This is a genomic window from Prevotella heparinolytica (genome assembly GCF_002998535.1).
GTDB classification, from domain to species: Bacteria; Bacteroidota; Bacteroidia; order Bacteroidales; family Bacteroidaceae; genus Bacteroides; species Bacteroides heparinolyticus.
This window is the reverse complement of record NZ_CP027234.1, coordinates 1,509,457-1,564,959: the sequence shown is the minus strand read 5'-3', so window position 1 is coordinate 1,564,959 and position 55,503 is coordinate 1,509,457. Positions and strand designations below refer to the sequence as shown.

66 protein-coding genes and 4 tRNA genes (2 of these 70 cut by a window edge) are annotated in these 55,503 nt (G+C 44.0%); 64 read left to right on the top strand and 6 right to left on the bottom strand.

Features of this window, described 5'->3' with window-relative positions; all coding sequences use genetic code 11:
• Positions 1-131: the 3' portion of a low molecular weight protein-tyrosine-phosphatase gene (locus tag C3V43_RS06515; RefSeq protein ID WP_106069107.1), read on the top strand. Its footprint begins 346 nt before the window's first position; 131 of the gene's 477 nt are visible here — the last part of the coding sequence; its start codon lies off the left edge, out of view; its stop codon occupies positions 129-131.
• A gap of 1 nt (position 132) precedes the next feature.
• On the opposite strand, the gene C3V43_RS06510 is transcribed toward C3V43_RS06515, so the two are convergent.
• Together C3V43_RS06510 and C3V43_RS06505 are read right to left on the bottom strand one after the other, a co-directional pair.
• On the bottom strand, positions 133-906 hold the full coding sequence (locus C3V43_RS06510; RefSeq protein ID WP_106069106.1) for a hypothetical protein: 774 nt from the start codon (positions 904-906) through the stop codon (positions 133-135).
• 5 nt (positions 907-911) lie between these two features.
• Positions 912-2,972: an HD family phosphohydrolase gene (locus tag C3V43_RS06505; RefSeq protein WP_106069105.1), complete on the bottom strand. Its 2,061-nt coding sequence runs from the start codon at positions 2,970-2,972 to the stop codon at positions 912-914.
• A 139-nt stretch (positions 2,973-3,111) separates the two neighbouring features.
• Between C3V43_RS06505 and gltX the strand changes: the two genes are divergently transcribed.
• Complete coding sequence (gene gltX, locus C3V43_RS06500) at positions 3,112-4,638, top strand: glutamate--tRNA ligase (protein ID WP_106069104.1); 1,527 nt, start codon at positions 3,112-3,114, stop codon at positions 4,636-4,638.
• A 19-nt stretch (positions 4,639-4,657) separates the two neighbouring features.
• Complete coding sequence (locus C3V43_RS06495; RefSeq protein WP_106069103.1) at positions 4,658-5,878, top strand: 3-deoxy-D-manno-octulosonic acid transferase; 1,221 nt, start codon at positions 4,658-4,660, stop codon at positions 5,876-5,878.
• A gap of 236 nt (positions 5,879-6,114) precedes the next feature.
• Here the strand turns inward: C3V43_RS06495 and C3V43_RS06490 are convergent, their stop codons facing one another.
• Both C3V43_RS06490 and C3V43_RS06485 read right to left on the bottom strand, forming a co-directional pair.
• Entirely contained in the window at positions 6,115-6,633 is a 519-nt protein-coding gene (locus tag C3V43_RS06490; RefSeq protein WP_106069102.1) for a gamma carbonic anhydrase family protein, read from the bottom strand.
• Between the two features lie 20 nt (positions 6,634-6,653).
• Positions 6,654-8,447, bottom strand: a complete 1,794-nt coding sequence (locus C3V43_RS06485; RefSeq protein WP_106069101.1) for an aminopeptidase P family protein — start codon at positions 8,445-8,447, stop codon at positions 6,654-6,656.
• 787 nt (positions 8,448-9,234) lie between these two features.
• Here C3V43_RS06485 and rpsU point away from each other — a divergent pair.
• The 52 genes from rpsU to mdh all read left to right on the top strand — a co-directional run bounded on the left by rpsU (position 9,235) and on the right by mdh (position 45,912).
• Positions 9,235-9,426 (top strand): 30S ribosomal protein S21, encoded by a 192-nt coding sequence (gene rpsU / locus C3V43_RS06480; protein WP_106069100.1) that lies wholly within the window; start codon positions 9,235-9,237, stop codon positions 9,424-9,426.
• 72 nt (positions 9,427-9,498) lie between these two features.
• Entirely contained in the window at positions 9,499-10,383 is an 885-nt protein-coding gene (locus C3V43_RS06475; protein ID WP_106069099.1) for a tyrosine-type recombinase/integrase, read from the top strand.
• A gap of 17 nt (positions 10,384-10,400) precedes the next feature.
• Entirely contained in the window at positions 10,401-10,700 is a 300-nt protein-coding gene (hpf, locus tag C3V43_RS06470) for a ribosome hibernation-promoting factor, HPF/YfiA family (RefSeq protein WP_106069098.1), read from the top strand.
• Positions 10,701-10,792: 92 nt separating this feature from the next.
• Positions 10,793-10,866: transfer RNA gene (locus tag C3V43_RS06465), tRNA-Thr, on the top strand.
• A 66-nt stretch (positions 10,867-10,932) separates the two neighbouring features.
• Positions 10,933-11,015: transfer RNA gene (locus tag C3V43_RS06460), tRNA-Tyr, on the top strand.
• Between the two features lie 14 nt (positions 11,016-11,029).
• Positions 11,030-11,101 (top strand) — tRNA-Thr (locus tag C3V43_RS06455).
• Between the two features lie 49 nt (positions 11,102-11,150).
• Positions 11,151-12,335, top strand: coding sequence for an elongation factor Tu (gene tuf / locus C3V43_RS06450; protein ID WP_106069097.1), 1,185 nt, complete (start codon positions 11,151-11,153; stop codon positions 12,333-12,335).
• A gap of 50 nt (positions 12,336-12,385) precedes the next feature.
• Positions 12,386-12,458 (top strand) — tRNA-Trp (locus C3V43_RS06445).
• A 14-nt stretch (positions 12,459-12,472) separates the two neighbouring features.
• The gene (gene secE, locus C3V43_RS15100; protein ID WP_106069096.1) at positions 12,473-12,661 is read left to right on the top strand and encodes a preprotein translocase subunit SecE; all 189 of its coding nucleotides are present in this window, start codon (positions 12,473-12,475) and stop codon (positions 12,659-12,661) included.
• Between the two features lie 12 nt (positions 12,662-12,673).
• Positions 12,674-13,216, top strand: a complete 543-nt coding sequence (nusG, locus tag C3V43_RS06435; protein ID WP_106069095.1) for a transcription termination/antitermination protein NusG — start codon at positions 12,674-12,676, stop codon at positions 13,214-13,216.
• A 57-nt stretch (positions 13,217-13,273) separates the two neighbouring features.
• Positions 13,274-13,717, top strand: a complete 444-nt coding sequence (rplK, locus tag C3V43_RS06430) for a 50S ribosomal protein L11 (RefSeq protein WP_106040870.1) — start codon at positions 13,274-13,276, stop codon at positions 13,715-13,717.
• A 15-nt stretch (positions 13,718-13,732) separates the two neighbouring features.
• The gene (gene rplA / locus C3V43_RS06425) at positions 13,733-14,431 is read left to right on the top strand and encodes a 50S ribosomal protein L1 (protein ID WP_106069094.1); all 699 of its coding nucleotides are present in this window, start codon (positions 13,733-13,735) and stop codon (positions 14,429-14,431) included.
• A 15-nt stretch (positions 14,432-14,446) separates the two neighbouring features.
• Positions 14,447-14,968, top strand: a complete 522-nt coding sequence (gene rplJ, locus C3V43_RS06420; RefSeq protein ID WP_106069093.1) for a 50S ribosomal protein L10 — start codon at positions 14,447-14,449, stop codon at positions 14,966-14,968.
• A gap of 60 nt (positions 14,969-15,028) precedes the next feature.
• Entirely contained in the window at positions 15,029-15,406 is a 378-nt protein-coding gene (rplL, locus tag C3V43_RS06415; protein WP_106040867.1) for a 50S ribosomal protein L7/L12, read from the top strand.
• 105 nt (positions 15,407-15,511) lie between these two features.
• A complete protein-coding gene (gene rpoB, locus C3V43_RS06410) occupies positions 15,512-19,324 on the top strand; it encodes a DNA-directed RNA polymerase subunit beta (RefSeq protein WP_106069092.1) in 3,813 nt (1,270 codons plus the stop codon).
• A 91-nt stretch (positions 19,325-19,415) separates the two neighbouring features.
• Positions 19,416-23,711, top strand: a complete 4,296-nt coding sequence (rpoC, locus tag C3V43_RS06405) for a DNA-directed RNA polymerase subunit beta' (protein ID WP_106069091.1) — start codon at positions 19,416-19,418, stop codon at positions 23,709-23,711.
• 766 nt (positions 23,712-24,477) lie between these two features.
• Positions 24,478-24,786, top strand: a complete 309-nt coding sequence (locus tag C3V43_RS06400) for a DUF3467 domain-containing protein (protein WP_106069090.1) — start codon at positions 24,478-24,480, stop codon at positions 24,784-24,786.
• A 119-nt stretch (positions 24,787-24,905) separates the two neighbouring features.
• Positions 24,906-25,307 (top strand): 30S ribosomal protein S12, encoded by a 402-nt coding sequence (rpsL, locus tag C3V43_RS06395; protein ID WP_005825712.1) that lies wholly within the window; start codon positions 24,906-24,908, stop codon positions 25,305-25,307.
• A gap of 160 nt (positions 25,308-25,467) precedes the next feature.
• The gene (gene rpsG, locus C3V43_RS06390) at positions 25,468-25,944 is read left to right on the top strand and encodes a 30S ribosomal protein S7 (protein WP_106070487.1); all 477 of its coding nucleotides are present in this window, start codon (positions 25,468-25,470) and stop codon (positions 25,942-25,944) included.
• Between the two features lie 53 nt (positions 25,945-25,997).
• Positions 25,998-28,115, top strand: a complete 2,118-nt coding sequence (fusA, locus tag C3V43_RS06385; protein ID WP_106069089.1) for an elongation factor G — start codon at positions 25,998-26,000, stop codon at positions 28,113-28,115.
• 85 nt (positions 28,116-28,200) lie between these two features.
• Positions 28,201-28,506 carry a 30S ribosomal protein S10 gene (gene rpsJ, locus C3V43_RS06380; RefSeq protein WP_004291244.1) on the top strand — a complete coding sequence of 102 codons (306 nt, stop codon included), beginning with the start codon at positions 28,201-28,203 and terminating at the stop codon, positions 28,504-28,506.
• A 19-nt stretch (positions 28,507-28,525) separates the two neighbouring features.
• Positions 28,526-29,143 carry a 50S ribosomal protein L3 gene (rplC, locus tag C3V43_RS06375; protein WP_106069088.1) on the top strand — a complete coding sequence of 206 codons (618 nt, stop codon included), beginning with the start codon at positions 28,526-28,528 and terminating at the stop codon, positions 29,141-29,143.
• Positions 29,143-29,769, top strand: coding sequence for a 50S ribosomal protein L4 (gene rplD / locus C3V43_RS06370; protein ID WP_106069087.1), 627 nt, complete (start codon positions 29,143-29,145; stop codon positions 29,767-29,769). The genes rplC and rplD overlap by 1 nt, the downstream gene beginning before the upstream one ends.
• Positions 29,770-29,785: 16 nt before the next feature.
• A complete protein-coding gene (rplW, locus tag C3V43_RS06365) occupies positions 29,786-30,079 on the top strand; it encodes a 50S ribosomal protein L23 (RefSeq protein WP_106069086.1) in 294 nt (97 codons plus the stop codon).
• A 5-nt stretch (positions 30,080-30,084) separates the two neighbouring features.
• Positions 30,085-30,909 (top strand): 50S ribosomal protein L2, encoded by an 825-nt coding sequence (gene rplB, locus C3V43_RS06360; protein WP_106069085.1) that lies wholly within the window; start codon positions 30,085-30,087, stop codon positions 30,907-30,909.
• 20 nt (positions 30,910-30,929) lie between these two features.
• Entirely contained in the window at positions 30,930-31,199 is a 270-nt protein-coding gene (rpsS, locus tag C3V43_RS06355) for a 30S ribosomal protein S19 (RefSeq protein ID WP_002558070.1), read from the top strand.
• 38 nt (positions 31,200-31,237) lie between these two features.
• A complete protein-coding gene (gene rplV, locus C3V43_RS06350) occupies positions 31,238-31,648 on the top strand; it encodes a 50S ribosomal protein L22 (protein ID WP_106069084.1) in 411 nt (136 codons plus the stop codon).
• Positions 31,649-31,653: 5 nt separating this feature from the next.
• Entirely contained in the window at positions 31,654-32,385 is a 732-nt protein-coding gene (gene rpsC / locus C3V43_RS06345; RefSeq protein WP_106069083.1) for a 30S ribosomal protein S3, read from the top strand.
• Positions 32,386-32,406: 21 nt separating this feature from the next.
• On the top strand, positions 32,407-32,841 hold the full coding sequence (gene rplP / locus C3V43_RS06340) for a 50S ribosomal protein L16 (protein ID WP_005656538.1): 435 nt from the start codon (positions 32,407-32,409) through the stop codon (positions 32,839-32,841).
• Between the two features lie 5 nt (positions 32,842-32,846).
• The gene (gene rpmC / locus C3V43_RS06335) at positions 32,847-33,044 is read left to right on the top strand and encodes a 50S ribosomal protein L29 (RefSeq protein ID WP_106069082.1); all 198 of its coding nucleotides are present in this window, start codon (positions 32,847-32,849) and stop codon (positions 33,042-33,044) included.
• A complete protein-coding gene (gene rpsQ / locus C3V43_RS06330; protein ID WP_005825701.1) occupies positions 33,041-33,310 on the top strand; it encodes a 30S ribosomal protein S17 in 270 nt (89 codons plus the stop codon). Before rpmC ends, rpsQ begins: the two co-directional genes overlap by 4 nt.
• Positions 33,311-33,312: 2 nt before the next feature.
• Positions 33,313-33,678, top strand: coding sequence for a 50S ribosomal protein L14 (gene rplN, locus C3V43_RS06325; protein ID WP_005825700.1), 366 nt, complete (start codon positions 33,313-33,315; stop codon positions 33,676-33,678).
• A 20-nt stretch (positions 33,679-33,698) separates the two neighbouring features.
• A complete protein-coding gene (gene rplX, locus C3V43_RS06320) occupies positions 33,699-34,019 on the top strand; it encodes a 50S ribosomal protein L24 (RefSeq protein WP_106069081.1) in 321 nt (106 codons plus the stop codon).
• Positions 34,019-34,576 carry a 50S ribosomal protein L5 gene (gene rplE / locus C3V43_RS06315; protein ID WP_106069080.1) on the top strand — a complete coding sequence of 186 codons (558 nt, stop codon included), beginning with the start codon at positions 34,019-34,021 and terminating at the stop codon, positions 34,574-34,576. The genes rplX and rplE overlap by 1 nt, the downstream gene beginning before the upstream one ends.
• A gap of 4 nt (positions 34,577-34,580) precedes the next feature.
• Positions 34,581-34,880, top strand: coding sequence for a 30S ribosomal protein S14 (rpsN, locus tag C3V43_RS06310; protein WP_106069079.1), 300 nt, complete (start codon positions 34,581-34,583; stop codon positions 34,878-34,880).
• A 49-nt stretch (positions 34,881-34,929) separates the two neighbouring features.
• Positions 34,930-35,325 (top strand): 30S ribosomal protein S8, encoded by a 396-nt coding sequence (rpsH, locus tag C3V43_RS06305; RefSeq protein ID WP_106040850.1) that lies wholly within the window; start codon positions 34,930-34,932, stop codon positions 35,323-35,325.
• A 15-nt stretch (positions 35,326-35,340) separates the two neighbouring features.
• Complete coding sequence (rplF, locus tag C3V43_RS06300; protein WP_106069078.1) at positions 35,341-35,910, top strand: 50S ribosomal protein L6; 570 nt, start codon at positions 35,341-35,343, stop codon at positions 35,908-35,910.
• Between the two features lie 24 nt (positions 35,911-35,934).
• Complete coding sequence (gene rplR, locus C3V43_RS06295; RefSeq protein WP_106069077.1) at positions 35,935-36,279, top strand: 50S ribosomal protein L18; 345 nt, start codon at positions 35,935-35,937, stop codon at positions 36,277-36,279.
• Positions 36,280-36,284: 5 nt separating this feature from the next.
• The gene (gene rpsE / locus C3V43_RS06290) at positions 36,285-36,803 is read left to right on the top strand and encodes a 30S ribosomal protein S5 (RefSeq protein WP_106069076.1); all 519 of its coding nucleotides are present in this window, start codon (positions 36,285-36,287) and stop codon (positions 36,801-36,803) included.
• A 12-nt stretch (positions 36,804-36,815) separates the two neighbouring features.
• Positions 36,816-36,992, top strand: coding sequence for a 50S ribosomal protein L30 (gene rpmD, locus C3V43_RS06285; protein WP_106069075.1), 177 nt, complete (start codon positions 36,816-36,818; stop codon positions 36,990-36,992).
• A 29-nt stretch (positions 36,993-37,021) separates the two neighbouring features.
• On the top strand, positions 37,022-37,468 hold the full coding sequence (rplO, locus tag C3V43_RS06280) for a 50S ribosomal protein L15 (protein WP_106069074.1): 447 nt from the start codon (positions 37,022-37,024) through the stop codon (positions 37,466-37,468).
• Positions 37,469-37,472: 4 nt separating this feature from the next.
• Positions 37,473-38,816 (top strand): preprotein translocase subunit SecY, encoded by a 1,344-nt coding sequence (secY, locus tag C3V43_RS06275; protein ID WP_106069073.1) that lies wholly within the window; start codon positions 37,473-37,475, stop codon positions 38,814-38,816.
• A 12-nt stretch (positions 38,817-38,828) separates the two neighbouring features.
• Positions 38,829-39,626 carry a type I methionyl aminopeptidase gene (map, locus tag C3V43_RS06270; protein ID WP_106069072.1) on the top strand — a complete coding sequence of 266 codons (798 nt, stop codon included), beginning with the start codon at positions 38,829-38,831 and terminating at the stop codon, positions 39,624-39,626.
• Positions 39,627-39,635: 9 nt separating this feature from the next.
• On the top strand, positions 39,636-39,854 hold the full coding sequence (gene infA / locus C3V43_RS06265) for a translation initiation factor IF-1 (RefSeq protein ID WP_002558052.1): 219 nt from the start codon (positions 39,636-39,638) through the stop codon (positions 39,852-39,854).
• A gap of 118 nt (positions 39,855-39,972) precedes the next feature.
• Entirely contained in the window at positions 39,973-41,058 is a 1,086-nt protein-coding gene (locus C3V43_RS06260; RefSeq protein ID WP_106068911.1) for an IS110 family RNA-guided transposase, read from the top strand.
• A gap of 403 nt (positions 41,059-41,461) precedes the next feature.
• Positions 41,462-41,578: a type B 50S ribosomal protein L36 gene (gene ykgO, locus C3V43_RS06255; RefSeq protein ID WP_002558051.1), complete on the top strand. Its 117-nt coding sequence runs from the start codon at positions 41,462-41,464 to the stop codon at positions 41,576-41,578.
• A gap of 34 nt (positions 41,579-41,612) precedes the next feature.
• Positions 41,613-41,993, top strand: a complete 381-nt coding sequence (gene rpsM / locus C3V43_RS06250) for a 30S ribosomal protein S13 (RefSeq protein WP_106069071.1) — start codon at positions 41,613-41,615, stop codon at positions 41,991-41,993.
• 11 nt (positions 41,994-42,004) lie between these two features.
• Positions 42,005-42,394 carry a 30S ribosomal protein S11 gene (rpsK, locus tag C3V43_RS06245; RefSeq protein ID WP_106069070.1) on the top strand — a complete coding sequence of 130 codons (390 nt, stop codon included), beginning with the start codon at positions 42,005-42,007 and terminating at the stop codon, positions 42,392-42,394.
• Positions 42,395-42,510: 116 nt separating this feature from the next.
• A complete protein-coding gene (gene rpsD / locus C3V43_RS06240; RefSeq protein WP_106069069.1) occupies positions 42,511-43,116 on the top strand; it encodes a 30S ribosomal protein S4 in 606 nt (201 codons plus the stop codon).
• 11 nt (positions 43,117-43,127) lie between these two features.
• The gene (locus tag C3V43_RS06235) at positions 43,128-44,120 is read left to right on the top strand and encodes a DNA-directed RNA polymerase subunit alpha (RefSeq protein WP_106069068.1); all 993 of its coding nucleotides are present in this window, start codon (positions 43,128-43,130) and stop codon (positions 44,118-44,120) included.
• Between the two features lie 3 nt (positions 44,121-44,123).
• Positions 44,124-44,624 (top strand): 50S ribosomal protein L17, encoded by a 501-nt coding sequence (gene rplQ / locus C3V43_RS06230; protein WP_106069067.1) that lies wholly within the window; start codon positions 44,124-44,126, stop codon positions 44,622-44,624.
• Positions 44,625-44,970: 346 nt separating this feature from the next.
• On the top strand, positions 44,971-45,912 hold the full coding sequence (mdh, locus tag C3V43_RS06225) for a malate dehydrogenase (RefSeq protein ID WP_106069066.1): 942 nt from the start codon (positions 44,971-44,973) through the stop codon (positions 45,910-45,912).
• A gap of 556 nt (positions 45,913-46,468) precedes the next feature.
• Here mdh and C3V43_RS14670 read toward each other — a convergent pair.
• Together C3V43_RS14670 and C3V43_RS06220 are read right to left on the bottom strand one after the other, a co-directional pair.
• Complete coding sequence (locus tag C3V43_RS14670; RefSeq protein WP_129588731.1) at positions 46,469-46,687, bottom strand: hypothetical protein; 219 nt, start codon at positions 46,685-46,687, stop codon at positions 46,469-46,471.
• A 385-nt stretch (positions 46,688-47,072) separates the two neighbouring features.
• Positions 47,073-47,942, bottom strand: a complete 870-nt coding sequence (locus tag C3V43_RS06220) for an NAD kinase (RefSeq protein WP_106069065.1) — start codon at positions 47,940-47,942, stop codon at positions 47,073-47,075.
• A 104-nt stretch (positions 47,943-48,046) separates the two neighbouring features.
• On the opposite strand from C3V43_RS06220, the gene C3V43_RS06215 reads away from it, so the two are divergent.
• The 9 genes from C3V43_RS06215 to C3V43_RS06170 all read left to right on the top strand — a co-directional run.
• Positions 48,047-48,760 (top strand): pyridoxine 5'-phosphate synthase, encoded by a 714-nt coding sequence (locus tag C3V43_RS06215; protein ID WP_106069064.1) that lies wholly within the window; start codon positions 48,047-48,049, stop codon positions 48,758-48,760.
• Positions 48,760-49,476, top strand: coding sequence for a MotA/TolQ/ExbB proton channel family protein (locus C3V43_RS06210; protein WP_106069063.1), 717 nt, complete (start codon positions 48,760-48,762; stop codon positions 49,474-49,476). Before C3V43_RS06215 ends, C3V43_RS06210 begins: the two co-directional genes overlap by 1 nt.
• A gap of 40 nt (positions 49,477-49,516) precedes the next feature.
• The gene (locus tag C3V43_RS06205; protein WP_106069062.1) at positions 49,517-49,930 is read left to right on the top strand and encodes an ExbD/TolR family protein; all 414 of its coding nucleotides are present in this window, start codon (positions 49,517-49,519) and stop codon (positions 49,928-49,930) included.
• A 33-nt stretch (positions 49,931-49,963) separates the two neighbouring features.
• Complete coding sequence (locus tag C3V43_RS06200) at positions 49,964-50,782, top strand: TonB family protein (RefSeq protein WP_106069061.1); 819 nt, start codon at positions 49,964-49,966, stop codon at positions 50,780-50,782.
• 16 nt (positions 50,783-50,798) lie between these two features.
• Positions 50,799-51,347, top strand: a complete 549-nt coding sequence (locus tag C3V43_RS06195) for a DJ-1 family glyoxalase III (RefSeq protein WP_106069060.1) — start codon at positions 50,799-50,801, stop codon at positions 51,345-51,347.
• Between the two features lie 3 nt (positions 51,348-51,350).
• Complete coding sequence (locus C3V43_RS06190; protein ID WP_106069059.1) at positions 51,351-52,025, top strand: 2-C-methyl-D-erythritol 4-phosphate cytidylyltransferase; 675 nt, start codon at positions 51,351-51,353, stop codon at positions 52,023-52,025.
• Entirely contained in the window at positions 52,013-54,109 is a 2,097-nt protein-coding gene (recG, locus tag C3V43_RS06185; RefSeq protein ID WP_106069058.1) for an ATP-dependent DNA helicase RecG, read from the top strand. The genes C3V43_RS06190 and recG overlap by 13 nt, the downstream gene beginning before the upstream one ends.
• Before the next feature lie 268 nt (positions 54,110-54,377).
• Positions 54,378-55,247, top strand: a complete 870-nt coding sequence (locus C3V43_RS06175; RefSeq protein WP_106070486.1) for a M23 family metallopeptidase — start codon at positions 54,378-54,380, stop codon at positions 55,245-55,247.
• 225 nt (positions 55,248-55,472) lie between these two features.
• Positions 55,473-55,503, top strand: partial view of a DUF1599 domain-containing protein gene (locus C3V43_RS06170; protein WP_106069056.1) — the 5' portion only. The gene runs 512 nt beyond the window's last position; the window shows 31 of its 543 coding nt (coding positions 1-31); it begins with the start codon at positions 55,473-55,475; its stop codon lies beyond the right edge, outside the window.

Genomic DNA, 55,503 nt, shown 5'->3' with positions numbered 1-55,503 from the left:
AGTATTGCACGAAGTTTGCGCATGCCGACCACGTGCCCGACCCCTATTATGGCGGAGCCGAAGGCTTCGAGTATGTGCTCGATATTCTGGAAGATGCCTGTGCCGGCCTTTTGGCAGAGATGGATTCGTAGCCTAATGGGCGATATATTTATCCTGATAGTATCTCTTTTGGTCGTTCAGGCTGCAAGTGGCGTCCACTCCTGCCTGTTGCAGCAGTTCGGCAATCTCGTTCAGCTTCTTTCTGGACACCCTTCCGATGTAGAACAGCCGGTAGCGGTAGTGATTGTCTAACAATTCCATGACGTGTGTGAAATTCTGCTCGCGGGCAAAATCGAAGTTCACCTTTCGCAGGCTTCGGTACGGGTAGCGTATCGTTCTGCCTATGCTGTGTATGACGAGTGCTTCATTGGTCAGCGTCAGGTAGCAGAAGCGGGTCATCAGCATGCAGATGAAGAAAAGGCTCAAGGCAAAGGAGGCAAAGGCGGTGAGGAAGCCCCACCAGGCATGGAGGCCGATGGAGTAGTAGCCCAGTATGAGGAACGTCAGGAATAAAACGAAGAACCAGAACATATAGAGTGATGTGCGCTGGTAGGTCGTTGTGGGAATCTCGCCTATCGTGCGTTGGCGTGGCGTGTAGTTGTCGAATGCAATGCCGTTGGCTACAAGGAAGCGCACCACCGACGACGGGTGGCGGAAAGGCGGCAGGCAGACGGTTTTTTCTTTTCCATCCTGCAGGTGCAGCGTCAGTATGCCCGGCCCGTATTGGCCTTTGGCCGGTGTACCGCTTGACGACAACTTCTGTTGCTTGCGTTTCATGAAACTGAAACTCTTGATTTGATGCAGGTTCACTTGCAGGCTTTGCAGCAATTGTCCGGCTCTTTTCTGTTCTTTGTTATTCACTTCCATGGTACTTATTTTTTTAGTTCGGGATAACTGATGCGCGTATGGTATATCGTTTTCAGCTTCTCCTTGAACACGGTTTTCACTACGTCGATGTCCTTGAAGGTGATGGGACATTGTTTGAAGAAGCCCTCTGCCACCTGCGAGTCTATGATTTTTTCTACCAGATTGCCGATGCTCTCTTCTGTATATTCGGGCAGGCTGCGTGAGGCGGCTTCCACAGAATCGGCCATCATAAGTATGGCCTGCTCTTTGGTGAACGGGTTAGGACCGGGGTAGGTGAACACTTCCTCGTCGGGTTCTTCGCCCGGATGCTCGTTCTTCCATGAGATGTAGAAATATTTTGTTTTCCCGCGGCCATGGTGGGTAGTGATAAAGTCTTTGACGGCTTTGGGCAGGTTGTGCTTTTCCGCTAATTTCAGTCCGTCGGTGACGTGGCTGATGATGGTCTGTGCGCTCTGCTCATAGCTGAGGTTCTTGTGCGGATTGACGTTGCCCGACTGATTCTCGGTGAAGAATACCGGATTCTCCATCTTTCCGATGTCGTGATACAACGCCCCGGTACGCACCAATTGGCTTTTGGCTCCGATGCGGTTAGCCGCTTCGGCTGCCAGGTTGGCCATTTGCATGGAGTGTTGGAAGGTGCCGGGGACGGTTTCGGACATGCGGCGCAACAAGCTGTTGTTGATATTAGAGAGTTCCACCAACGTCACATTGGACGTGAAACCGAATGTCTTCTCCACAAGGAAAAGCAGGGGATAGGCAAACAGCAGCAGAATTCCGTTGATGATGAAATATGTGTACATGCTTCCATTGAATTTAGACAAATCATTCTCTGTAATCAACTCGAAAGCAAAATACACCGCAATGTAGGTCAGTATCACGAGGATGGCGGTGCGGAACAGTTGCGAGCGTTGCGAAAGCTCCCTCAGGCTGAGGATGGCGACCAGCCCGGCCGAGAGTTGCAGGAGAATGAACTCGTGGGGATAGCGCAGGCAGATGGAGCATATCAGTATGGTGATGGCTTGGGCTGTGAATGCCGTGCGCGAATCGAGGAAGATACGGATGATGACAGGCAGCATGGCATACGGGATGATGTAGACGTTGAAGATGTTGTTGGACACCATGATGGCTGTCAGTACGCAGTAGAACGTGATTGAGGCAAAGAGCAGGGAAAGGCTGCCTTTGCGCTTGTAATAGTCTTTGCGGAATAATTCGAGATAGAGCATGAAACACAGCATGAAGATGCCGGTGAACAGAATCTGTCCCACCAGCATCAGGCGTTTCTGCCCGATGGACTCGCTGCGCTTGATGGACTCTTTCCGGAGACTTTCAAGAATGCTGTATGTCTCTTGGTTGACGATTTCTCCACGGTCGATGATTTTCTGGCCGCTCAATACGATGCCGTTGGCCCATGAATAGTCATTGAGTATCTCTTCCCGGGCGGTTTCCGTCCGTTGTTCGTCGTAAGTCAGATTAGGGAACAAGTATTCGTTCAGAGAACATTGGCGCAGAACCTCCGGGCGGTATCGGCTACTGTCGGCGGTGAGGATGTAGTGGTAGGCGTCTTTGACCGAATAGACTTTCTCGGTGGGTTGATGGGATGCCATCTTGTCGTTGATTACCATGATGGAAGAAATGCTGTCCTTATGCAGCTTGTCCAACTCTTCGGTGGAGACGATGCCGGCACGGTATATCTCGGACAGTGTCCTTTCCAGAAAACGGACATAGTCTGTGGAAGGAAGCAACTCGCGCAGGTGGCTTTGGTAGTCTGTTTTCAGTTTGGCGAGGACTTTCTTCTCAACCTCTTTGTCCAATTGGAAATAGGGCTGAAAAGAAGATAAGATGCTGTCTTGTTCGCGCTTCACCACTTCGTCGGCCTTGTATATCGGAAAGTCGAATGTGGCCATGAGTTGTCCGTACTTCCAGGGTTTGTCGATGTCAAATTGATAGTTGAATTTACCGTCTCGCGGCAGGAAATAGACAATAACCCCTACTGTGCCGATGAAGATCAGCACCTTATATAGCAAATCTTTTAAAGAAAACTCCTTTTTGGGATTGAAATAACTCATAACAACTGAATTTTTTGCGAAAAGTACGAAAAAAAACATTAGTGTGAAAAAAAAGGCTTAATTTTGCCATCTAAAAAGCATATTTAAATACGAAGAAACCGATAAATAAGAGGTTAATCTTTATAAGTTAAGGTAGATTATGGCAGAAAGAAAGGTCAGAGTCCGTTTTGCTCCGAGTCCTACGGGAGCGTTGCATATTGGTGGTGTGCGTACAGCTTTGTATAATTATCTCTTTGCCCGCCAGCATGGAGGTGACTTGATTTTCCGTATTGAGGATACGGACTCCAACCGCTTTGTACCGGGGGCTGAAGAGTATATCTTGGAGTCTTTCAAGTGGCTGGGCATTCCCTTTGACGAAGGAGTGAGCTTCGGCGGAAATTATGGACCGTATCGCCAGTCGGAACGTCGGGAAATATACAAGAAGTATGTGCAGGTCTTATTGGAAGCAGGAAAGGCATATATCGCTTTCGATACTCCACAGGAGTTGGAAGCCAAACGTGCCGAATTTGCTAACTTTCAGTATGATGCCTCTACCCGTATGCAGATGCGCAACTCACTGACTCTTTCCAAAGAGGAAACGGATGCCTTGATCGCTGCCGGCGAACAATATGTGGTACGTTTCAAGATTGAACCGAACGAGGATATACATGTCAACGACCTGATTCGCGGCGAAGTGGTGATTAATTCATCTATCCTCGACGACAAAGTGCTCTATAAATCGGCTGACGAATTGCCCACGTACCATTTGGCGAATATCGTGGACGACCATCTGATGGAGGTGTCTCATGTGATTCGCGGTGAAGAATGGTTGCCGTCGGCTCCCCTGCATGTGTTGCTGTACCGCGCTTTCGGTTGGGAAGATACCATGCCTGCCTTTGCTCACTTGCCTTTGTTGCTGAAACCTGAAGGTAACGGAAAATTGAGCAAACGCGACGGTGATCGCCTGGGCTTTCCGGTTTTCCCGTTGGAGTGGCATGATCCCAAGTCGGGGGATGTCTCTTCGGGTTATCGCGAATCGGGATATTTGCCTGAGGCGGTTATCAACTTCTTGGCTTTGCTGGGATGGAATCCGGGCAACGACCAGGAACTGATGACGATGGACGAATTGGTGAAACTCTTCGATTTGAGCCATTGCAGCAAGTCGGGTGCAAAGTTTGATTATAAGAAAGGTATCTGGTTTAACCATGAATACATCATGATGAAACCCGATGAAGAGATTGCCCGTTTATTTAAACCGGTGCTTACGGCTAATGGCATTGATGCGGACAAATATAGCGATGAGTTCCTGGCAAAAGTGGTTTCTCTTGTGAAAGGCCGTGTGAATTTTGTAAAGGAATTGTGGGAGCAAACCCGTTTCTTCTTCATTGCCCCGACGGAGTATGCTGAAAAGGATGTGAAGAAGCGCTGGTCCGAAGAAACGCCGCGCATCATGGCAGAGCTGATGGATGTGTTGAGGGGTATTGCCGATTTCTCGTCCAAGCCTTCGGAGGATATTGTCATTGGTTGGATAACAGAACGTGGCTATCATCTGGGTAATGTGATGAATGCTTTTCGTCTGGCAGTGGTGGGAGAGTGTAAAGGTCCGCACATGTTCGACATTACCGAATTGATAGGAAAGGAAGAAACGCTGGAGCGCATACAGCGCGCCATCGATGTTCTGAAATGAATAATGAAAGAATTGTAGTATGCTATACAATTTTGCCATAGTCGTTTACGATTTTTTTGTGCATTTGGTTGCTCCGTTCAGCCGGAAGCCGCGGAAGATGATGAAAGGACATTGGGTGGTTTATGAACTGCTTCGCCAGCAATTGGAGAAGGAGAAACGCTATATTTGGTTTCATGCCGCTTCTTTGGGGGAATTTGAGCAAGGACGACCGCTGATTGAACAGATTCGTGCCAAATATCCGGATTATGGCATTCTGCTTACCTTTTTCTCTCCCTCAGGTTATGAAGTCCGTAAGAATTACAGAGGTGCCGATGTCGTTTGCTATCTGCCTTTCGATAAACCTCGCAATGTAAAGAAGTTTCTTGATATTGTGAATCCTTGTATGGCTTTCTTTATCAAGTATGAATTCTGGAAGAACTACTTGGATGAATTGCATAAACGCCGTATCCCGGTATATAGCATTTCCTCCATCTTTCGTCGTGGGCAGATATTCTTCAAATGGTATGGTGGAACGTACAGGCATGTGTTGCGCAACTTCGATCATTTGTTTGTACAGAACGAGCGCTCTAAGCGCTATTTGGCGAAGATCGGCATCAATCGTGCTACGGTGGTGGGCGATACGAGGTTCGACCGTGTGCTGCAAATACGTGAGGAAGCCAAGGAATTACCCTTGGTGGAACTTTTCAAGAACAACACGATGACTTTTGTGGCAGGAAGTTCCTGGCAGCCGGACGAAGATCTGTTTATAGAATATTTCAATGAACATCCGGAGGTGAAGCTGATTATTGCTCCGCATGTCATCGACGAGAATCATCTGGTGGAGATTATCCGTAAGTTGAAACGTCCCTACGTGCGATATACTCGTGCGGACGAGAAAAATGTATGTAAAGCCGACTGTTTGATTATAGATTGCTTCGGGCTGCTTTCCTCCATTTACCGCTATGGCGAAATCAGCTATATCGGAGGAGGGTTCGGCGTGGGGATACACAACACGTTGGAAGCTGCGGTTTATGGCATCCCGGTGATTTTCGGGCCTAAATACCAGAAGTTCCAGGAAGCCATCCATTTGATTGAGTCGGGAGGGGCTTTTTCGGTGAAGGATTACGATGAGCTGAAGAGACTGCTCGACCGTATGCTGTCAGACGAGAAGTTCCTGCATGAGACAGGGACGAACGCCGGTAAATATGTGACAGATAATGCCGGGGCAACGAATAAGATTATGAGTATGATTAACTTTTAAGTTGCTTTTGGGTTAGAAGAAAACTTCTGACGGTTTTCCGGAGGATGCATTAAAATAAATTTAAGTTCTTCCTTTAGGCGCGAATTGTGCGGAATTTACGGAATGTATCATTGGATACTGTGTTTATTCCACGGAATTTGCGCCTGATTTGTCTTATGTCGCATGAGGCTTCAATAGACCCTGAATGAGGTGTGAGGGGCATATGTCAGCCGGAAGCCCTTCTCGGCGGGCATGCATTATTGTTCTTTGTACCAATTGGAATACATCAGGTAGTTATGGGCGATTTTCTCGTTCAGTTCCTTAGCTTGAGCAGGGTCTACTTTCTTGATAAATTTGGCGGGAACTCCTCCCCAGATACTGCCCGGTTCAATAATGGTGTTGCTCAATACTAGAGAGCCGGCTGCCACAATGGCTCCTTCACCGACAATGGCATGGTCGAGTATGGTAGAGCCCATCCCTACCAAGGCATAATCCTTGATAGTGGCTCCGTGTATGGTGACATTATGACCCACAGACACATGGTCGCCTATTTCGATGGTTGACTTTTGGTACAATGTGTGAAGTACGCTTCCGTCCTGAATATTTACTCCATTACCGATGCGAATGGAATTTACATCTCCTCGCAACACGGTGCTGAACCAGATGCTGCAATCGCGTCCCATTTTTACATCGCCGATGATGGCTGCATTGTCCGCCAAGAAGCAATTTTCTCCTATTTCGGGGGTGAAGCCCCTTACTGATTTTATGATTGCCATTTTTTTAGTTCGTTAGTAGATTAATGATTAGCGGTGAGTGGGGCACAGGCTTCTTTCAGCCATTCTTGTTCTTCCTCGTTCAGGTCTGGCGAAAGTCGGTCGTACACTTTCCGATGATAATCGTTCAGCCACTCGGTTTCTTCTGTTGTCAGCATTTCTTTGCGGATGCTTTTCTTGCAGATGGGGCAGAGGGTGATTGTCTCGAACTTCAAGTATTTTCCATACATGCCTTCACCGGCCTCTACGGTAAGGGTCAGGTTCTCTATGCGCACTCCGTGACTTCCGGTTTTATAAATTCCCGGTTCGTTTGATGTTACCATTCCGGCTTGCAGACTGACCGGGTTCTCGTTCATGCGAATACTTTGCGGGCCTTCGTGTACATTGAGAAAATGCCCTACTCCGTGTCCCGTTCCATGAAGGAAATTCATGCGGTGTTGCCACATCGGCATGCGGGCCAGTACATCTAATTGTGCTCCACGTGTGCCTTCGGGGAAAATGGCCATAGCTAAATTTATATGTCCTTTCAGAACCAAGGTGTAGTCTGTTTTTTCTTCTTCTGTCAACTCTCCCAAAGCGATGGTGCGGGTGATGTCCGTGGTTCCGTCCAGATACTGCGCGCCGGAGTCCAATAACAAGAAGCCTTTCGGCTTTAGTGGAACATCGGTCTCGGATGTGGCTCCATAGTGTACGATGGCTCCGTGTGGCCCGTATCCGGCAATAGTGTCGAAACTCTCTCCCATGTAAAGCGGTTGGGCGGCGCGAAACTCATGCAACTTCTTGTCTATGCTGATTTCCGTCTCTTGCTCGGTGGGTACTGCTTCTTCCAGCCATTTCAGGAATTTCACCAAAGCCACTCCGTCGCGTTGCATGGCTGCCCGAATACCGGCCATTTCCTGCTCGTTGCGGATAGCTTTCAAAAGAGTTATCGGCGATGTTCCCTCGATGATGTGGCATTGGGGGCGTATGGCGGAGTAAACGGCATAGTTTGTCTTTGCGGGATTCAGCATCACGCTTCCGACAGTGATACGGTTGAGGAAAGGTATTATTTCGTCATAGTTGTGGATAGATATTCCGGCTTCTTCGAGGTGGGCGGAAAGAGCTTCCGTCACTTTCTGCGGCCGTATAAAGAGGTGGGCATTATGCGCTTCTATGATCAGGTAGCTCACCACGACCGGGTTACAGTGCACATCGTTGCCACGGATGTTCAGTGTCCATGCTATCTCATCCAGCGAAGAAACGAGCAGAGCGTCGGCATCATTCTTTTCCATCTCTTTCCGGATGGCGGTCAGTTTTTCTCGGGGTGTTTTTCCTGCATGTTGGGTGGGGTATACAAATCCCGGCTCTTCCGGCATGGCAGGACGGTCTGCCCATATACTGTTCATGGGGTCGGAAATGTTTTTTACGAAAATATTGTTTTTCAGCAACAGCTTTTCAAGTTGTCTGACTTCCTCCACAGAGAACACCTCGCCGTCAATTCCTACGGTATCTCCATGATTGAGGTTTGCGCTCAGGAAGGCAGGGATAGTAGGCGTTTCAGGTAGCATTTCCTTGTATAGTTCTATTCCGCTGTTTTTCAATTGCCGGTCGGCTTGCAAGAAATAACGCGAGTCTGTCCATAGGCCTGCTTTTTCGTGCGTGACGACTACGGTACCTGCCGATCCGGTGAATCCGGAAATCCATTCCCTTGATTTCCAATGTGGCGCTACGTATTCGCTGAGATGCGGGTCGGTGCTGGGTACGATGAAAGCCGCTATGTTTTTTTGATGAAACATGGCGCGCAGGGCATTTATTTTCTCACTGACTGTTTGATTCATTTTTCTTTAGATTTTATATTCTTTCTCCAAAGTTACTTACTTTATTTGAAAAAAAGCTATATCTGCTTTATTTTCTCTGTTTAAGACTTCTTGGTTTTGCCTTATCCTCCTTTATGTTTTTATTTGGAAATGAATGTGTTGATATTTCTGAAGTTTTATTCTTCAAATTCTATCATTCTATGTCGCTGCCCCTAACACCACACTTTGTTGTTCCCTTTGCCGCACTTTGTTGCTTCCTTTGCCACACTTTGCGGGGCATATCGTGTGGGCTGAGGGATGCCGGAGTGTGGCATTTGTCCGGTTGCAGTGTGGCTTTGACGGAAGTCTGCTATTGGGAAAACACAAAGGGATATTTAAACTGGATGAGAGATTCCTCCTCCTTTAAAGAAAATCTATGGGGGATGTTGGAGGCTTATTCTTATTCTGTTCTTCTCTTATCTTCTTCTTTTTCTTCTCTTTTTCTTTTCTTTTCTCGCGCGCGCGAGAAAAATATTTGATGTAAGATGTTGATAATTAGATTTATATGCCTGTTTTAGAGGCTTTTGGGACTACTTGGCACCTCGGAGCTGGCTCATAGCTGGCTTGAGGTTGGTGTATAGTCCGACCACGCTTCGTCTATGGTTGTTCTGCTTCTGGTAATGCGGCTTTTTGCTCACTCTTTGGGAACTCCTTCGGGGCTGATTGATAGTTTTTCTCCAGAAAGTTTTGTGAATAAAGAAAGTATGTGTAATTTTGCCGCTCGATTTAATCGTAAAATATTAAACCATTAACATTTAATCAAAAGAAAATGATTGTAGTACCTGTAAAAGAAGGCGAAAACATTGAAAAATCGCTGAAGAAGTTCAAAAGAAAATTCGAAAAGACCGGTATCGTTAAGGAATTGAGACGCAGACAGCAGTTTGACAAACCTTCTGTGACTAAGAGACTTAATAAAGAGCGTGCCGTTTACGTTCAGAAACTTCAGCAAGTAGAAGATTAATAATTCGTAAATTCCTTTGAATTATTGAATTCTTTTTTATACATTCGTTGCATGATTTAGATATGTAGCGAAATGTTGTTGACAGATTCTTTTCTTGACTATCTTTTGCATGAGCGAAACTATGCCGAAAGCACGGTAGAGCGCTATAAGGCAGATGTTCTGGAATTGCAAAAGTTTGGTGAAGAACAGCTTGGAAGCATAACGCCTGAGAAAGTAGATGCGGAACTTGTTCGTGATTGGATTGCATTCCTGATGGACGAACAACGGTGTGCTTCTACTATTAACCGTAAACTTAGCTCCATAAGAACGTATTATCGATTTCTCCTGCGGAAGGGATTGGTGGCGGTAGACCCATTACAGAAAGTGGTGGGGCCTAAAAAAAAGAAGCCGCTTCCGGTCTTTCTGAAAGAAAACGAGATGAACCGTTTGTTGGATGATATTGATTTCGGGGAAAGTTTTGAGGGATGCCGGGATCGTATGATTATCGAAATGTTTTATGCTACCGGTATGCGTCTTTCGGAATTAGTGGGGTTGAACGATGCCGATGTGGATTTTTCTACGGCTTTGATAAAAGTGACGGGAAAGAGAAACAAACAGCGCCTGATACCTTTTGCTAAGGAATTGGAATTCTCTATGCGCGAATATGTCAACAAAAGAAATGAAAAATTTCCGCTACGTTCGGACGCCTTTTTTGTCAGAAAGGGCGGACAACGGCTTTATCCGGGTTTCGTGGCAGCATTAGTAAAACGGAATCTATCAAAAGTGGTGACTGTAAAGAAAAGAAGTCCCCATGTGTTGAGGCACACCTTTGCGACGGCCATGTTGAATCATGGTGCTGATTTAAATTCGATAAAGGAGCTTCTCGGGCACGAAAACTTGGCGACAACGGAAATTTATACGCATACCACTTTTGAAGAACTTAAAAAAGTGTATAACCAGGCTCATCCCCGAGCCTAAGTAAAAAGGAGGTAAGTATGGAAGTAAGAATTCAATCGATTCACTTTGATGCGTCAGAGCAGCTGCAGGCCTTTATCCAAAAAAAGGTTGTCAAGTTGGAGAAATTTTACGACGATATAAAGAAAGTAGAGGTGTCATTAAAGGTTGTAAAACCGGAAACAGCTGAAAATAAAGAAGCCGGAGTAAAGGTGTTGGTTCCCAATGGGGAGTTATATGCCAATAAGGTTTGTGATACGTTTGAAGAAGCGGTGGATCTCTCCTTAGAGGCTTTGGAAAAACAGTTGGTGAAGTATAAGGAAAAACAGCGAACCAAATAATTTTCCGCTAAAATTTTGCGGGTAAAAAATAAATGCCTAAATTTGCAGCCGTTTCGCTCGCTATGATACGCAACGGTTGCATTTTTAAGTTTGCCTCTTTAGCTCAGTTGGCCAGAGCACGTGATTTGTAATCTCGGGGTCGTTGGTTCGAATCCGACAAGAGGCTCAAGTATCCAAGTGCTTTCGTTGGACAGTTTGAAGAAGAAAAGAGTTTTTTGACAATAAAACAGAGGGGCAAATACCAGAGTGGCCAAATGGGGCAGACTGTAAATCTGCTGGCTTACGCCTTCGGTGGTTCGAATCCATCTTTGCCCACAACTCTATATCTCGCTGTTATAGCTCAGTGGTAGAGCACTTCCTTGGTAAGGAAGAGGTCCCGGGTTCAAATCCCGGTAACAGCTCATAAAAATGTAAAGGCTGATTATTAATCAAATATAAACAAGTAAAGCTATGGCTAAAGAGAAATTCGAACGTACCAAACCGCACGTAAATATTGGTACTATTGGTCACGTTGACCACGGTAAAACCACGTTGACTGCCGCTATCACTACAGTGCTGGCAAAGAATGGGCTTTCAGAATTGCGTTCATTCGATTCTATCGACAACGCTCCTGAAGAGAAGGAAAGAGGTATTACAATCAATACTTCTCACGTAGAGTATCAAACAGCTAACCGTCACTATGCTCACGTAGACTGTCCGGGTCACGCCGACTACGTGAAGAACATGGTTACCGGTGCTGCTCAGATGGACGGTGCTATTATTGTGGTTGCTGCTACTGATGGTCCGATGCCCCAGACTCGCGAACACATCCTGTTGGCTCGTCAGGTAAACGTACCTAGGCTGGTAGTGTTCATGAACAAGTGTGACATGGTGGATGACGCCGAAATGTTGGAACTTGTTGAAATGGAAATGCGCGAGCTGCTTTCCGCTTACGAATTCGATGGTGACAACACTCCGTTTATCCAAGGTTCTGCTCTTGGTGCATTGAATGGAGTTGAGAAGTGGGAACAAAAAGTAATGGAGCTGATGGATGCTTGCGATACTTGGATTCCTCTGCCTCCGCGTGATGTTGATAAACCGTTCTTGATGCCGGTTGAAGACGTATTCTCAATCACTGGTCGTGGTACTGTAGCAACCGGTCGTATCGAAGCCGGTGTTATCCATGTAGGTGACGAAGTTGAAATCCTCGGTTTGGGTGAAGATAAGAAGTCGGTTGTAACGGGTGTTGAAATGTTCCGCAAATTGCTGGATCAAGGTGAAGCCGGTGACAACGTAGGCCTGTTGCTTCGTGGTATCGATAAGAACGAAATCAAACGTGGTATGGTTCTTTGTAAGCCGGGTCAGATTAAACCTCACTCTAAATTCAAAGCCTCTATCTACGTTTTGAAGAAAGAAGAAGGAGGCCGCCATACTCCGTTCCACAACAAATATCGTCCTCAGTTCTATCTGCGTACTATGGACTGTACAGGTGAAATCACTCTTCCGGAGGGAACTGAAATGGTAATGCCTGGTGATAACGTAGAAATCAACGTGGAACTCATCTACCCGGTAGCCCTGAACGTAGGTTTGCGTTTCGCTATCCGTGAAGGTGGCCGTACGGTAGGTTCTGGTCAGATCACAGAAATTTTTGACTAATAAATACTTTAATCAGTTCCCGGTAATAATCGGGAACTGATTATGTTCAAACGGGAGTAGCTCAGTTGGTAGAGCACCGGTCTCCAAAACCGGGTGTCGGGAGTTCGAGCCTCTCCTCCCGTGCTAATATTTTTGAAATGAAGAAGATAGTAGCTTATTTTAAAGAAACTTACGACGAACTTGTTCATAAAGTGTCGTGGCCTACGTATTCTGAACTTACTAGCAGTGCAGTAGTTGTTTTATATGCTTCCCTACTAATTGCAGTGGTAGTATTTGCGATGGACTTCTGTTTCCAACATCTGATGGAATTTGTTTATCCACATTAAAGTTAAGGAGAAATGTCTGAGATTGAAAAGAAATGGTACGTTTTGCGTGCTATTAGTGGAAAAGAAGCTAAGGTAAAGGAATACCTTGAAGCTGATATTAAAAACAGCAACCTTGGTGATTACGTGTCTCAGGTATTGATTCCTACCGAAAAGGTATATCAGGTTCGCAATGGTAAAAAAATTGTGAAAGAGAGGAGCTATCTCCCTGGTTACGTTTTGGTGGAGGCTGCTCTGGTGGGTGAGGTAGCTCACCACTTGAGAAATACTCCTAATGTAATAGGGTTCTTAGGTGGATCGGATAAACCCGTTCCTCTGAGACAGTCAGAAGTGAATCGTATACTTGGTACGGTCGATGAATTGCAGGAATCTGGCGAAGAACTGAATATCCCGTATGTAGTCGGCGAGACTGTAAAAGTGAATTACGGTCCGTTTAGCGGATTCAGTGGAATCATTGAAGAAGTGAACACTGAGAAGAAGAAGCTAAAGGTCATGGTGAAGATATTCGGACGGAAAACTCCGCTCGAATTAGGCTTTATGCAAGTTGAAAAAGAATAGTGCAGGTGTTACGCTGTAGTATTCTTCATTAATGTTTATATATAAATCAATTAAAAAATGGCTAAAGAAGTTGCTGGACTAATCAAATTACAGATTAAAGGAGGCGCGGCAAATCCATCACCTCCCGTAGGGCCTGCTTTGGGTTCTAAGGGTATCAATATCATGGAGTTTTGCAAGCAATTCAACGCCAGAACCCAAGACAAAGCAGGAAAAGTTCTTCCTGTGATTATCACTTACTACGCAGATAAGTCTTTTGATTTTGTGATCAAGACTCCTCCCGTGGCTATCCAGTTGTTGGAAGTGACGAAGCAAAAGAGCGGTTCTGCTGAGCCTAACCGTAAGAAAGTTGCCGAGATTACTTGGGAACAGGTTCGTACGATTGCTCAGGACAAAATGGTTGACTTAAACTGTTTCACTGTAGAGGCTGCCATGAAAATGGTTGCCGGTACAGCTAGAAGTATGGGTATCGCTGTAAAAGGGGAGTTCCCGGTTAATAACTAATAAACTTCAATTAGAATGGGTAAACTGACAAAAAATCAAAAGTTGGCTGCAGAAAAAATTGAAGCAGGGAAAGCATACTCTCTCAAAGAAGCCGCTGCATTGGTGAAGGAAATTTCCTTTACTAAATTCGACGCTTCTCTGGATATCGACGTACGTTTGGGCGTTGACCCGCGTAAAGCCAACCAAATGGTGAGAGGTGTCGTTTCACTTCCTCACGGTACAGGTAAGGTTGTACGCGTTCTGGTGCTTTGTACACCGGATGCTGAAGCTGCTGCAAAAGAAGCCGGAGCTGACTATGTTGGTCTTGATGAATATATTGAAAAGATCAAAGGTGGATGGACTGATATTGATGTGATCATCACTATGCCGTCCATTATGGGTAAGATTGGTGCGCTCGGTCGTGTGCTCGGTCCTCGTGGATTGATGCCTAACCCCAAGAGTGGCACTGTAACTATGGATGTTGCTAAAGCTGTTAGAGAAGTGAAACAAGGTAAGATTGACTTTAAAGTTGATAAAACCGGTATTGTTCATACTTCTATTGGTAAAGTTTCATTTAGTGCTGATCAAATTCGTGATAATGCGAAAGAATTCATCTCTACGTTGAATAAATTGAAACCGACTGCAGCCAAGGGTACATATATTAAGAGTATTTATCTTTCTAGCACGATGAGTGCGGGTATCAAAATTGACCCGAAAACAGTAGAAGAAATCTAATAAAACGGAGTAGTAATGAGAAAGGAAGATAAAAGTACGATTATTGAGCAGATTGCTGCTACGGTGAAAGAATACGGTCACTTCTACCTGGTAGATACCACTGCAATGAATGCTGGTGCGACCAGCGCTTTGAGAAGAGCGTGTTTTAAAGCTGACATCAAATTGATGGTGGTTAAGAATACATTGCTTCACAAAGCATTGGAAAGCCTGGAAGAAGACTATTCTCCGATTTATGGTTTTCTGAAAGGTACAACAGCCGTGATGTTTTGCAACGTTGCTAACGCTCCGGCTAAGTTGCTGAAAGATAACTCAAAGAATGGTATTCCCGGACTGAAAGCCGCATATGCGGAAGAAAGCTTCTATGTTGGCGCTGACCAGCTGGATGCTCTCGTAAGTATCAAGAGTAAGAATGAGGTTATTGCCGATATCGTTGCTTTGTTGCAATCACCGGCCAAGAATGTTATTTCTGCTCTGCAATCAGGTGGAAACACCCTCCACGGAGTTCTCAAAACTCTTGGAGAACGTCCCGAAGCGTAAAATTCGGAAACAATTTAATATCAATTTATTTAGTATTTAAACAATTAAAATCATACAAAAATGGCAGATTTGAAAGCTTTTGCAGAACAATTGGTTAACTTGACAGTAAAAGAAGTTAATGAACTTGCAACAATCCTGAAAGAAGAATATGGTATTGAACCTGCTGCTGCAGCTGTTGCTGTTGCCGCTGCTCCTGCAGCCGGTGGTGCTGCCGCAGCAGAAGAAAAGACTTCTTTCGATGTAGTATTGAAGAGCGCTGGTGCAGCTAAACTTCAGGTAGTTAAGGCCGTTAAGGAAGCTTGCGGTCTTGGTTTGAAGGAAGCTAAAGATATGGTAGACGGCGCTCCTAGCGTAGTAAAAGAAGGTTTGGCTAAAGACGAAGCAGAATCATTGAAGAAAACATTGGAAGAAGCTGGAGCTGAAGTTGAACTTAAATAACATTGACCTGTAAATCAGGTATTTCGGTTAGGAACCCTTCATGAAAAGGGTTCTTAACCTTTTTGTGTATATATTTAAAATTAAGTTCTACAAATCCATTAACAGATGTCTTCAACTACTGTAAATCAAAGAGTTAATTTTGCTTCGACTAAGAATCCGCTTGAGTATCCGGATTTCCTGGAAGTACAATTGAAGTCATTCAAAGACTTTCTACAACTAGACACCCCACCTGAGAAACGTAAGAACGAGGGACTGTATAAAGTATTTGCTGAAAACTTCCCTATTGCCGATACAAGAAACAATTTTGTTCTTGAGTTTTTGGACTACTATATTGATCCGCCGCGTTATACCATTGATGAATGTATAGAGCGAGGGCTTACTTATAGTGTACCCTTGAAAGCGAAATTGAAGTTATATTGTACCGACCCCGACCATGAGGACTTTGACACGGTTATTCAGGATGTGTTTTTAGGTCCAATCCCTTACATGACGGATAAAGCGACATTCGTCATCAATGGTGCGGAACGTGTAGTAGTGTCTCAGCTTCACCGTTCACCCGGTGTGTTCTTCGGGCAAAGTGTACATGCCAACGGTACCAAACTATATTCAGCACGTATTATCCCATTCAAAGGATCGTGGATTGAGTTTGCTACCGACATCAATAACGTCATGTATGCATACATTGATCGTAAAAAGAAGTTGCCAGTCACTACTCTGTTGAGAGCTATCGGCTTTGAGAATGACAAGGATATTCTTGAGATCTTTAATTTGGCTGAGGATGTAAAGGTGAACAAAACAAACCTCAAGAAAATTGTGGGGCGTAAGTTGGCTGCTCGTGTTTTGAAAACATGGATTGAGGATTTTGTAGACGAAGATACCGGTGAGGTTGTTTCTATTGAACGTAACGAGGTCGTTATTGACCGTGAAACGGTGATCGAACCGGAACATGTCGATATTATATTGGAATCGGGCGTTCAGAACATTCTTGTACATAAGGAAGAACCGAATCAGTCTGACTTCTCTATCATATATAATACGCTGCAGAAAGACCCGAGTAACTCGGAGAAAGAAGCGGTGTTATACATCTATCGTCAGCTGCGTAATGCCGATCCTGCCGATGATGCAAGTGCCCGTGAAGTAATCAATAATCTTTTCTTCTCGGAAAAGAGATATGACTTGGGTGATGTAGGTCGTTATCGTATCAACAGAAAATTGAATCTGACGACTGATATGGACGTGCGCGTATTGACCAAGGAGGATATTATAGAAATCATCAAATATCTGATCGAGTTGATTAACTCGAAAGCTGATGTGGATGATATTGACCACTTGAGCAATCGCCGTGTACGTACGGTAGGCGAACAATTGTCCAATCAGTTTGCCATTGGTTTGGCACGTATGTCGCGTACTATCCGTGAACGAATGAATGTTCGTGACAACGAGGTTTTCACTCCGATAGACCTGATTAATGCTAAGACGATTTCTTCCGTAATTAATTCATTCTTCGGAACGAATGCCTTGTCGCAATTCATGGATCAGACTAACCCGTTGGCTGAAATCACTCACAAACGCCGTATGTCTGCCCTTGGCCCTGGAGGTTTGTCACGTGAACGTGCCGGTTTTGAAGTGCGTGACGTGCACTATACACACTATGGTCGCCTTTGTCCTATCGAGACTCCTGAGGGGCCGAATATCGGTTTGATTTCTTCACTGTGTGTGTTCGCTAAGATTAACGAATTGGGGTTCATTGAAACGCCTTACCGTAAAGTGGAAAATAGTAAGGTTGATCTTTCTGACGAAGGTTTGGTTTATTTGACAGCCGAAGAAGAAGAGTCAAAGATTATCGCCCAAGGGAATGCGCCTTTGAATGATGATGGAACGTTTATCCGTGATAGGGTTAAGTCGCGTCAGGATGCCGATTATCCGGTTGTTCCTCCTTCGGAAGTGGAACTGATGGATGTGTCTCCTCAGCAGATTGCTTCTATCGCTGCCTCTCTGATTCCTTTCTTGGAACATGATGATGCCAACCGTGCTTTGATGGGATCGAACATGATGCGTCAGGCTGTTCCTTTGTTGAAGAGTGAAGCTCCGATTGTAGGTACAGGTATTGAGCGTCAATTGGCCCGCGATTCTCGTACTCAGATCACTGCCGAAGGCGATGGCGTAGTTGACTTTGTGGATGCTACAACAATTCGTATTTTGTATGATCGTACAGATGAAGAGGAGTTTGTAAGCTTTGAACCTGCATTGAAAGAATATATCATTCCTAAATGGCGTCGCACCAACCAAAACATGACGATTGACCTTCGTCCTATTTGTGAGAAGGGACAACGTGTGGCAGCGGGACAGATTCTGACAGAAGGCTATTCTACTGAAGATGGGGAATTGGCTTTGGGTAAGAACCTGTTGGTGGCTTACATGCCGTGGAAGGGTTATAATTATGAGGATGCCATCGTATTGAACGAACGTGTGGTTCGTGAAGACCTTTTGACTTCTGTGCACGTGGAAGAGTACTCTTTGGAGGTTCGTGAAACGAAACGTGGAATGGAAGAATTGACTTCTGATATTCCTAATGTAAGTGAAGAAGCGACCAAAGATCTTGATGAAAATGGTATTGTTCGTATCGGTGCTCGTATTGAACCGGGTGATATCTTGATCGGTAAGATTACTCCTAAAGGAGAATCTGATCCTTCTCCTGAAGAAAAATTGCTTCGTGCCATCTTTGGTGACAAAGCCGGTGATGTGAAAGATGCTTCTCTAAAGGCTTCTCCTTCTTTGAAGGGAGTTGTTATAGACAAGCGTTTGTTCTCTCGCGTGGTCAAGACCCGTAGTTCCAAGCTGGCAGATAAGGCCTTACTGCCGAAGATTGATGATGAATTCGAAGCTAAGATTGGCGACTTGAAGAAAATATTGATAAACAAGTTGTTGAAGCTTACGGATAATCTCACTTCAGAGGGAGTGAAAGATTATATGGGCGCTGATGTTATCTCTAAAGGAGCCAGATTCACCGTTTCAGATTTCAGCGATTTGGACTTTACTGCTATCCAGTTAAGTAATTGGACGAAAGATGAACATACCAACGATCTGATCCGTGCTTTGGTGATGAACTTCATCAAGAAATACAAAGAACTTGATGCTGAATTGAAACGTAAGAAGTTTGCTATCACTATCGGTGATGAATTACCTGCCGGTATCATCCAAATGGCCAAGGTCTATATTGCCAAGAAACGTAAAATTGGTGTTGGTGATAAGATGGCGGGACGTCACGGTAATAAGGGTATTGTTTCTCGTGTAGTTCGTCAGGAAGATATGCCGTTCTTGGCAGATGGTACTCCGGTAGATATCGTATTGAATCCGTTGGGTGTGCCTTCGCGTATGAATATCGGTCAGATCTTTGAGGCTGTTCTTGGCCGTGCAGGAAAGAATCTGGGTGTGAAATTTGCTACTCCTATTTTCGATGGTGCTTCTTTGGATGACTTGAACGAATGGACGGACAAGGCCGGTTTGCCTCGTTATGGTAAGACCACATTGTACGATGGTGGTACAGGTGAAGCTTTTGAACAGCAGGCTACGGTAGGTGTGACTTATATGTTGAAGCTTGGTCACATGGTTGAAGATAAGATGCATGCACGTTCTATCGGTCCGTATTCTCTTATTACACAGCAACCGTTGGGTGGTAAGGCACAGTTCGGTGGTCAGCGTTTCGGAGAAATGGAGGTTTGGGCACTCGAAGCTTTCGGTGCCGCACATATTCTGCAGGAAATCCTGACAATTAAGTCTGATGACGTCGTTGGACGTTCTAAAGCTTATGAAGCGATTGTGAAAGGTGAGCCTATGCCTACTCCGGGCATTCCGGAATCACTGAATGTGTTGCTGCATGAGCTGAGAGGTTTGGGCTTGAGCATCAATCTGGAATAATTGATAATTGGGGATGAAAATTGCTTTTCATTCCCAATTATGAACTCATTTCTAATTATCAATAGTCAATTATCAATTATATATACAAAGTATGGCTTTTAGAAAAGATAACAAGATAAAGAGTAATTTCTCGAAAATCTCTATCGGTTTGGCTTCTCCCGAGGAAATCCTTGAGAATTCGAGTGGTGAAGTATTAAAGCCTGAAACCATCAACTATCGCACGTATAAGCCTGAACGTGACGGTCTGTTTTGCGAGCGTATTTTTGGTCCTATCAAGGATTATGAATGCCATTGCGGTAAATACAAGCGTATTCGTTATAAAGGTATTGTCTGCGACCGTTGTGGTGTGGAAGTGACTGAAAAGAAAGTTCGTCGTGAACGCATGGGGCACATTCAGCTTGTTGTTCCGGTGGCTCACATTTGGTACTTCCGTTCACTTCCCAATAAAATCGGTTATTTGCTGGGTTTACCCACTAAGAAATTGGATGCCATTATTTACTATGAGCGTTATGTTGTTGTACAGCCGGGTGTGTTGTCGGACGAAGTAGCTCAATATGATTTGCTCGAAGAAGGTGAATACCTGGATTTGCTGGAAAAGTTGCCGAAAGACAATCAGTTCCTTGAAGATTCAGACCCCAATAAGTTCATAGCCAAGATGGGTGCGGAAGCGATCTATGATTTGCTGTCTCGCATTGATCTTGATTCTTTGTCTTATGAATTGCGTAATCGTGCAGGAAGTGATGCTTCGCAACAGCGCAAGACCGAAGCGTTAAAGCGTTTGCAGGTGGTTGAGTCTTTCCGTGTTTCACGTGGACGCAATAAGCCCGAATGGATGATTGTACGCATTGTTCCGGTTATCCCGCCCGAACTGCGTCCGTTGGTTCCGTTGGATGGCGGTCGTTTTGCTACTTCTGACTTGAATGACCTCTATCGTCGTGTCATCATCCGTAATAATCGTTTGAAAAGATTGATTGAAATCAAAGCGCCTGAAGTGATTTTGCGTAATGAAAAGCGCATGTTGCAGGAGGCGGTTGATTCATTATTTGATAACTCGCGCAAGTCAAGTGCGGTGAAGACCGATGCCAATCGTCCGTTGAAATCTCTTTCCGACAGTTTGAAAGGAAAGCAGGGACGTTTCCGTCAGAACTTGCTTGGTAAACGTGTCGACTATTCCGCACGTTCGGTAATTGTCGTAGGTCCGGAGCTGAAGATGGGCGAATGTGGTATTCCTAAATTGATGGCTGCGGAACTCTATAAACCGTTTGTCATCCGCAAGTTGATTGAACGCGGCATCGTGAAGACTGTGAAGAGTGCCAAAAAAATCGTGGATCGTAAGGAGCCTGTGATTTGGGATATTCTGGAACATGTGATGAAAGGGCATCCGGTGTTGTTGAACCGTGCTCCGACACTGCACCGTTTAGGTATTCAAGCTTTCCAACCTAAGATGATCGAAGGCAAGGCTATTCAGTTGCACCCATTGGCTTGTACGGCCTTCAACGCCGACTTCGATGGTGACCAGATGGCTGTTCACTTGCCTTTGAGTAATGAAGCTATATTGGAAGCGCAGATGCTGATGCTCCAATCGCATAATATATTGAATCCTGCCAATGGTGCTCCTATTACTGTGCCTGCGCAGGATATGGTGTTAGGCTTGTATTACATCACCAAGTTGCGTAAAGGGGCTAAAGGTGAGGGTTTGACTTTCTATGGTCCTGAGGAAGCACTTGTTGCTTATAATGAAGGGAAATGTGATATCCATGCTCCGGTCAGTGTCGTTGTAAAAGATGTTGACGAGAATGGTAACATCGTGGATAAGATGATGCATGATACCTCTGTGGGACGTGTGATTGTCAACGAGATTGTACCTGCGGAAGCCGGATATATCAATACGATTATATCCAAGAAATCACTTCGCGACATCATTAGTCACGTTATTAAAGTGTGTGGTGTGGCCAAAGCGGCTGATTTCCTTGACGGAATAAAGAACCTCGGTTACTACATGGCTTTCAAGGGAGGACTGTCGTTCAACTTGGGAGATATTATTATTCCTGAAGAGAAAGAAGCATTGGTACAGAAGGGTTATGATGAAGTGGAGCAGGTGATAAACAACTATAATATGGGTTTCATTACCAATAACGAGCGCTACAATCAGGTAATTGATATTTGGACTCATGTGAACTCCGAACTTTCTAATATTCTGATGAAAACCATTTCGAGCGATGACCAAGGATTTAACTCGGTATACATGATGTTGGATTCCGGTGCCCGTGGTTCTAAAGAACAGATTCGCCAGTTGTCCGGTATGCGTGGTTTGATGGCTAAACCTCAGAAAGCAGGTGCCGAGGGTGGACAGATTATTGAGAACCCGATTCTTTCTAACTTTAAAGAAGGATTGTCGGTGTTGGAGTACTTTATATCTACTCACGGTGCGCGTAAGGGTTTGGCCGATACCGCCTTGAAGACTGCCGATGCCGGATATTTGACTCGTCGTTTGGTCGATGTTTCGCATGATGTGATTATTAATGAAGAGGATTGTGGCACACTTCGCGGATTGGTTTGTACTGCTTTGAAAAACAACGATGAAACGATTGCTACCCTTTCTGAACGTATCCTTGGTCGTGTGTCTGTACATGATATCATCCATCCTACTACGGGAGAATTGATCGTGGCCGGTGGCGAGGAAATTACTGAAGACATTGCGCAGAAGATTGAGGATTCTCCGATTGAGAGCGTTGAAATCCGTTCGGTACTGACTTGCGAATCCAAGAAGGGCGTTTGTGCCAAGTGCTACGGACGGAATTTGGCTTCCAGTCGTATGGTTCAAAAGGGAGAAGCTGTCGGAGTTATTGCCGCACAGTCTATCGGTGAACCGGGTACACAGTTGACGTTGCGTACTTTCCACGCCGGTGGTACGGCAGCCAATATTGCTGCAAACGCCAGCATTGTCGCTAAGAATCCCGCACGTCTGGAATTTGAAGAACTTCGTACGGTAGATATTATAGATGAAGCAGGCGAACCTGCCAAGGTGGTAGTGGGCCGTTTGGCTGAAGTCCGTTTTGTGGATGTCAATACGGGTATCGTACTTTCTACGCACAATGTGCCTTATGGCTCTACATTGTATGCCACTGATGGTGAAATCGTAGAGAAAGGTAAACTTATTGCCCGTTGGGATCCGTTTAATGCGGTCATTATTACCGAAGCTACCGGTAAGATAGAGTTTGAAGGTGTTGTTGAAAACGTGACCTATAAGATAGAATCTGATGAGTCTACAGGTTTGCGCGAAATCATCATCATCGAATCTAAAGATAAAACGAAAGTTCCTACTGCCCACATTATGACCGAGGATGGTGAGTTGATTCGCACTTACAACTTGCCTGTAGGTGGACACGTGGTTGTAGAAAACGGACAGAAGGTGAAAGCCGGTGAAGTGATTGTGAAAATACCGCGTGCTGTAGGTAAAGCGGGTGACATCACGGGTGGTCTTCCTCGTGTTACAGAGTTGTTTGAAGCACGTAACCCGTCCAACCCAGCTGTGGTTTCAGAAATCGACGGTGAGGTTGCGATGGGTAAGGTGAAGCGCGGTAATCGCGAAATCGTCATTACTTCCAAGTCCGGTGAGGTTAAGAAATACCTTGTCCCTCTCTCCAAGCAAATTCTGGTACAGGAGAACGACTATGTACGTGCCGGTACTCCATTGTCCGATGGCGCCATTACTCCTGCTGATATTCTTGGAATTAAGGGTCCCACGGCTGTACAAGAATACATTGTGAACGAGGTTCAGGATGTATATCGTTTGCAGGGTGTGAAGATTAATGATAAGCATTTCGAAATCATTGTTCGCCAGATGATGCGTAAAGTAGAAATCGATGAACCGGGCGATACTCGCTTCTTGGAACAACAAGTAGTTGATAAGCTGGAGTTCATGGAAGAAAACGATCGTATCTGGGGCAAGAAAGTGGTAGTAGATGCCGGAGATTCTCAGAATCTGCAAGCGGGTCAGATTGTTACAGCCCGTAAACTGCGTGATGAGAACTCTATGCTGAAACGTCGTGACTTAAAAGCTGTTGAAGTGCGCGATGCCGTGCCTGCAACTTCCACTCAGATTCTTCAGGGTATTACTCGTGCCGCTTTGCAGACTTCAAGCTTTATGTCGGCTGCTTCTTTCCAAGAAACGACCAAAGTGCTTAATGAAGCAGCTATCAATGGCAAGGTAGACCGCTTGGAAGGTATGAAAGAAAATGTGATCTGCGGCCATTTGATTCCTGCCGGTACAGGACAGCGTGAGTTCGAAAAGATTATAGTAGGCTCCAAAGAAGAGTATGATCGTATGCTTGCTAACAAGAAAACGGTACTTGACTATGCTGTAGATGAAGCTGTAGAAAATTAACGTTATTAATAACTGTTTATTAATTAAGGAGAGGTGACTCAAGAAAGGGTTATCTCTCCTTTTTTCTTTTTTCGCCCAATGGTATTGGTTGTGGATAAGTTTATCACTCTATAAGTTTTGTTGTTGGTAGAAAAACGGTGAGATAAATGAATAGAGCCTGTTGGATACAGCCTGTTAACTTGTTCTCTTCACGGAAACAACTCTGTTCGCGCAGTGCGGACATATAAACACGAGTTGCGGATATGCATTCGCAGTGTGCGAATAGATATCCAAGGGCTTCGAACAAAGTTTGTCTGAGTCCTCCGGTATAGGCGGTTGCTTTTGCTAAAGATGAGGGGCTGCATCCTGTCGGAAAGATGTTTCTTGAATGCACCGGTTTACAGCGGGATTAGGCAGATGAGAGCCTTTCAGACCGACCGCCCTCCTCCTGTTTTGACAGCTGCAAGCCTTTGCCGTGACAGAGGCAAGTGTTCAAGCCGACAGACACTTGTGTTTGACGTGACAGACATAAGTGTTTGAGCCGTCAGACACAAGCCTCTGACAAGACGGCGACAAACACCTGATATCCAATGGAATTTGACTTTAAAACACAAGCCTCCGGGTGAGGTTATCGACCTGCTTCTTATTCCGAACTCAGGTAAAGTTTCTAAAGATAACGGCCAAAGCCAACTAATCCTTATAAGGAATGTCTTTTCAAACAAAGTCTTTTGTGTGTTGAGCAGAAAGAATTATCTTTGTGTATCTCTAAAAAAAAGAAATATTGAATATGGAAAATCAAGACAACAACAGTCAGTTGCAAATAGAATTGAACGAAGAAGTAGCGCAAGGTACTTATGCCAATCTTGCTATTATTACCCACTCCAGCTCGGAATTTATCCTCGATTTTATACGTGTGATGCCCGGAATGCCTAAAGCCGGAGTGAAATCGCGCATCGTTTTAGCCCCCGAACACGCCAAACGCCTGCTGCGTGCACTGGAAGAGAATATAGGGAAATACGAACGCTCTTTTGGGCAGATTCGCATGCCTGATGAGCAACCGTACCCTCCGCTTCCCAATATAAAGGGAGAGGCCTGAAAGCAAAAAAAACTTGTAGTGCATTGATTATTCAAAACTTATTCGTATCTTTGCAGCCCAAAAGTATATAGTTTTGAATTAATATAAACAAAAATAATATATAATTAAAAACAATTACAATGCCTACAATTCAGCAATTAGTAAGAAAAGGACGCGAAGTGCTGGTGGAGAAAAGTAAATCTCCAGCCTTGGATTCATGTCCTCAAAGACGTGGCGTTTGCGTGAGAGTGTATACTACCACTCCGAAAAAACCGAATTCAGCTATGCGTAAAGTCGCTCGTGTACGTTTGACTAACGGTAAAGAGGTGAACTCTTATATTCCGGGTGAAGGGCACAACTTGCAAGAACACTCTATCGTATTGGTGCGTGGCGGTCGTGTGAAAGACCTTCCGGGTGTACGTTATCACATCGTGCGTGGAACTTTAGATACAGCCGGTGTGGCAGGTCGTACGCAAAGACGCTCCAAGTATGGCGCAAAACGTCCGAAACCGGGTCAAGCAGCTCCCGCTAAGAAGAAATAATCTGGCGGCCGAGCACTGAAAACAGAAAAGTAAAAAACAAAAGTAATTATTTACGTTTTAGTTTATTGGATATGCTAAAGGTTGAGTAAATTCTCCGGAGGGAGAGTTGAAGAAGACAGAAGTAAACAACCAAGAACGAAAAACATTATTCTTTCAGACAATGAGAAAAGCAAAACCCAAAAAACGCGTTATCCTGCCGGATCCCGTGTTTAATGATGTGAAAGTTTCCAAGTTCGTGAATCACCTGATGTATGATGGCAAGAAGAATACCTCTTATGAAATCTTCTATGAAGCTCTGGAAACCGTGAAGAACAAGATGCAGAACGAAGAGAAATCAGCTCTTGAAATCTGGAAAAAAGCTCTGGATAATGTAACTCCGCAAGTGGAAGTGAAGTCTCGCCGTGTGGGTGGTGCCACTTTCCAAGTTCCCACCGAAATCCGTCCCGACCGTAAGGAATCGATTTCCATGAAGAACCTGATCATCTTCGCGCGCAAGCGTGGCGGTAAGTCTATGGCCGACAAATTGGCTGCCGAAATCATGGATGCTTTCAACGAACAAGGCGGTGCCTACAAGCGTAAGGAAGATATGCACAGAATGGCAGAAGCTAACCGTGCGTTTGCACATTTCAGATTCTAATACTGTAAGAGATACCAATCAGAATTTAAAACTTAAAGTAAAAGAATTTAAGAATGGCAAAACATGATTTACATTTGACTCGTAACATCGGTATCATGGCTCACATCGATGCCGGTAAAACGACAACCTCTGAACGTATTCTTTTCTATACGGGTCTGACTCACAAAATCGGTGAGGTGCACGATGGTGCAGCTACGATGGACTGGATGGAACAGGAACAGGAGCGTGGTATCACAATTACCTCGGCCGCTACAACTACCCGTTGGAAATATGACGGTAATACATATAAGATTAACTTGATTGACACTCCGGGACACGTTGACTTTACGGCCGAAGTAGAGCGTTCTTTGCGCGTGCTGGATGGTGCCGTAGCTGCGTATTGTGCGGTAGGTGGCGTTGAGCCGCAGTCTGAAACCGTTTGGCGTCAGGCAGACAAATACAACGTTCCGCGTATCGGTTATGTGAACAAGATGGACCGTTCGGGCGCAGACTTTTTCGAGGTTGTTCGCCAGATGAAGGACGTTCTGGGTGCTAATCCTTGCCCGGTCGTTGTGCCTATCGGCGCTGAAGAAACCTTCAAGGGTGTAGTAGACCTCGTTAAGATGAAAGCCATCTTGTGGCATGACGAAACGATGGGCGCCGATTACGCTGTAGAAGAAATCCCCGCAAACTTGGTTGACGAAGCCAACGAGTGGAGAGATAAGATGCTTGAGAAAGTTGCAGAGTTCGATGACGCTTTGATGGAAAAGTATTTCGATGATCCTTCTACCATCACCGAAGAAGAAATCCTGAGAGCTCTTCGCAACGCTACCGTGCAGATGGCAATCGTGCCCATGCTGTGTGGCTCTTCATTCAAGAACAAGGGCGTACAGACTCTGCTGAATTACGTTTGCGCCTTTCTACCTTCTCCGCTGGATACTCCGAATATCGTGGGGACAAATCCTGATAGCGGCCAGGAAGAAGACCGCAGACCGGATGATGATGAAAAAACAGCCGCTTTGGCATTTAAGATCGCTACCGACCCGTATGTGGGGCGTCTGACTTTCTTCCGTGTGTACTCAGGTAAGGTAGAAGCTGGTTCTTATATCTACAACTCTCGTTCAGGAAAGAAAGAACGTGTATCTCGTCTGTTCCAGATGCACTCAAACAAGCAGAATCCTGTGGAACTTATCGGTGCTGGAGATATCGGTGCTGGTGTAGGTTTCAAGGATATTCGCACAGGTGATACTCTGTGTGACGAAACAGCTCCGATCGTTCTGGAATCTATGGACTTCCCCGAACCTGTAATCGGTATTGCCGTTGAGCCTAAAACGCAGAAAGATATGGATAAATTGTCCAACGGTTTGGCTAAATTGGCAGAAGAAGACCCGACATTTACAGTTAGAACCGACGAACAAAGTGGTCAGACGGTTATCTCTGGTATGGGTGAGTTACACCTGGATATCATCATCGACCGTTTGAAGCGTGAGTTCAAGGTTGAATGTAATCAGGGTAAACCTCAGGTTAACTACAAAGAAGCCATTACCAAGATGGTGAACCTGCGCGAAGTTTACAAGAAGCAGTCAGGCGGACGCGGTAAGTTCGCCGATATCATCGTGAACATCGGCCCCGTTGATGAAGACTTCAAAGAAGGTGGCTTGCAGTTCGTTGATGAAGTGAAGGGTGGTAACATACCTAAGGAATTCATCCCCTCTGTGCAGAAGGGCTTCACTACAGCCATGAAAAATGGTGTATTGGCAGGCTATCCTCTGGATTCACTGAAGGTGACTTTGGTCGACGGTTCCTTCCACCCGGTAGACTCTGACCAGTTGTCTTTCGAAATCTGTGCCATCCAAGCCTACAAGAACGCTTGCGCTAAGGCAGGCCCGGTATTGATGGAGCCCATCATGAAGCTGGAGGTAGTAACTCCGGAAGAAAATATGGGTGACGTCATCGGTGACTTGAACAAGCGTCGCGGTCAGGTAGAAGGAATGGAATCCAGTCGTTCTGGTGCTCGCATCGTGAAGGCATTGGTTCCGCTGGCCGAAATGTTCGGTTACGTAACAGCTTTGCGCACCATCACTTCGGGTCGTGCCACTTCTTCAATGGTATATGCTCACCACGCTCAAGTTTCCAACTCTATTGCCAAGGCAGTATTGGAAGAAGTAAAAGGACGTGTTGATTTAGTCTGAAATAACAGGAAATCCGTAGGCTAGCGAATGACTCTTAGTCTACGGAACCTTATTTTATATAAAACTATTAATAACAAAAACAGTAATGAGTCAAAAAATTAGAATCAAACTGAAATCTTACGACCACAACTTGGTTGATAAGTCTGCTGAAAAGATTGTAAGAACGGTGAAGACAACAGGTGCCATCGTTAGCGGTCCGATTCCTCTCCCTACGCACAAGCGTATCTTTACCGTGAACCGTTCGACTTTCGTTAACAAGAAGTCACGTGAACAATTCGAACTCTCTTCTTATAAGAGATTGATCGACATCTATAGCTCAACAGCTAAAACAGTAGATGCTCTGATGAAGCTGGAATTGCCCAGCGGTGTGGAAGTAGAAATCAAAGTGTAAGTATTAAAAATTAAGTGAAATGCCAGGATTATTAGGAAAAAAAATCGGAATGACATCCGTTTTCAGTGCCGAGGGTAAAAATGTACCATGCACTGTTATCGAAGCAGGTCCTTGTGTTGTTACTCAGGTGAAAACAGTAGAAAAGGATGGCTATGAAGCTGTTCAGCTGGGCTTCCAAGACAAGAAAGAGAAGCACACTACAAAGCCTCTGATGGGGCACTTCAAGAAAGCTGGAGTAACTCCCAAGAAACACTTGGCTGAGTTCAAAGAGTTTGAGACAGAATTGAATCTGGGTGACACAGTTACCGTAGAATTGTTCAACGACGCAATATTTGTTGATGTTGTAGGCACTTCTAAGGGTAAAGGTTTTCAGGGTGTAGTAAAACGCCACGGCTTTGGTGGTGTAGGCCAGTCTACTCACGGTCAGCATAACCGCGCTCGTAAGCCGGGAGCTATCGGTGCCTGTTCATACCCTGCAAAAGTATTCAAAGGCATGCGCATGGGGGGGCAACTTGGTGGCGACAGAGTGACTGTTCAAAATCTGCAAGTATTAAAAGTAATCGCGGAGCATAACCTCCTTTTGGTCAAAGGTTCTGTTCCTGGTTGCAAAGGTTCAATCGTAATAATTGAGAAATAATGGAAGTTAACGTATATAACATTAAAGGTGAAGACACTGGGAGAAAGATTACGTTAAATGAATCTATCTTCGGAATTGAGCCCAACGACCACGCTATCTACTTAGATGTAAAACAGTTTATGGCTAACCAGCGTCAGGGTACACACAAGTCAAAAGAGAGAAGCGAAGTTAGTGGCTCTACTCGCAAAATCGGTCGTCAGAAAGGCGGCGGCGGTGCACGTCGTGGTGACATGAATTCCCCCCTGCTTGTTGGTGGTGGACGCGTTTTTGGTCCCAACCCCAGAGATTACTATTTCAAATTAAATAAAAAGGTAAAAAAATTGGCTCGTAAGTCAGCTTTGGCATATAAGGCACAAAACAATGCGGTTGTTGTTGTAGAGGACTTCTCTTTTGAGGCTCCGAAGACAAAAGATTTTATCGCAATGACAAAAAAGCTTAAAGTTTCTGATAAAAAGCTGCTTATGATTTTACCGGAAGCAAATAAAAACGTATATTTGTCGGCTCGTAACGTGAAAGGAGCGAATGTGCAGACCATCTCAGGGTTAAATACTTACAGAGTATTGGACGCTGGGGTTGTTGTGTTTGCTGAAAGCGCACTCTCGGCTATTGACAATATCTTAATGTAAAAAGGAGGCTTAAATAATGGGATTTATTATTAAACCGTTAGTGACAGAGAAAATGACTGCTATTACTGATAAGGCGAACAACCGTTTCGGCTTTATCGTGCGTCCTGAAGCTAATAAATTGGAAATTAAGAGCGAAGTTGAAGCCCTTTACAACGTTACGGTAGTTGATGTAAATACAATGAAGTATGCTGGTAAAAACAAAAGCAGGTATACAAGAGCAGGTATTATCAACGGACGTAAGAATGCCTTCAAGAAGGCCATCGTTACGTTGAAAGAAGGAGATACTATTGATTTTTATAGCAATATTTAATAGAAATGGCAGTACGTAAATTTAAGCCCACAACACCGGGGCAAAGACATAAAATTATTGGTACTTTCGAAGAAATTACTGCACGAGTACCAGAAAAGTCTCTTGTATTTGGTAAAAAATCTTCAGGTGGTCGTAACAACCAAGGCAAAATGACCATGCGCTATATTGGTGGCGGTAGTAAGAAGATTATTCGTATCGTAGATTTCAAGAGAAATAAAGACGGTGTGCCTGCAGTGGTTAAAACAATAGAATACGATCCGAATCGTTCGGCTCGTATTGCTCTTTTGTTTTATGCAGATGGAGAAAAAAGATATATTATTGCTCCCAATGGATTGCAAGTTGGTGCGACTTTGATGTCAGGTGAAACTGCAGCCCCGGAAATCGGGAATGCACTTCCGCTTCAGAACATTCCGGTTGGTACCGTAATTCACAATATCGAGTTACGTCCGGGTCAAGGCGCTGCCTTGGTTCGTTCGGCTGGTAATTTTGCTCAATTGACTTCAAGAGAAGGTAAATACTGCGTTATCAAGTTGCCTTCAGGTGAGGTTCGCCAGATCCTCAATACTTGTAAGGCTACTATCGGTAGTGTAGGTAACTCAGATCATGGATTGGAAAGCTCCGGTAAAGCTGGACGTTCTCGCTGGTTGGGACGTCGTCCGCGTAACCGTGGTGTCGTAATGAATCCGGTTGATCACCCGATGGGTGGTGGTGAAGGACGTGCTTCAGGAGGACACCCGAGATCTCGTAAGGGATTGTATGCTAAGGGTCTTAAGACAAGAGCTCCGAAGAAACAATCGTCTAAGTATATTATTGAGAGAAGAAAGAAGTAATCTGATTAATAGAGTAAATTATGAGTCGTTCATTAAAAAAAGGTCCGTATATTAACGTTAAGCTTGAGAAGAAAGTGCTTGCTATGAATGAATCGGGCAAGAAAGTGGTAGTTAAGACTTGGGCCAGAGCTTCAATGATTTCGCCTGATTTTGTAGGGCATACTGTTGCAGTTCACAATGGAAATAAATTTATTCCTGTTTATGTTACCGAGAATATGGTAGGACACAAGTTGGGAGAATTTGCTCCAACTCGTACTTTTAGAGGACATGCCGGTAATAAGAAAAAGTAAAAACAGGTTTTTATCTGAAATAATAAAGTAATAATATAATGGGAGCAAGAAAAAAAATATCGGCTGAAAAAAGAAAAGAAGCCCTTAAGACCATGTATTTTGCGAAATTGCAAAATGTTCCTACTTCCCCCCGTAAAATGCGTCTCGTGGCTGACATGATTCGCGGGATGGAAGTGAACAGAGCGCTCGGCGTTTTGAAGTTTTCTTCTAAAGAAGCTTCTGCCAGAGTGGAAAAATTGCTGCGCTCTGCAATTGCTAATTGGGAGCAGAAAAACGAACGTAAGGCAGAAAGTGGGGAATTGTTCGTAACCAAAATTTTTGTTGATGGTGGCGCTACACTCAAAAGAATGAGACCAGCGCCGCAGGGTAGAGGTTACAGAATCCGTAAGCGTTCAAACCACGTAACGTTGTTCGTTGGTTCTAAAAGTAATAACGAAGATCAAAATTAAGGTAAATGGGACAAAAAGTTAATCCAATAAGCAACCGTTTAGGAATTATCAGAGGATGGGATTCCAATTGGTATGGTGGAAAGAATTACGGCGATTCTTTGCTAGAAGATAGCAAGATTCGCAAATATCTAGACGCTCGTCTTGCAAAGGCAAGTGTGTCAAGGATTGTAATTGAACGTACATTGAAACTCGTGACTATTACCGTTTGTACTGCACGTCCGGGTATCATTATCGGCAAAGGTGGCCAAGAAGTTGATAAATTAAAAGAGGAGTTGAAGAAGGTCACCGATAAGGATATCCAGATTAATATCTTCGAAGTAAAAAGACCTGAGTTGGACGCTGTTATCGTGGCTAACAACATTGCTCGCCAAGTTGAAGGTAAAATTGCCTACCGTCGCGCCATCAAAATGGCCATCGCTAATACAATGCGTATGGGGGCGGAAGGGATCAAAATTCAGATTTCAGGACGTTTGAATGGGGCTGAAATGGCTCGTTCTGAAATGTATAAGGAAGGAAGAACTCCGTTGCACACTTTCAGAGCCGATATAGACTATTGTCATGCAGAAGCATTGACTAAAGTAGGCCTTCTCGGCATCAAAGTTTGGATTTGTAGAGGAGAAGTTTATGGAAAGAAGGAATTGGCTCCAAACTTTACACAAAGCAAAGAAAGTGGTCGTGGAAGCAATAGCGGAAGCAATGGCGGAAAGAACTTCAAAAGAAAGAAAAATAATCGCTAACGAATTTGATTTTTAGGAATTATGTTACAACCGAAAAAAACAAAATTCAGAAGACAACAAAAAGGCCGTCAAAAGGGTAATGCCCAAAGAGGAAACCAGTTGGCTTTCGGATCTTTTGGTATTAAGGCCTTGGAAACAAAATGGATTACAGGCCGTCAAATTGAAGCTGCGCGTATTGCAGTGACAAGATATATGCAACGTCAAGGACAAATTTGGATTCGTATATTCCCCGATAAACCCATCACAAGAAAGCCTGCTGATGTGCGTATGGGTAAAGGAAAGGGTAGCCCCGAGGGATTCGTGGCACCTGTTACACCGGGTAGAATTATTATTGAAGCTGAAGGAGTATCTTATGAAATCGCAAAAGAAGCTTTGCGCTTAGCAGCACAAAAGCTTCCTATCACAACTAAGTTTGTTGTGAGACGTGATTATGATATTCAAAATCAAAATGCGTAAGAAGTATGAAAATTGCAGAAATTAAAGAGATGTCTACCAATGATTTGGTAGAAAGAATAGAGGCAGAAGTAGCTAATTATAACCAGATGGTTTTAAATCATTCTATTTCTCCTTTGGATAATCCTGCTCAAATCAAACAATTACGCAGGACTATTGCGCGTATGAAGACCGAATTACGCCAAAGAGAACTTAACAATAAATGATGAGCTTGATGGAAGCAAGAAATTTAAGAAAAGAAAGAACAGGGGTTGTGCTGAGCAACAAGATGGATAAAACCATTACTGTGGCAGCAAAATTTAAGGAAAAACACCCTATATATGGTAAGTTCGTTAGTAAAACTAAGAAGTACCATGCTCATGATGAAAAGAATGAGTGCAATATCGGCGATACTGTACACATCATGGAAACTCGTCCTTTGAGCAAGACTAAGAGATGGAGATTGGTAGAAATAATTGAAAGAGCTAAGTAATTATGATACAAGTAGAATCCAGACTTACAGTATGTGATAATAGTGGGGCAAAAGAGGCTCTTTGTATTCGCGTTTTGGGGGGTACAGGACGTCGTTATGCCTCAGTAGGGGACGTAATTGTTGTTTCTGTAAAGAGCGTTATCCCTTCAAGTGATATTAAGAAAGGTGCAGTGTCTAAAGCTTTGATCGTACGTACAAAGAAAGAAATCCGTCGTGCTGACGGTTCTTATATACGTTTTGATGATAATGCTTGCGTGTTGTTGAACAATGCAGGTGAAATAAGAGGAAGTCGTATTTTCGGTCCGGTAGCTCGTGAACTTCGTGCTACTAACATGAAAGTTGTGTCACTCGCTCCTGAAGTACTTTAATATTGTAAAAGATTTGAGTAATGAGTAAATTACATATTAAAAAAGGCGATACAGTTTATGTAAACTCCGGCGAAGACAAGGGTAAGACTGGTCGTGTATTGAAGGTTCTTGTTGATAAAAACCGTGCAATCGTCGAAGGTGTCAACATGGTGTCTAAAAGCACAAAACCGAATGCAAAGAACCCGCAAGGTGGTATCGTGAAGCAGGAAGCTTCTATCCATTTGTCAAACCTGAACCCCGTTGATCCCAAGACAGGTAAAGCAACGCGTGTTGGTAGAAAAGTGAGTGCTGATGGCACTTTAGTGCGTTATTCTAAAAAATCAGGAGAGGAGATTAAGTAATGAGTAATACTGCTAGCCTTAAGAAAGAATATGCAGAGCGTATTGTGCCTGCATTGAAATCACAGTTCCAGTATTCTTCTTCAATGCAGATACCCGTACTTAAGAAGATTGTTATCAATCAAGGTTTAGGTATGGCTGTCGCAGATAAGAAGATTATAGAAGTAGCAATAAACGAAATGACTACTATCACTGGCCAAAAAGCCGTAGCGACCATTTCTCGTAAGGATATTGCAAACTTTAAGTTGCGTAAGAAAATGCCTATTGGTGTTATGGTAACTCTGCGTCGCGAGAGAATGTACGAATTCCTTGAAAAGCTGGTTCGTGTAGCTCTTCCTCGTATACGTGACTTCAAAGGTATTGAAAGCAAGTTCGATGGTAAAGGTAACTATACCCTTGGTATTCAGGAACAAATTATCTTTCCTGAAATAAATATCGATAGCATTACCAGAATTCTCGGAATGAATATTACCTTTGTAACCTCTGCGCAAACAGATGAAGAAGGGTATGCCTTGTTGAAAGAATTCGGTTTACCGTTTAAAAACGCTAAAAAAGATTGATAATATGGCAAAGGAATCAATGAAAGCACGCGAAGTTAAACGTGCTAAATTAGTAGCCAGATATGCCGAGAAGAGAGCTGCGTTAAAGCAAATTATTAGAACAGGTGACCCTGCAGAGGCTTTTGAGGCCGCACAGAAATTGCAGGATTTGCCTAAGAATTCTAATCCGATTCGTATGCATAACCGTTGTAAGTTGACTGGTCGTCCTAAAGGATATATCCGTCAATTTGGTATCTCCAGAATTCAGTTCCGCGAGATGGCTTCCAACGGTCTTATTCCTGGTGTAAAGAAAGCAAGCTGGTAATTTTTTTAAATATTGTCAGGGTAGTCCTGATTAATTTAATTTATTTTATATGACTGATCCAATAGCAGATTATTTGACGAGGTTGCGGAACGCTATTCAAGCGAAACACAGAGTTGTGGAAGTTCCGGCTTCAAATTTGAAAAAAGAAATCACGAAGATTCTTTTTGAAAAAGGCTACATTCTTAATTATAAGTTTGTAGAAGATGGTCCTCAAGGTACAATTAAAGTAGCCTTGAAGTATGATCCGGTAAATAAGGTTAACGCAATCAAGAAGCTGGAAAGAATTTCTTCTCCGGGTCTGCGTCGTTATACCGGTTACAAAGATATGCCGCGTGTTATTAATGGTTTGGGTATTGCTATAATATCTACTTCCAAAGGTGTAATGACCAACAAAGAAGCCGCTGACCTGAAAATCGGTGGTGAAGTTTTGTGTTATGTATATTAATAGGAGGAAATAGCAATGTCAAGAATAGGAAAATTACCCATTAGTATTCCCGCTGGAGTAACAGTAACCTTAAAAGATGATGTGGTTACCGTGAAAGGTCCCAAAGGTGAAATGAGCCAATATGTAAATCCTGCTATAACTGTTAGCATTGAAGAAGGAAATGTTGTTTTGGCTGAGAATGAAAACGCAATGCAGGATGATCCGAAGCAAAAGCATGCATTCCATGGTCTATATCGTTCATTGGTACACAACATGGTTGTTGGGGTGTCAGAAGGATATAAGAAAGAATTGGAACTTGTCGGTGTAGGTTATCGTGTTTCCAACCAAGGTAATATTATAGAACTGGCTTTAGGATATACTCACAGTATTTTTATACAGTTACCTCCTGAGATTAAAGTTGAGACTAAGTCTGAAAGAAATAAGAATCCTCTTATCATATTGGAATCTTGCGATAAACAGTTGCTCGGTCAAGTTTGTTCTAAGATACGTTCTTTCCGTAAGCCTGAACCATATAAGGGTAAGGGTATTAAGTTTGTTGGCGAAGAAATTCGTAGAAAGTCTGGTAAATCAGCCGGTGCTAAATAATCATTTAATTTGATAGATATCATTATGACAACAAAAATAGAAAGACGAATTAAGATCAAATATAGAGTACGCAATAGAATTTCAGGTACTACTGAATGTCCGCGTATGAGTGTGTTTAGAAGCAATAAGCAGATTTATGTCCAAATTATCGACGATTTGTCCGGTAAGACTTTGGCTGCCGCTTCTTCATTAGGCATGACTGAAAAGATGCCGAAAAAAGAGCAAGCTGCTAAAGTTGGTGAACTAATTGCTAAAAAAGCTCAAGAAGCAGGTATTACTACTGTTGTTTTCGACCGTAATGGATATTTGTATCATGGGAGAGTAAAAGAGGTGGCTGATGCCGCCCGTAACGGTGGACTTAAATTTTAATCATTATGGCAGGACTTAATAATAGAGTTAAGATTACAAACGATATGGAACTGAAAGACAGATTGGTTGCTATTAATCGTGTGACCAAAGTAACCAAGGGTGGTAGAACTTTTAGTTTTTCTGCTATTGTGGTAGTAGGAAATGAAGAAGGAATTATCGGTTGGGGACTTGGTAAAGCGGGTGAAGTAACTGCTGCTATTGCTAAAGGTGTTGAATCTGCGAAGAAGAACTTGACAAGAGTACCCGTGCTGAAAGGTACAGTTCCTCATGAACAGTCTGCAAAGTTTGGCGGGGCTGAGGTATTTATCAAACCTGCTTCTCACGGAACAGGTGTGGTTGCTGGTGGCGCTATGCGTGCGGTATTGGAAAGTGCAGGCGTAACAGATGTTTTGGCTAAGTCAAAAGGTTCTTCAAACCCGCATAACTTGGTGAAAGCTACTATCTTGGCTTTAAGCGAAATGCGTGATGCTCGTATGGTGGCTCAGAACAGAGGAATTAGTGTGGAAAAAGTATTTAGAGGATAAAGGAGGAAAAATATGTCGACTGTAAAGATTAAACAAGTAAAAAGTAGAATTGGTGCTCCTGCTGACCAAAAGAGAACGTTGGATGCGCTGGGACTTCGTAAGTTAAATCGTGTGGTTGAGCACGAATGCACTCCTTCGATCCTTGGAATGGTAGATAAGGTTAAACACTTGGTTGCCATTGTTAAGTAATTATTTGTTGAATATTAAACGATTACAATATGAACTTAAGTAATTTAAAACCTGCAGTAGGATCTACTAAGACAAGAAAAAGAATTGGGCGCGGTCCCGGTTCTGGTTTGGGGGGGACTTCTACTAGAGGTCATAAAGGGGCTAAATCAAGATCTGGCTACTCTAAGAAAATCGGTTTTGAAGGTGGACAGATGCCTCTTCAACGTCGTGTTCCAAAGTTCGGCTTTAAGAACATCAATCGTGTAGAATATAAAGCTATCAATTTGGATACTGTTCAGAAATTGGCTGAAGCAAAGAACTTACAGACGGTTGGTGTTAATGATTTCATCGCTGCTGGTTTTATTTCTGCAAGCCAGTTGGTAAAAGTATTAGGTAACGGAACTTTGACTGCTAAGTTGGATGTACAAGCACATGCGTTTTCTAAAACAGCTGTTGCTGCCATCGAAGCTGCTGGTGGACAAGTCGTAAAACTCTAATTCAATGAGAAAAGCTATTGAAACATTAAAGAATATATGGAAAATTGAGGATCTGAGACAACGGATCCTCATTACCATATTGTTTGTGGCAATTTACCGTTTTGGTTCGTATGTCGTTTTGCCGGGTATTAATCCGTCAATGTTGGCACAGTTGCATCAACAAACAAGCGAAGGTCTTTTAGCCTTGTTAAATATGTTTTCTGGTGGAGCATTCTCCAATGCCTCTATTTTTGCATTGGGTATCATGCCATATATCTCTGCCTCTATTGTTATTCAGTTGTTGGGTATTGCGGTTCCGTATTTCCAAAAGCTGCAGCGTGAGGGCGAGAGTGGTAGGAGAAAAATGAATCAATACACTCGTTATTTGACGATTCTTATCCTTTTGGTTCAGGCTCCTTCTTATTTGCTCAATCTTAAAATGCAGGCTGGTCCTTCCTTAAATGCTTCATTAGATTGGACTCTGTTTATGTTTACTTCTACCATCATTTTGGCGGCAGGGAGTATGTTTATTTTGTGGCTTGGTGAGAGAATTACTGATAAAGGAATCGGTAATGGTATTTCGCTCATTATTATGATCGGTATCATTGCTCGTTTGCCGCAGTCTTTGTTCCAGGAATTGGTTTCTCGAATGACAGATAAAACGGGTGGTCTGGTAATGTTTTTGATTGAGCTTGTCGTTTTGCTGTTCGTTATTGCATTTGCTATTCTTTTAGTGCAGGGAACAAGAAAAATTCCTGTTCAATATGCGAAGAAGATAGTAGGTAATAAACAGTATGGTGGTGCCAGACAATACATTCCTTTGAAAGTGAATGCTGCTAACGTGATGCCTATTATCTTTGCTCAGGCTATCATGTTTATTCCTATTACACTCGTGGGCTTCTCAAATGTTAATGATGTGAGTGGTTTTGTACGTGCATTGACTGATCATACAAGCTTTTGGTATAATTTGATTTTTGCTGTATTGATTATACTATTTACGTATTTCTATACTGCGATCACAATTAATCCGACTCAAATGGCTGAGGACATGAAGAGAAACAACGGTTTTATTCCGGGTATCAAGCCTGGAAAGCAAACAGCAGAGTATATTGACGTTATTATGTCTCGTATCACTCTGCCTGGTTCTTTCTTCTTAGCTTTGGTTGCTATTATGCCTGCGTTTGCCGGTGTGTTCGGTGTGAAGGCCGAGTTCGCTCAATTCTTTGGCGGTACGTCTTTGTTAATCCTTGTTGGTGTGGTACTTGATACTCTTCAGCAAGTTGAAAGCCATTTGTTGATGAGACACTATGATGGTTTGTTGAAGTCCGGGCGTATTAAAGGGCGCAGTGGTAATGTAGCTGCATATTAATCTTTTTGAGAAATGATATTTCTTAAGACAGAAGATGAAATAGAGTTACTCCGCAAGAGTAATCTGCTTGTTGGAAAAACGTTGGCTGAGATAGCTAAGATTATAAGACCGGGAATAACAACTAAGGAGTTGGATAAAGTAGCAGAAGAGTTCATTAGAGATAATGGTGCTGTGCCTACTTTTAAGGGTTTTCCTAACCAATATGGTGATCCTTTTCCTGCTTCAATTTGTACCTCTGTGAATGAGCAGGTGGTACATGGTGTTCCGAGAGATGTAGTACTGAAAGATGGTGATATTGTATCTATTGATTGCGGTACTTACATGAACGGATTCTGTGGTGATTCAGCCTATACGTTTTGTGTTGGTGAAGTTGATGAGGAAATACGCAAGTTACTGAAGGTTACTAAAGAAGCATTATACATAGGGATACAGAATGCTGTTCAAGGCAAGCGCTTAGGTGATATCGGATATGCGATACAGCAGTATTGTGAATCTAATTCTTATGGAGTAGTGCGTGAATTTGTAGGACATGGGATTGGAAAAGAAATGCATGAAGATCCTCAAGTTCCTAATTATGGAAAGCGTGGCTATGGAACAATGTTGAAAAAAGGTTTATGCATAGCTATAGAGCCCATGATTACTTTGGGTAGCCGACAAATCTTGATGGAGGGTGATGGTTGGACGGTGAGAACTAAAGATCGTAAATGTGCGGCTCACTTTGAACATACAGTAGCTGTAGGGACGGGTGAAGCTGATATTTTGTCATCATTCAAGTTCATCGAAGAAGTATTAGGAGATAAAGCAATTTAAGAATTTAATATGGCAAAGCAATCTGCAATAGAACAAGATGGAGTTATAGTTGAAGCATTGTCTAATGCTATGTTTCGCGTTGAATTAGAAAACGGACATGAGATTACTGCACATATTTCCGGTAAGATGCGGATGCATTACATCAAGATTTTGCCGGGTGATAAAGTAAGAGTCGAAATGTCTCCTTACGATTTATCGAAAGGAAGAATTGTATTTAGATATAAATAAAGTTCCTATGTTTAAAATCGGAAGTGACGGATAACATAATATAGCCCTAAAAAAGCTATACCATTATAGTTAACTTTGTAAGTGATAACAACAATATTAACTCATAACGATATAGCTTATGAAACGTGTACAAAGTAACACATTAGATTTCAGTGGTCAAAATATTTATGTAGGAATTGATGTCCACCTGAAGAGTTGGTCGGTTGCAATTTTATCAGAGCATAGTGTTCTGAATCGATTCAGCCAAATTCCGGAACCGGAAGCATTGCACAAGTATCTTGTCAGCAATTATCCGGGCGCCAATTACTTCTCTGTGTATGAAGCCGGATTCTGCGGCTTTTGGATACACGAGAAACTGATGGATTTAGGAATAACCAACATCGTGGTCAATCCAGCCGACGTTCCGACCATGAGTAAGGAAAAACTTCGTAAGACGGATGCCGTGGATTGTAAGAAGCTGGCTCGTGAATTACGTTCCGGTTCGCTGGTAGGAATATACGTTCCCAAGGCGGATGTCCTGGAAATGCGCTCTTTGATAAGGATGAGAAACCTGATTGTAAAAGACAGCACCCGTGCGAAGAACCGCATCAAGTCATTGCTTCGTTTTCATGGAGTGGATATACCCGAAGAGTTTACCCGATGCTCGATAGGATGTTGGTCAAAACGTTTCCTGACTTGGCTTCATTCTCTCGAACTCTCAACAGAGTATGGCAAGAAGACTTTGGAACTGCACTTGGAGCAGTTCGTGCGTTTGCGTAAGATGCTTCTTCAGGAAACACGTGCCATCCGTGAGATATCACGTAACGCACCTTTTGAGAGGCCGATACGTCTTCTGACTTCTGTTCCCGGAATAGGCGTTACTACAGCTGCTACCCTGATGGTTGAACTTGACGGTATAGTCCGTTTCAGGAATGAGGACCATCTGGCTTCTTTCATCGGTCTGGTACCCATGTGCCATTCGAGCGGTGAGAGTAACGGCACAGGGGATATAACGGTACGTCGCCATTTCATGCTCCGCTGCCTGTTGGTGGAAGCTGCATGGATTGCAATCCGTAAGGATCCTGCAATGACTGTAGCCTATACGGAATACCGTAAACGTATGAATCCCCAGAAGTCAATCATAAAGATTGCCAGACGGCTTGTAAACAGAATATATTATGTACTCAAACATGAAAAGGAATATATACCGTGTGTTGTCAAATGATACAGAATCCTATAAGGTAAAACAACTTTCTTTTGAGGAAAATACTATCATTACTTTGCGGCTTTGAAGTCCGCTTAAAAAAGTTTGTAATCCTCATTAATGGTTTGACTGATAAAGGAACTTGCAGCCCCTTGTGTGGTGTCTGCTGTGGAAAGTTTGTTTTACCATAGGATTATGGTTAGGTTTTCTTAGCCATATCAGACGATATCAGTAATACAAAAAGAGAGGCGTGTAACCGCCTCCCAAAGTAGCATTACTGCGTACCGTTAGGATGCTTATTGCTGGTAGGTTGCTCCTCAGCAGAGCCTACTTCCTCTTAACATCCTGACAAAAAGATATGAAACTAAAGTTAATTATTAATGAATTATCCAACTTTGTTTGGATTTTAAATGGAAATTAAGATATGAAAGTAAGAGCATCCTTAAAGAAACGTACGCCAGAGTGTAAGATTGTTAGACGTAATGGCCGTTTGTATGTTATTAACAAGAAAAATCCTAAGTATAAACAACGTCAAGGATAATATTATTATTTTTGCAAGAAAAATAATTTAGTATATGGCTATAAGAATAGTTGGTGTCGATTTGCCTCAAAACAAGAGGGGTGAAATTGCGTTGACCTATGTGTATGGTATAGGTCGTAGTAGTTCAGCAAAGATTCTGGACAAAGCAGGTGTTGACAGAGACCTGAAAGTAAAAGACTGGACGGATGATCAGGCTGCCAAGATTCGTGAGATCATTGGAGCAGAGTATAAAGTAGAAGGAGACCTTCGTTCTGAAGTTCAATTGAACATTAAGCGTTTAATGGATATCGGTTGTTATCGTGGTATTCGCCACCGCATCGGTCTTCCTGTAAGAGGCCAGAGCACGAAAAACAATGCTCGTACTCGCAAAGGTAGAAAGAAAACCGTTGCTAATAAGAAAAAAGCTACTAAATAATAATTGTTGATATGGCAAAAAAAACAGTTGCAGCAAAAAAGAGAAATATAAAGGTAGATGCTAATGGACAATTGCACGTTCATTCATCTTTTAACAACATTATTGTGTCTCTGGCAAATAGCGAAGGGCAAATCATTTCTTGGTCTTCTGCCGGAAAAATGGGTTTCAGAGGTTCTAAGAAGAACACTCCTTATGCAGCACAGATGGCTGCTCAAGATTGCGCTAAGATTGCATACGATCTTGGTTTGAGAAAGGTAAAAGCATATGTGAAAGGTCCGGGTAATGGGCGTGAATCTGCTATTAGAACTATTCACGGTGCTGGTATTGAGGTTACAGAGATTATTGACGTAACTCCGTTGCCGCATAATGGTTGTCGTCCTCCGAAAAGACGTAGAGTTTAAGATTTACCTTTAATAAGTATGACACTTGATTTTGTTTTTGGATTGTAAACTTTCTCTCTACAATCGCGGCTGCAACAAATTGAGTTCATGAATAAACAATTAAATATTTAAAAGAAATGGCTAGATATACTGGACCAAAATCAAGAATTGCCCGTAAATTCGGTGAAGGTATCTTTGGAGCAGATAAGGTATTGTCAAAGAAGAACTATCCTCCCGGACAGCATGGAAATTCAAGAAAGAGAAAGACTTCTGAATACGGTGTACAACTTCGTGAGAAACAGAAGGCCAAATACACCTACGGCGTTTTGGAGAAACAATTCCGTAACTTGTTTGAGAAGGCAGAAACTGCTAAGGGTATTACCGGTGAGATCCTTCTTCAATTGTTGGAGGGACGTCTTGACAATATTGTATTCCGTTTGGGTATTGCTCCTACTCGTGCAGCAGCTCGTCAGTTGGTGGGCCACAAACATATTACTGTGGACGGTGAGGTCGTAAATATTCCTTCGTATGCGGTAAAACCGGGTCAGGTAATTGGAGTTCGCGAAAGATCCAAGTCTTTGGAAGTGATTGCAAATTCTTTGGCAGGTTTTAACCACAGCAAATATCCTTGGTTGGAATGGGATGATAACTCTAAGGTGGGTAAGTTACTGCATGTGCCTGAAAGAGCGGACATTCCTGAAAACATTAAAGAGCATTTGATCGTAGAATTGTATTCTAAATAATAATTAATTTCATGGCGATATTAGCATTTCAAAAACCTGATAAAGTATTAATGTTAGAAGCGGACTCCAAATTCGGAAAATTCGAGTTCCGTCCTTTGGAGCCGGGTTTCGGTATTACCGTTGGTAATGCACTGCGCCGCATTCTGCTTTCTTCATTGGAAGGTTATGCTATCACCACTATCAAGATAGAAGGTGTGGAGCATGAGTTCTCCAATGTTCCGGGAGTTAAAGAGGATGTTACTAACATTATCTTGAATCTGAAACAAGTGAGATTCAAGCAAGTAGTTGAAGAATTCGAGAGCGAGAAGGTAAGTATTACAATCGAGAATTCAAGTGAATTTAAAGCAGGTGACATAGGTAAGTATTTGACTGGATTTGAAGTGTTAAATCCTGAGTTAGTTATTTGTCATTTAGATTCAAAAGCAACTATGCAGATAGATATTACGATAAACAAAGGTCGCGGTTATGTCCCTGCTGACGAGAATCGCGAATATTGCACCGATGTGAACGTAATTCCTATCGATTCTATTTATACTCCGATACGTAATGTGAAGTATCAGGTGGAAAACTTCCGTGTAGAGCAGAAGACTGACTACGAGAAACTGGTACTTGAGATTACTACCGACGGTTCCATTCATCCGAAAGATGCTTTGAAGGAGGCAGCAAAGATCTTGATTTATCATTTCATGCTTTTCTCTGACGAGAAGATTACATTGGAGAGCAACGATGCCGATGGCAACGAAGAATTTGATGAAGAGGTTCTGCATATGCGTCAGTTGTTGAAAACCAAACTTGTCGATATGGATCTTTCCGTTCGTGCCCTCAACTGTTTGAAGGCTGCCGACGTAGAGACTTTGGGCGATTTGGTGCAATTCAACAAGACCGATTTGCTGAAATTCAGAAATTTCGGAAAGAAATCGCTTACCGAGCTTGATGATTTGCTGGAAAGTCTGAATCTGTCGTTTGGAACTGATATTTCTAAATATAAATTAGATAAAGAATAAAAAATGAGACATAATAAGAAATTCAATCATTTGGGTCGTACTGCCTCTCATAGAAACGCGATGTTGGCTAATATGGCGTGTTCTTTGATTAAGCACAAAAGAATCACTACGACTGTTGCAAAGGCTAAGGCGTTGAAGAAGTTTGTTGAGCCTTTGATTACGAAAGCTAAAGACGATACGACAAACTCTCGTCGTGTGGTATTTAGCAACTTGCAAGATAAGTATGCTGTAACAGAATTGTTCAAAGAGATTTCCGTGAAGATTGCTGATCGTCCGGGTGGCTATACGCGTATAATCAAGACTGGCAACCGTTTGGGTGACAATGCGGAAATGTGCTTCATTGAGCTTGTAGACTATAACGAGAATATGGCTAAGGAAAAGGTAACGAAGAAAGCTACCCGTACCCGCCGTTCAAAGAAAGCTGCTGCTGAAGTAGCGCCTGCAGTAGAAGCAGCAGCACCGGTTGCCGAAACTCCTGCGGCTGAAGAGGCTAAGGCTGAATAATTCAACCATTATATATGGGGGATGTGCCCTTTGTTCACTCCTTCAAAAGGTTGGGCAATAAATTTATTAATTGATTTCAGAAAGAGTTCGGTATTGTACCGGACTCTTTTTTTGTTGCGGGAGGTTACGGCCGCTTTTGCAGCAGGCTCTGTGTTTTGATATTCAATGCCGGGCGGCATAGAAGAAAAATAGAACTCTGATGTTTATTGTGCATGCGCAAGGTGTGCGTATAAGATTGCTTTTAACTAAAATTATTGCGGAAAAATTTCTTTAATCAGGAATGTCGTTGTACTTTTGTGGTATCTTTAAAATTAAAGCATACTTATAAACAAAAACTTTAGAAATTATGTCAAAAGTAACCGTAGTGGGTGCAGGTAACGTAGGTGCTACATGCGCTAATGTGTTGGCCTTTAATGAAGTGGCCGACGAAGTGGTAATGCTGGACGTGAAAGAAGGCGTTTCAGAGGGTAAGGCAATGGATATGATGCAGACTGCTCAACTGCTGGGCTTCGACACCACTGTTGTAGGCTGTACCAACGATTATGAGAAGACTGCCGGTTCCGATGTAGTGGTTATTACTTCCGGTATTCCTCGTAAACCGGGTATGACCCGTGAAGAATTGATCGGAGTAAATGCCGGTATCGTTAAGTCGGTTGCACAAAGCATCCTGAAATATTCTCCGAACGCTATATTTGTGGTTATTTCCAATCCGATGGACACGATGACTTATTTGTCATTGAAATCTCTGGGCTTGCCGAAGAACCGTATCATCGGTATGGGAGGTGCTTTGGACAGCTCTCGTTTCAAGTATTTCTTGTCTCAGGCTTTGGGCTGCAATGCCAACGAAGTAGAAGGCATGGTTATCGGCGGTCACGGTGACACGACCATGATTCCGTTGGCTCGTCTGGCTACTTACAAAGGTCAGCCTGTAAGTACTTTGCTGAGCGAAGAGAAACTGAACGAAGTGGTTGCCGCCACTATGGTGGGCGGTGCAACGTTGACCAAATTGCTGGGCACCTCTGCATGGTATGCTCCGGGTGCGGCCGGCGCTTACGTGGTTGAGTCTATCATTCACAACCAAAAGAAGATGATTCCATGCTCTGTATATCTGGAAGGAGAATACGGCGAATCAGACATCTGCATCGGTGTTCCCGTTATCTTGGGTAAGAACGGTATCGAGAAGATTGTGGAGCTGGAACTGACTGCCGATGAGAAAGCAAAATTCGCTGCCAGCGCAGCCGCTGTTCACAAAACAAACGAGGCTTTGAAGGAAGTAGGCGCTCTTTGATTGAGAAGTGTCTGATAAACTATATTCCACGGGAAGCGGGTGTTGAAAACCGCTTCCCGTGTTTTTTATACGCAAATTCCATGATGCGCTTCCTGTTTTTCCGTTCTTTCTCTACGTTGAAAGGGAACAATCCGGAAAAGCCGGCGGATAAATCCTTTCTTATTTGTAATGCAAAGAGGTTTGGCTTTTTACACGTATGCAGGCGCAAGCCCACACCTGAGTAAGTCTAAGCCCACACTTTAGAGGGGACAATCCCACACTTTACGAGACGTACCCCCACGCTTTAGAGGGGCTGCCCCCACACTTTACGAGACGTAATCCCGCACCTTAGAAGAGGTAATCCCACACCTGAAGGAAAGTAAAAACAGGAGAGGGGGAAGTTGCCAACGGGGATGACTGAAAGTCTTCTTCTCTTCAATTAAAAACAGTTGCTGATTATAAGCGATTTACGCTTGTACAAGCGTTGGCTCTCACTTGTACAAGCGTAGCTTTTTACTTGTACAAACGTAGCCTTTTACTTGTATAAGCGTAAGGCTTCACTTGTACAAGCATAAGCTCACGCTTCGGCAAGGACAAGAGTGCAGGGTTGAACCTTTGCTCTTTGTCCGAAACTTTTCTTGTTTATCCAAATGGAAAAAGATTCTTCTTTTTCAGGTTTTCCGGGAAGAGAACTTCTGAAGAGATTAATAATACCTGGGTTCGGGATAAGAAGCAGGTCAATAACCTCACCCGTCGGCCTGTATTTTAAAGTCAATGCTAATTGATTATCAGTCATTCGCCCCCTTCCCTGTCAGACACTTGCCTCTGACGGCTCAAACACTTGTGTCTGTCACGACAAAGGCTTACAGCTGTCGAACAGGGGGGGGAGGGCGGTCGGCGTAAAAGGCTCTCTTCTGCCAAACCGCCGTAAACCGACATGTTCAGGAGATATCCCTCCGATAGGATGCAACCCCTCATCTTTAGCAAAAGCAACCGCCTATCCCGAACACAGGTAATAATGTTGTTACTTTTCTTAATCCTTTTGATGTAATTTTCGTGATTTTTATTTACACTGACTCTTGGAGTGGGTACGCCTTCCTGTTTTTATGTTGTCAGGGGCGAAAGGACACGAGTATGAACCTTGCGGTTCAGGGCAATGAATTAAGAGGGGACGAAACGGGCTATCTGACGTCTGCCCCCCACATCATTTTGTTGCGCAACGTATCAAAAAAGACATGATTGAACCGTTTGACAACCTTGATGCTGTAATCGGCTCGTGAGATATGCAGGCGGGTGGTCTCCTTGCACGATTCGCTGCGTCCGTCAATGGCAGCTAGAAAATTGTGGCTACGGCTTTCTACATCGAGTGTAACCTCCCAATCGTCGCAGATGACGATGGGGCGGACGTTAAGGCTGTGAGGGGCAACAGGCGTAATGGCGATTGTCTTGCTGTGAGGAACGATAAGCGGACCACCTACGCTAAGTGAATAGGCCGTAGAGCCGGTAGGGGTGGCAATTATCAATCCGTCGGCCTGATAGGTGGTAAGCGGTGCGCCGTTGATGGCGGTATGGATGGTAATCATGGAGGAGCTGTCTCGCTTCAGTACCGCTATCTCGTTGAGCGCATAGGGCGACTTCATCAAATGATCGTCGTTGCACCTTAGTTGCAGGACGCTTCGTTCTTCCACTTTATAGTGATTATTGTAAATCTCGTCGAAAGTAACCTCCATCTCTTCCGGTGAGATGTCTGCCAGAAAACCCAGACGGCCGGTGTTGATGCCGAGAATAGGAATATCTTTTTTCCCCACACGGCTTGCGGCTTTCAGAAAAGTGCCGTCACCGCCGAGGCTTATTACCATGTCGGCAAAAAAGTTGTCACCGTCAAACAATTCTGCCGCCGGAATGTTTAGATTTAAGTCGGCGGTCAGGAAATGATGAAACTCACGGCAAATGCAAAGTTGTGCATCGTGCTGCTTGAGCAACCGGAAGAGATTTTCCGCGTAAAACGATTTTTTGGCCTGATAGGTATTTCCGAATATGGCAAACTTCATAACAAACATGGTTGGATTAGGATGCAAATATGCTATTTTTTTCTTGGAATGCAGCCGAAGTATCGCGATTATTTGTACTTTTGCCCAAAACAATGAAGCGAATTATGACAAGGTTGAGTGTAAATATAAACAAAATTGCAACGCTGCGCAATGCTCGCGGAGGAGATATCCCGAATGTCGTAAAAGTGGCGTTGGATTGCGAGAGCTTTGGAGCCGACGGGATTACCGTGCATCCTCGCCCCGATGAGAGGCATATACGCCATAAGGACGTATATGATTTGCGTCCGCTGTTGCATACGGAATTTAACATAGAAGGATATCCCGCTCCCGAATTTATAGACTTGGTTTTGAAGGTGAAACCGCATCAGGTCACTTTGGTGCCCGACAGCCCCGGACAAATAACCTCGAATGCCGGCTGGGATACTAAAAGTAATTACGATTTCTTGAACGAAGTATTGGATAAATTCAACAATGCCGGCATCCGTACTTCCGTTTTTGTTTCTACTGAAACCGAAATGATAGAATATGCGGCCAAAGCGGGTGCCGATCGCGTGGAGCTCTATACGGAACCTTATGCGAAGGCATATCCTCAGAATCGGGAAGCGGCGGTAGCCCCTTTTGTCGAGGCCGCCAAGGTAGTCCGCAGTTTGGGCTTGGGCCTGAATGCCGGGCATGATTTGAGTTTGGTCAATCTGAATTATTTTTATCAAAACATTCCGTGGTTGGACGAAGTGTCTATCGGCCATGCGTTGATTAGCGATGCGCTGTATCTGGGACTGGAACGTACTATTCAGGAATATAAAAACTGTCTTCGCTGATGAATATAATGTTGTTATTGGCCCAAGCGGCCCCGGCACTGACCGATTCCATCGCAGGTGCCAATCCGGTATTGACCCAAGTAAGCGCTTCCGATGAGATGAACTTATGGAGCATGGCCATCAAGGGCGGCTGGATTATGATTGTGTTAGGCCTGATGTCTTTGCTCTGTTTCTATATCTTGTTCGAACGTAATTATGTTATCCGGAAGGCGGGAAAAGAAGACCCCTTGTTCATGGATAAGATAAAGGATTATATTCTGGGTGGAGAGCTGAAAGCGGCCATTGCCTATTGCCGCAGTGTGAATACACCCTCTGCCCGTATGATTGAAAAAGGAATCAGTCGTCTGGGGCGTCCGGTGAACGATGTGCAGGCCGCCATTGAAAATGTGGGAAACATTGAAGTCGCCAAATTGGAGAAAGGAATGACCATCATGGCAACCATCTCCGGAGGTGCGCCCATGATAGGTTTTCTTGGCACGGTGACCGGTATGGTGAGAGCTTTTTGGCAGATGGCAAACGCCGGAAACAACATCGACATCACAATGCTTTCGGGCGGCATCTATGAAGCGATGATTACCACCGTGGGCGGTTTGATTGTCGGCATCATAGCCATGTTCTCCTACAACTATCTGGTGACGCTGGTAGATGGCGTGGTCAATAAGATGGAAGCCAAGACAATGGCGTTCATGGATTTGCTGAACGAACCGGCGCATTGATGATTCGTAGTTGAAAATTTTATAATTAGCAATTCATAAAGTGTTAAAACGTAGAGCTAAAATATCACCCTCTTTCAGCATGGCGTCCATGACGGACTTGATTTTCCTGCTGTTGATTTTCTTTATGATAACATCTACCATGGTGTCGCCCAATGCCATCAAGGTGTTGTTGCCGCAAGGAAAGCAACAGACATCCGCCAAGCCTCTGACAAGGGTCATCATCGATGCCGGCCTGAACTATTATGCCGCTTTCGGCAATGACAGGGAGCAACAGTTGACATTGGAGGAATTGACGCCTTTTCTGCAATCGTGCGCAGAGAGAGAGCCTGAAATGTACATTGCTTTGTATGCCGATGAAACAGTACCTTATAGGGAAATAGTGAAAGTGCTGAACATCGCAAACGAGAACAAATTCAAGATGGTGCTGGCAACGCGTCCACCCGAAGGAAAATAGTTTTTAGTCGTTTACTTCAAACGCAGATACCGTATGTTGAATCAGAAGAAAAAAGGAAAATATATTGGTGTGGCGGGTGCGCTTTTGGTGCATGCAGCCATCATTGCCCTTTTGATACTGGTGGGATTTGCGTTGCCTGAACCGATGGAAGAGGGAGGAGTGCCTGTCATGTTGGGAGAGGTGTCCGATGCGCTTGGGGCTGCCGATCCCTCTTTGGTGAAAGTAGACGTTATGCCGGAAGAACCTGCCGCACAAGTGCAGGAAACGGAGGAACAGGACATCATTACGCAGGAAGCGGAAGAAACCGTTGCGCTGAAGCCCAAGGCAGAAGTGAAGAAACCGAAAGAAGTGAAAAAGCCTGAAAAGACAGAAGCCGAAAAAGCGGAAGACGCTCGCAAAATGGCGGAGGCCAAAGCCGAAAGAGAGCGTAAGGAAGCGGAAGAGGCTGCACGCCGGCGTGTGGCCGGTGCTTTCGGTAAAGGAGCCCGGATGGACAGTAAAGGAGATACAAAAGGTGAGGGGCTTCAGGGTAGCCCTGAAGGAAATGCTCCTACCGGTGCAACTTCCGGTACGGGAGGTTACGGAACATTCAGCCTCGGCGGACGTTCCATCGGTGAAGGAGGATTGCCTCGGCCGGTATATAACGTGCAAGACGAGGGTAGGGTGGTTGTAACAATTACCGTGAATCCCGCCGGATATGTAATAGCTACCGGCATCAATCGCCAGACAAATACCGTGAATCCCGCGTTGCGTAAGGCGGCGGAAGATGCGGCCAAAAAGGCTCGTTTCAATGCAGTGAGCGGGTTGAACAATCAAGTAGGGACGATAACGTATTATTTTAACCTGAAATAGATAAGGAGAAACAATTATGGGTACAGTGTATGTTTTTTTTGCCGACGGATTTGAGGAGACCGAAGCTTTTACATCTGTGGATGTGATGAGGCGTGCCGGACTGAATGTGGAAATGGTGACCGTTACCCCCGACGAAATAGTGACGGGAGCACATGATATTCCTGTCTTATGCGATAAGAATGTGGTGAATTGCGACTTTTTCGATGCGGAACTTGTATTGCTGCCGGGTGGTATGCCGGGTGCGGCAACGTTGGAGAAATGCGACGAACTGCGTAAGCTTATTTTGCGTTTTGCCGAGGAGCAAAAACCGATAGCCGCCATTTGTGCTGCTCCTATGGTGTTGGGCAAGCTGGGATTGTTGAAAGGTAAAAAGGCTACTTGTTATCCCGGATTCGAACAGTATCTCGAAGGGGCTGATTGCACCGGCGCCCCGGTGGAAAGAGACGGCAACATCATCACGGGAAAAGGGCCGGGAGCCGCTATGGAATTTGCATTGGCCATCGTGGAACTGCTGAAAGGAAAAGAGAAGGTAGAGGAATTGAAAGAAGCAATGTGCGTTCGGTGATTTATGACACGGTATGCTCTGATAGTAGCCGGCGGCAAAGGCTTGCGTATGGGAGGCGAACTCCCCAAACAGTTTATCCCGGTAGGGGGTAAACCGGTTTTGATGCGCACAATGGAAGCCTTTTATGACAGTGATTCGGAGATACAAATAATATTGGTGCTTCCTCACAGTCAGCAAGACTATTGGAGACAGTTGTGCAGGGAGTGCCGCTTTTCATTGCCCCATGTCATTGCGGATGGTGGAGAAACCCGCTTCCATTCTGTGAAGAACGGGTTGGCTTTGGTGAAAACACCGGCTTTGGTCGGAGTGCACGATGGAGTGCGTCCGTTTGTTTCGCCGGAGGTTATTGCCCGTTGCTATAAACTGGCTGCGGAAAAAAAAGCAGTCGTGCCGGTGATAGAGGTAGTGGAAACAGTACGCCGCCTGACCGGAGATGGCAGTGTAACGGTCAATCGGGATGATTATAGACTTGTCCAGACACCTCAGGTGTTTGATGCGGAATTGCTGAAAAAAGCATACGGGCAAGCATATACTTCCCTCTTCACAGATGATGCTTCTGTGGTGGAAGCGTTGGGGGAATCTGTTTTCTTGACCGAAGGTAACAAGGAAAATATCAAGATAACCACTCCATTTGATTTGAAAATAGCCACAGTCCTTACGGAATCATGTTCGATTTAGTCACGCGTGACATAAAATATTTGCCGGGTGTAGGGCCGCAACGTGCTGCGGTGCTCAATAAAGAATTGGGCATTTATTCACTGCACGACCTCTTGTATTATTTCCCTTATAAATATGTAGACCGCAGTCGCATTTACTCCATCCGGGAAATTGACGGGGCAATGCCTTATATTCAGTTGAAAGGAGAAATCTTGAGTTTTGAGACAGTGGGTGAAGGCCGTCAGCGCAGACTGATTGCTCACTTCTCGGATGATACGGGAGTGGTGGATTTGGTCTGGTTTCAAGGCATCAAATACTTGATTGGAAAATATAAGGTACATCAGGAGTATATCGTGTTCGGTAAGCCGACCTTATTCAATGGCAGAATAAACATTGCGCATCCTGACATAGATCCGGCCTCGGATTTAAAATTATCCTCCATGGGGTTGCAACCTTATTATAATACGACAGAAAAAATGAAACGGAGTTTTCTCAATTCGCATGCCATTGAGAAAATGATGAACGCCGTGGTGCAGCAGTTACAAGACCCGTTGCCGGAGACGCTTTCGCCTTCTATCCTTGCCCGACATCATCTGATGCCACTGACGGAAGCCTTGATTAACATTCATTTCCCCTCTAATCCGGAATTGTTGCGTAAGGCACAATATCGCCTGAAATTTGAAGAACTGTTTTATGTACAGTTGAATATACTGCGATATGCAAAAGACCGGCAACGAAAGTATCGCGGTTATGTTTTTGAAAAGGTGGGAGAGATTTTCAACACATTCTATTCCCGGAATCTGCCTTTCGAACTGACCAATGCGCAAAAAAGAGTTCTGAAAGAAATCCGCAGAGACGTGGGGTCCGGCAAGCAGATGAACCGGCTGCTGCAAGGAGATGTGGGCAGTGGAAAAACATTGGTTGCTCTGATGAGCATGCTGATAGCGCTTGATAACGGCTATCAGGCATGTATGATGGCTCCTACCGAAATCTTGGCGAACCAACACTATGAAACCATCCGTGAGTTGCTGTACGGGATGGGTATCCGTGTGGAGCTATTAACCGGTTCCATTAAAGGGAAACGACGTGAAGCAATCCTTTCCGGTTTGTTGACGAGAGACATACACATACTGGTAGGTACGCATGCCGTCATTGAGGATACGGTAAATTTTGCCTCTCTCGGTTTGGTGGTGATTGATGAGCAGCATCGCTTCGGTGTTGTCCAGCGTGCACGACTGTGGACTAAAAACGTACAACCTCCTCATGTGTTGGTTATGACGGCAACCCCGATTCCTCGTACATTGGCCATGACATTGTATGGCGATTTGGATGTGTCTGTCATAGACGAGTTGCCTCCGGGACGCAAACCCATCGTCACCCTCCATCAGTTTGACAATCGCAGAATGAGCTTGTATCAGTCCATACACAAGCAGATAGCCGAGGGGCGGCAGGTCTATATCGTTTATCCATTGATAGAGGAAAGCGAGAAAATCGATTTGAAGAATCTCGAAGAAGGCTATCTGCATATTCGGGAAGAATTTTCTGAGTGTAAAGTTTGCAAGGTGCATGGTAAGATGAAAGCATCCGAGAAAGATGCGCAGATGCAACTGTTTGTGTCCGGTGCAGCACAGATAATGGTGGCTACTACGGTGATAGAAGTAGGTGTAAACGTACCGAATGCTTCGGTGATGATTATCGAAAATGCCGAGCGTTTCGGATTGTCTCAGCTTCATCAGCTTCGGGGTCGTGTAAGGCGGGGAGCCGAGCAGTCTTATTGTATTTTGGTGACAGGATATAAATTGGCCGAAGACACGCGGAAACGTTTGGAAATCATGGTACGCACCAATGACGGTTTTGAGATAGCGGAGGCGGACTTGAAGTTGCGTGGGCCGGGCGATTTGGAAGGTACTCAGCAAAGTGGTGTCGCATTTGATCTGAAAATTGCCGATATAGTCCGTGACGGACAATTGTTGCAATATGTTCGCGAAGTGGCGCAGAGTGTGGTGGATACCGACCCTAATGGAGTGCTTCCTGAGAATGAAATATTGTGGCAGCAGTTGAAAGCCTTGAGAAAAACGAATGTTAATTGGGCGGCTATCAGTTGAGAAATGACTAAATATTCGTTTTGCTTGCGTTCTTATGCTGTAAAACATGTTTTCTTCTAACTTTCCTATTTATAAAGGTTTAAGACAAGTTTTGGTTTCCCTTTACTACCTTCTTCTGAAAAAAATACTTAATGTCTCAGCTCGTTTTTCGGAGAAAATCTTACCTTTGGGAGAATTTTTTAATCAATCTGGATATTTACGTAAAGCTACTGACCTTTGGTTAGCCGAAAAACGTGTGTAGTAAATATCAAAAAGAATGACGGAACGAATGGATTTTAATTGGATTAAAACGACATTATTAGCAGCGGCAGCAATGGTCAGTCTGAACTCTTTCTCTCAGGACCTCATTGCACGTCAGGCTCCCATCGACAGAAAATTAAAAAGTGTAGATTCATTGTCCCTGCAAAAACAGATACGTGCAGAACAATCATTATATCCCGGTTTGGATTTATATTCCGACTGGAATAATGAACGTGTGCAGGCCTATGGCGACGCTATCGTGCCGGAAAGCTATACATTTGATTTGACCGGTTTTTGTATGCCTACCACCAATACCCGCATAACGGACATATTCGGTTATCGTCCCAGAAGGCGGAGAATGCACTATGGCTTGGATATCAAGGTTTACGTGGGAGATACCATTCGGGCTGCTTTTGATGGCAAGGTGCGTATCGTCAAGAATCAAGGTCGTCGTGGCTATGGCAAATATATTGTGCTTCGTCATGATAATGGGTTGGAAACCGTTTACGGTCATTTATCCAAACAAATGGTAGATGAGAATCAATTGGTAAAGGCCGGAGAGCCGATAGCTTTGGGTGGTAATACCGGTCGTTCCACCGGTTCGCATCTTCACTTCGAGACCCGTTTCCTCGGAATTCCTATCGACCCTGCTCTGCTGTTTGATTTTGAAAAACAAGATATCGTTGCGGATTCATATACATTCCACAAGACAAAGGGCACTCCGAGCACTGCACGCCAAATGGCTGTCGGTGAAGGTTTGTTCTATAAAGTGAAGAAGGGCGATACTTTGGGACGAATTGCGGCCCGTCAGGGTACAACCATTGATAAGTTGTGCAAACTGAATAGAATTACGCGTAGAACCGTTTTGCGTCCGGGACAGGTTTTGCGCTGCTCATAAAACGTAAACAATCTCTATAAAAATGAGGTGAGGGGGTGTTGAGGCATTTCCTCACTTTTTTAAGCACGGGTTATACGAATTTCACGGTTTTTGGATCATAGAAGCCGTGTCAATTCGTGAAATCCGTGCTTCCTTTTTAATGCGAGCTCTCCTACTTTTGATATGCCTTTCTTTCTTTTTTCTTTAATTATTCCTACCTTTGCCACAAAATGCGAAGATTAGAAAATGAAAGAAACCAAGCAACAATTTGAACATG

Excerpts from the sequence above, each read along its gene's own strand:
- C3V43_RS06235 (WP_106069068.1), top strand. The coding sequence starts at position 43,128 with ATGGCGATATTAGCATTTCAAAAACCTGATAAAGTATTAATGTTAGAA.
- secY (WP_106069073.1), top strand. The coding sequence starts at position 37,473 with ATGAGAAAAGCTATTGAAACATTAAAGAATATATGGAAAATTGAGGAT.
- rpsS (WP_002558070.1), top strand. The coding sequence starts at position 30,930 with ATGAGTCGTTCATTAAAAAAAGGTCCGTATATTAACGTTAAGCTTGAG.
- rpsK (WP_106069070.1), top strand. The coding sequence starts at position 42,005 with ATGGCAAAAAAAACAGTTGCAGCAAAAAAGAGAAATATAAAGGTAGAT.
- rplL (WP_106040867.1), top strand. The coding sequence starts at position 15,029 with ATGGCAGATTTGAAAGCTTTTGCAGAACAATTGGTTAACTTGACAGTA.
- rpsE (WP_106069076.1), top strand. The coding sequence starts at position 36,285 with ATGGCAGGACTTAATAATAGAGTTAAGATTACAAACGATATGGAACTG.
- rpsM (WP_106069071.1), top strand. The coding sequence starts at position 41,613 with ATGGCTATAAGAATAGTTGGTGTCGATTTGCCTCAAAACAAGAGGGGT.
- rplN (WP_005825700.1), top strand. The coding sequence starts at position 33,313 with ATGATACAAGTAGAATCCAGACTTACAGTATGTGATAATAGTGGGGCA.
- rplK (WP_106040870.1), top strand. The coding sequence starts at position 13,274 with ATGGCTAAAGAAGTTGCTGGACTAATCAAATTACAGATTAAAGGAGGC.
- hpf (WP_106069098.1), top strand. The coding sequence starts at position 10,401 with ATGGAAGTAAGAATTCAATCGATTCACTTTGATGCGTCAGAGCAGCTG.
- rplB (WP_106069085.1), top strand. The coding sequence starts at position 30,085 with ATGGCAGTACGTAAATTTAAGCCCACAACACCGGGGCAAAGACATAAA.
- rplO (WP_106069074.1), top strand. The coding sequence starts at position 37,022 with ATGAACTTAAGTAATTTAAAACCTGCAGTAGGATCTACTAAGACAAGA.
- C3V43_RS14670 (WP_129588731.1), bottom strand. The coding sequence starts at position 46,687 with ATGACTGATAATCAATTAGCATTGACTTTAAAATACAGGCCGACGGGT.
- C3V43_RS06260 (WP_106068911.1), top strand. The coding sequence starts at position 39,973 with ATGAAACGTGTACAAAGTAACACATTAGATTTCAGTGGTCAAAATATT.
- rplE (WP_106069080.1), top strand. The coding sequence starts at position 34,019 with ATGAGTAATACTGCTAGCCTTAAGAAAGAATATGCAGAGCGTATTGTG.
- rplC (WP_106069088.1), top strand. The coding sequence starts at position 28,526 with ATGCCAGGATTATTAGGAAAAAAAATCGGAATGACATCCGTTTTCAGT.
- ykgO (WP_002558051.1), top strand. The coding sequence starts at position 41,462 with ATGAAAGTAAGAGCATCCTTAAAGAAACGTACGCCAGAGTGTAAGATT.
- gltX (WP_106069104.1), top strand. The coding sequence starts at position 3,112 with ATGGCAGAAAGAAAGGTCAGAGTCCGTTTTGCTCCGAGTCCTACGGGA.
- C3V43_RS06495 (WP_106069103.1), top strand. The coding sequence starts at position 4,658 with ATGCTATACAATTTTGCCATAGTCGTTTACGATTTTTTTGTGCATTTG.
- C3V43_RS06475 (WP_106069099.1), top strand. The coding sequence starts at position 9,499 with ATGTTGTTGACAGATTCTTTTCTTGACTATCTTTTGCATGAGCGAAAC.
- rplV (WP_106069084.1), top strand. The coding sequence starts at position 31,238 with ATGGGAGCAAGAAAAAAAATATCGGCTGAAAAAAGAAAAGAAGCCCTT.
- tuf (WP_106069097.1), top strand. The coding sequence starts at position 11,151 with ATGGCTAAAGAGAAATTCGAACGTACCAAACCGCACGTAAATATTGGT.
- rpoC (WP_106069091.1), top strand. The coding sequence starts at position 19,416 with ATGGCTTTTAGAAAAGATAACAAGATAAAGAGTAATTTCTCGAAAATC.
- rplW (WP_106069086.1), top strand. The coding sequence starts at position 29,786 with ATGGGATTTATTATTAAACCGTTAGTGACAGAGAAAATGACTGCTATT.
- C3V43_RS06200 (WP_106069061.1), top strand. The coding sequence starts at position 49,964 with ATGTTGAATCAGAAGAAAAAAGGAAAATATATTGGTGTGGCGGGTGCG.
- rplJ (WP_106069093.1), top strand. The coding sequence starts at position 14,447 with ATGAGAAAGGAAGATAAAAGTACGATTATTGAGCAGATTGCTGCTACG.
- rpsD (WP_106069069.1), top strand. The coding sequence starts at position 42,511 with ATGGCTAGATATACTGGACCAAAATCAAGAATTGCCCGTAAATTCGGT.
- C3V43_RS06195 (WP_106069060.1), top strand. The coding sequence starts at position 50,799 with ATGGGTACAGTGTATGTTTTTTTTGCCGACGGATTTGAGGAGACCGAA.
- rpsQ (WP_005825701.1), top strand. The coding sequence starts at position 33,041 with ATGATGAGCTTGATGGAAGCAAGAAATTTAAGAAAAGAAAGAACAGGG.
- rplQ (WP_106069067.1), top strand. The coding sequence starts at position 44,124 with ATGAGACATAATAAGAAATTCAATCATTTGGGTCGTACTGCCTCTCAT.
- nusG (WP_106069095.1), top strand. The coding sequence starts at position 12,674 with ATGTCTGAGATTGAAAAGAAATGGTACGTTTTGCGTGCTATTAGTGGA.
- rplX (WP_106069081.1), top strand. The coding sequence starts at position 33,699 with ATGAGTAAATTACATATTAAAAAAGGCGATACAGTTTATGTAAACTCC.
- secE (WP_106069096.1), top strand. The coding sequence starts at position 12,473 with ATGAAGAAGATAGTAGCTTATTTTAAAGAAACTTACGACGAACTTGTT.
- infA (WP_002558052.1), top strand. The coding sequence starts at position 39,636 with ATGGCAAAGCAATCTGCAATAGAACAAGATGGAGTTATAGTTGAAGCA.
- rpsN (WP_106069079.1), top strand. The coding sequence starts at position 34,581 with ATGGCAAAGGAATCAATGAAAGCACGCGAAGTTAAACGTGCTAAATTA.
- rplA (WP_106069094.1), top strand. The coding sequence starts at position 13,733 with ATGGGTAAACTGACAAAAAATCAAAAGTTGGCTGCAGAAAAAATTGAA.
- rpmC (WP_106069082.1), top strand. The coding sequence starts at position 32,847 with ATGAAAATTGCAGAAATTAAAGAGATGTCTACCAATGATTTGGTAGAA.
- C3V43_RS06490 (WP_106069102.1), bottom strand. The coding sequence starts at position 6,633 with ATGGCAATCATAAAATCAGTAAGGGGCTTCACCCCCGAAATAGGAGAA.
- rplF (WP_106069078.1), top strand. The coding sequence starts at position 35,341 with ATGTCAAGAATAGGAAAATTACCCATTAGTATTCCCGCTGGAGTAACA.
- C3V43_RS06190 (WP_106069059.1), top strand. The coding sequence starts at position 51,351 with ATGACACGGTATGCTCTGATAGTAGCCGGCGGCAAAGGCTTGCGTATG.
- C3V43_RS06175 (WP_106070486.1), top strand. The coding sequence starts at position 54,378 with ATGGATTTTAATTGGATTAAAACGACATTATTAGCAGCGGCAGCAATG.
- C3V43_RS06220 (WP_106069065.1), bottom strand. The coding sequence starts at position 47,942 with ATGAAGTTTGCCATATTCGGAAATACCTATCAGGCCAAAAAATCGTTT.
- rplR (WP_106069077.1), top strand. The coding sequence starts at position 35,935 with ATGACAACAAAAATAGAAAGACGAATTAAGATCAAATATAGAGTACGC.
- mdh (WP_106069066.1), top strand. The coding sequence starts at position 44,971 with ATGTCAAAAGTAACCGTAGTGGGTGCAGGTAACGTAGGTGCTACATGC.
- C3V43_RS06215 (WP_106069064.1), top strand. The coding sequence starts at position 48,047 with ATGACAAGGTTGAGTGTAAATATAAACAAAATTGCAACGCTGCGCAAT.
- C3V43_RS06505 (WP_106069105.1), bottom strand. The coding sequence starts at position 2,972 with ATGAGTTATTTCAATCCCAAAAAGGAGTTTTCTTTAAAAGATTTGCTA.
- C3V43_RS06485 (WP_106069101.1), bottom strand. The coding sequence starts at position 8,447 with ATGAATCAAACAGTCAGTGAGAAAATAAATGCCCTGCGCGCCATGTTT.
- rpsG (WP_106070487.1), top strand. The coding sequence starts at position 25,468 with ATGAGAAAAGCAAAACCCAAAAAACGCGTTATCCTGCCGGATCCCGTG.
- map (WP_106069072.1), top strand. The coding sequence starts at position 38,829 with ATGATATTTCTTAAGACAGAAGATGAAATAGAGTTACTCCGCAAGAGT.
- rplD (WP_106069087.1), top strand. The coding sequence starts at position 29,143 with ATGGAAGTTAACGTATATAACATTAAAGGTGAAGACACTGGGAGAAAG.
- C3V43_RS06510 (WP_106069106.1), bottom strand. The coding sequence starts at position 906 with ATGGAAGTGAATAACAAAGAACAGAAAAGAGCCGGACAATTGCTGCAA.
- C3V43_RS06400 (WP_106069090.1), top strand. The coding sequence starts at position 24,478 with ATGGAAAATCAAGACAACAACAGTCAGTTGCAAATAGAATTGAACGAA.
- rpsJ (WP_004291244.1), top strand. The coding sequence starts at position 28,201 with ATGAGTCAAAAAATTAGAATCAAACTGAAATCTTACGACCACAACTTG.
- rpmD (WP_106069075.1), top strand. The coding sequence starts at position 36,816 with ATGTCGACTGTAAAGATTAAACAAGTAAAAAGTAGAATTGGTGCTCCT.
- rpsC (WP_106069083.1), top strand. The coding sequence starts at position 31,654 with ATGGGACAAAAAGTTAATCCAATAAGCAACCGTTTAGGAATTATCAGA.
- rplP (WP_005656538.1), top strand. The coding sequence starts at position 32,407 with ATGTTACAACCGAAAAAAACAAAATTCAGAAGACAACAAAAAGGCCGT.
- rpsL (WP_005825712.1), top strand. The coding sequence starts at position 24,906 with ATGCCTACAATTCAGCAATTAGTAAGAAAAGGACGCGAAGTGCTGGTG.
- C3V43_RS06210 (WP_106069063.1), top strand. The coding sequence starts at position 48,760 with ATGAATATAATGTTGTTATTGGCCCAAGCGGCCCCGGCACTGACCGAT.
- fusA (WP_106069089.1), top strand. The coding sequence starts at position 25,998 with ATGGCAAAACATGATTTACATTTGACTCGTAACATCGGTATCATGGCT.
- rpsU (WP_106069100.1), top strand. The coding sequence starts at position 9,235 with ATGATTGTAGTACCTGTAAAAGAAGGCGAAAACATTGAAAAATCGCTG.
- recG (WP_106069058.1), top strand. The coding sequence starts at position 52,013 with ATGTTCGATTTAGTCACGCGTGACATAAAATATTTGCCGGGTGTAGGG.
- rpoB (WP_106069092.1), top strand. The coding sequence starts at position 15,512 with ATGTCTTCAACTACTGTAAATCAAAGAGTTAATTTTGCTTCGACTAAG.
- rpsH (WP_106040850.1), top strand. The coding sequence starts at position 34,930 with ATGACTGATCCAATAGCAGATTATTTGACGAGGTTGCGGAACGCTATT.